Genomic DNA, 57671 nt, shown 5'->3' with positions numbered 1-57671 from the left:
ATTTCTGTTATGGGAGTCGTAATGGGATGCTTTGGCCTATACTAGATCGTATTTTTGGTTTAAACCTCAAATTCGAAACTACTCCTGAAGCTATGGAGCAGCGCAAAAAGTTCCTTTTGGAACAGCAAATAGGGGTATGTGATATAGTGGCAAGTGCAGAGCGACAAAAAGTGGATGCTTCGGATTTAGGGATGCAGAATGTACAACTTCGGGATTTGGTAGGCTATCTAAGGAATTATCCAAATCTTAAAACCGTACTTTTTATGGGCGGAAACAGTAAAAACGGGCCTGAGTATTTTTTCCGAAAGCAACTCAAGGAACAGGGGTTGTCACTGCAAGTAGTTTCCAATGAAGTTCCGAGAATACATGAATTGATGCTGTCTATCCCATCGGAATCAAAGAAGAATACAAAATTGGTAAGAACCGTTTCCCTAACCGCACCCTCTGGGGCTGCCAATAGGGCAGTGGGGAGCTTGCAAACGTATAAGGACATGAAGTCGCAAAACCCAGACTTCAATACCATGGACTTTAGGGTCATGCAATACCGACCTTTTTTTGAATCTTAATAAGTATTCGAGGATTCTTTATTTGAACGTGGACATTACCTCCGAGAGCTTGTAAGTGGGCGGTAATGTTTTTTTACCTAGTTCAATTTGGGCAATTGCTTTTTGAACGGCTCTTTCAAACCGCTTTTTAGGCATAGGTTTCATTAAAAAATCATCTACGCCGTATTCAAATGCCTTGACCGCAAAATTGGACCAGGTGGAATTTAGGATAATGGAAGCGTTGATTTCAATGTTGTCCAGGAGTTCAAAGGCATCCACGTGATCCATTAGGATGTCCAGAAAAACAATATCAACCTTCTTTTCATATACTGCCCTAATTCCGCAAAAAGGATTTTGGAATGAACCCACCAATTTCAGTTGCGGATGGTTTTTGACCAAAATGGTCGTAGCCAAACGCTGAATGGAAGAATCATCTATGACAAGGGTAGTATATTGCATAAGTAGGCCTTTAATAATTCTAAATTAAGGCCCTTATAACTGTTGTAGAAATATAGGGGTTATACTACAGTTTTAGTGGGATAAAATCATGATTTTCTGAGTTTTAGCCCATTCTTGGATTTTTTTATCGAATAAAACGAACGTTTTACAGATGCCAGTAACCTGCTAAGGCGTTGGTGTTGAAAGAATGCTATACAGACTTTGAATACCATACGCCAATTGCCCAATTTTCAGATTTTCGTTAGGACTGTGCTGATTATTATCTGGATTAACCAAAGGAACAATAAAGGCGGGAATTTTTAGCTCATTGACAAAAGGTGAAATGGGAACTGTACCTCCCATAATTCGGAACCGAACCACCTCTTGGTTAAACGTATTTTTTAAGGTCTCTACCAAAAAAGAACCGTATTTATTGTCCAAATCCGTGCGGAAGGCTGCCGTTACATTACCTTCCTCCACTGTAACGATTTTATCATAACGCATGCGCTCCAATTTTGAGGGAACATGGTCCAAAACATGGTACCCCTGATTGGTGATATAATCCCTGACCAGTTTTTTAAGACGATTACCATCACTTTCGGGAACCAAACGCAAATCCAGTTCGGCTGTGGCACTTTCCGGTACTATGGTCCTTTTTTTGGGACCTATCCATCCGGAGCCAAGACCCCTGATGTTCAACGAAGGATATTGCAAAGCTTCCTGATAATATCCACCCACTTTTTCGGAGGTTTTAAACTGTAATTTTTCGGCTATTTCCTCATCACTATCCGGAACACTTTTGAGAACTTCCGCTATGCCATCATCCAAAACAATTCCATCATAGTATCCAGGAATGGTTACCCTTCCATCGGTATCTTTCATTCCCGCCAGTAATTGTGCCAGTTGAAATCCTGGATTTGGGGCATAATTACCATAATGTCCACTATGTTGGGGTTTAATGGGACCATAGGTCGTCAGGGTCATTGTGGTTATCCCTCTGCAACCATAAACCACCGTTGGATTCCCTGAAGCATGGACAGGGCCATCGGCAATTATAAGAAAATCGGCCTCCAATAACTCGCGGTATTGCTTGACTGCCTGAGGTAGAGGTTTGCTGCTTTTTTCTTCTTCCCCGTCCAAAATAACCTTTAGGTTAAAAGGAATTTCCTTTCCATCCTTTTTCAAAAGGTCAATGGCGTTCAGGAACATTACTATAGGTCCTTTGTCATCTGAAGTGGAACGCCCAAACAGGCGCCAATCGTAATCAATATCATCATTCAAAGCATCAAAGGAAACTGTTTCAAAGCCATCAGCTACCGGTTTTTTCAGCACCGTTTGATACGGATTGGGTTGGTTCCATTTGCTAGGTTCAACGTACTGACCATCAAAATGCATATAGATCAGTAAGGTTGGCTTGTTATCTTCCATGGGCATCGCAGCAAAGAAGAGGGGTAAGTTCTCCGTGTCCAGGACCGCAGTATTGAAACCACGCTCACCAAATTTTCTTTTGAGCCAAAGAATGTTGTCGTCAATATCATCAGCGTTCAAGGCATCATTGGGAATTGCAATAAAATCCCGTAACTCCTGAATGGCATGTGCCACTTGCGACTTTACCGCAGCTGCGTCTTGTGAATAGGATGAAATGGACAGCAAAAGGGCAAAAAAACAAGCCAGTTTTCTCATATTTCAGATAAGTTAAATGAACATCGAAGTTAGCGAATTCCACTTACAAACCCATCTATTTTTTGAGGCCCATTTTTGGCCAAGTGCTTTATAAAAGCAGAACCTATAATGGCTCCTTTGGCATTTTGGGTGGCCTGTTTAAATGTTTCTTGGTTGCTTATCCCAAAGCCTACAATTTGGGGATTTTGTAGTTCCATGGATGCAATTCGGTCAAAGTAAGCTTGTTGTTCATTGCCAAAGCCATCTTTGGTTCCCGTGGTACTCGCGGAACTTACCATGTAGATAAACCCATCCGAGGCATCGTCTATTTGGCGGATACGTTCTTCACTGGTCTGGGGAGTGATCAAATAAACATTGATCAATCCATATTTTTTAAAAATGGCCTCGTACTCTTCTTGATAGACATCCAAGGGCAAATCGGGTAAAATAAGCCCATCTATCCCTATTTCCTGACACCTTTTACAGAATGCCTCCACCCCGTATTGAAAAACCGGATTAAAATACCCCATAATGATCAATGGAATGGAAACGGTTTTTCGAATATCTTGGAGCTGCTCAAAAAGTAAGTCTGTTGTCATTCCATTATTCAGTGCTTGGGTTGAGCTAGCTTGAATTGTAGGGCCGTCTGCCAAAGGATCGCTAAAGGGAAGTCCTATTTCAATCATATCCACCCCATTTTCTTCCAAATCCTGTATAATCTGCACCGTATCATTGATATTGGGATAACCAGCTGTAAAATAAATGGAGAGCAGTTTTTTATCTTCCTGAAGTTTGTTTTTGATTCTGTTCATTCAATGTAGTATTGAGTTATAAGTCTTGGGTATTGAGTAAATTGTTAAATTCTCATTACTCAGGACGCATTACTATAATTTGAAATAATCGATGTAATTCTGAAGGTCTTTGTCTCCACGCCCAGAAAGATTCATGACCACAATATCATCAGGTTTAAATTTTCGTTGCTCCAAAATGGCCAAACCATGTGATGATTCAATAGCTGGGATTATGCCTTCCAATTGGCAAAGTGTCAATCCTGCTGTCATGGCCTCATCATCGGTAATGGAAATAAATTCCCCACGTCCCGATTTGAAAAGATGAGCATGCAGGGGGCCGACACCTGGATAATCCAATCCAGCAGAAATAGAATAGGGCTCGGTAATCTGTCCATCTGGAGTTTGCATCAACAGGGTTTTACTTCCATGTATAATTCCAACCTTTCCCAAAGCGGAAGTTGCAGCACTTTCTCCGGAATGGATTCCCTTTCCAGCGGCCTCCACGGCAATGATGCCCACCTCGGGTGTGTCCAAAAAGTGATAATAAGCGCCAGCGGCATTACTACCTCCTCCAACACAGGCCACCACATAGTCCGGATTTTCCCTTCCCTCTTTTTCCAAGAGTTGCGCTTTAATTTCCTCGGAAATCACCGATTGGAATCTAGCTACCATATCCGGATAGGGATGAGGCCCTACCACAGAACCAATAATGTAATGGGTATCCACGGGATTATTGATCCAATCTCGAATAGCCTCGTTGGTTGCATCCTTGAGCGTTCGGCTGCCAGATAAGGCAGGTCTTACTTCTGCGCCCAGCATTTTCATACGGGCTACATTGGGGGCTTGCCTAGCTATATCCACTTCACCCATGTACACCACGCATTCAATCCCCATTAGGGCACAAACCGTAGCGGTTGCCACCCCATGCTGACCAGCTCCGGTCTCGGCAATTATTCGGTTTTTGCCCAGCTTCTTGGCCATTAGGATCTGACCTATCGTGTTGTTCACTTTATGGGCTCCAGTATGGTTGAGGTCTTCCCGCTTCAAGTATATCTTGGTATTGTATTTATTGGATAATCGCTGTGCAAAATACAGCGGAGTGGGTCGGCCCACATAATCCTGCAATAATTGACCAAACTCTTCCTTAAAGGAAGGTTCAGCCATGATTTCGAGATAGTTCTGGCGCAGTTCCTCGGTATTGGGGTAGAGCATTTCGGGGATATATGCTCCCCCAAATTCCCCATAGTATCCTTTTTCGTTGACGTGGTAACTCATATTTTTGTCATACCTGCAAAGGCAGGAATCTTTTTATGTTTGACTTATTTTATAATGGATTCCGCATCAAGTACGGAATGACAATAATTCTTTGAATTTTTTTAGTTGTTCGATGTCTTTTAAACCGGGTTCTGTTTCAAACTTGCTATTAACATCTATTGCATGGCAATATTTGGAAGCAGGACTAGCCATAAAGTCCATTAAATCTTCAACAGATTCCAATCCAATTCCCCCACTCAAAAAGTAAGGTTTTGTGGAAGGGTATTCCTTAAGAATGGACCAGTCAAAGGCATATCCGTTTCCTCCAGGGAGTTTTCCTTTGGTATCGAACAAAAAGAAATCACAGACTTTCTCATAGGGCTCCAAAATGGAGAAATCAAAAGAATCTTTGATGGAGAAAACTTTGATAATTGTCAGGTCGAGCGCAGTCGAGACCTTATTCTTTCCACTTCTCGACTGCGCTCGAAGTGACAGCTGGATGTCCTGAACTTGTTTCGGAATCCCATTAGAGTGAGATGCTGAATCCCCGCCTGCCGGACGGGCAGGAAGTTCAGCATGACGAAGTTCCTGACAGTATTTTGGACTCTCATTGCCATGCAGTTGAACACCATCCAAGCTAAACGCTTCAACTTTTTCCAAAACCTCTTCAACTTCAGCATCTACAAATACCCCTATTTTTTTAATGGATTTGGGAAGCTCGGGCATTTCACCTTGAAAATAGCGTGCGGAGGGTTCCCAAAAGATAAAACCCAGAAAGTTGGGCTGCAATTGGGCCACCTCAGAAGGATTGAATTTCATACCACAAACTTTCAATTTCATGATTGCAGGGCTTTTATAAATTCAGTGGTATGTTTCCCAGGATTATCAGTTTTCATAAAATTTTCACCAATCAGGAACCCTTGGTAACCAAATTGCCTTAAATCCTTGATAGCTTCAATGGAACTGATCCCGCTTTCGGAAACCTTTACAAAATCATTGGGAATGAGTTTCGACAAATTCTTGCTGGTATCCAAACTCACCTCAAAAGTCTTTAGATTGCGATTATTGACCCCCAACATATCCAAACTTGGCATAAGCGACTTTTCCAACTCTTCTTCATTATGGACTTCCAAGAGCACATCCAAGTCTAAACTTTTGGCCGTTTCTGACAGCTGTTTGATTTCGTCCCTTTTTAGAATGGCAGCAATGAGCAAAATCACATCCGCACCATGGGCTCTGGCCTCCAGTATCTGATACTCATCGATGATAAACTCTTTTCGCAATAAGGGCAAAGACGCCGATGATCGGGCTAATAGCAAGTCATCCAAAGAACCACCAAAGTATTTGCCATCGGTTAGTACGGACATACCGCATACCCCAGCTTGCTCATATCCAATAGCTACATCCTGAACGTTTAAACCTTGGTTGATCACCAATTTTGAAGGAGAACGCCTTTTGTGCTCCGCAATAATGCCATTAGCACTGTTTTTGAGCGCATGGGCCAGCGAAATAGTGCTCCGTTCCATGAGAACAGATTGTTCCAATTGCGTGGAAGGAATCAAAGATTTTTTCAAATCGACTTCCTTGCGTTTATCGGCTACTATTTTGTCTAGAATGTTCATATTCAGTGGCCATTCTGAGCGTAGCGAAGAATCTAACGAGACCCTCTCGACTGCGCTCGAGGTGACATTAGTTTTTACTTAGATCTTGTAACTTCTTCAATGCTTCCATTCCTTTTCCAGTTAAGAGTGACTCCTTGGCTTTTTCAAACCCTTCTTTTGGGGAAAGTTGTTCTACCGTGGCTATGGCTACCCCAGCATTGGCACAGACCACATTGTTTTGGGCTTCGGTTCCTTTTCCACTTAGAACATCCAGAAAAATTTGGGCGGATTCGGCGATATCGTCCCCTCCCGTAATTTGATCCTGTGAAATTTTATCTACCCCAAAATCCGCTGGAGCCAACATACCCTCGGAGTCATTGGAAATGGTTTTGGTTGATCCTGTCAGTGAGATTTCATCGTATCCGTCCAGCGCATGAAGCACAGTGAAATTCTTATCGGTGTTCTGATAAAGATACCCGTACATTCGAGCCAACTCTAGATTAAATACGCCTACCATTTGGTTTTTTGGGAAAGCAGGGTTCACCATGGGTCCCAACATGTTGAAAAAGGTTTTTACGGCCAATTCCCTCCGGATGGGCGCCACATTTTTCATGGCCGGGTGAAACAAGGGTGCATGCAAGACACAAATCCCAGCTTCGTCAATTGATTTTCTTAAAAAATCAGCCTCATTACTGAACTTGATGCCCAAAAATTCCATCACATTGCTACTTCCGCACTTGGAAGAAACTCCATAGTTACCATGTTTGGTTACTTTTACTCCCGCACCTGCTGTTACAAAAGAGGCAAGGGTGGAAATGTTGAAAGTATCCTTACCGTCACCTCCAGTTCCACAGAGATCAATGGGATTGTATTCCGACAAATCCACCGCCAAGCACAATTCCAGGAGTGCATCCCTAAAACCTTCCAACTCCTCTATGGTGATGCTTCGCATCATATAAACGGTTAAAAAGGCCGCAATCTGGGAAGTATTGTAATCCCCTTTGGCGATGTTGACCAAAATCTGCTTGGCATCTTCCTTCGGAAGGATTTCGTGGTTTATTAATCGATTTAAAGTTGCTTTCATTTTATTTCCTGTTGTCATTCCGCACTTGATGCGGAATCTATTTCATATTTAATTCGGATTCCCGTTTGCACGGGAATGACATTAAACTAGCCGTTAAGCCAATTTTTAAGCATTTGTTTTCCTTCCGGAGTCAGCACGGATTCTGGATGAAACTGCACTGCCGTTACATCGTATGTTTTATGCCTTAAAGACATGATTTGCCCATTTTCATCAACAGAGGTGGCTTCCAGGCATTCGGGTAAATCGGGATGTACTACCCAAGAATGGTAGCGGCCCACTTGGATTTGCTCCGGCATGTTTTGGAACAAAACACCTGGATTGGTCACCGTAATTTGGGTGGCAATCCCATGGTATACCTGATCCAAATTAACCAAAGTGCCCCCAAACACCTCTCCAATGGCCTGTTGTCCCAAACAGACTCCCAAAATTCGTTTTGTTGGGGCGTAGGTTTTGATGATATCCTTGAGCAAACCTGCTTCATCCGGGATTCCAGGTCCAGGGGAGAGCACAATTTCATCAAAAGCTTGCACCTCTTCCAGGGTCAATTGATCATTCCGTTTTACGGTCACGTCGCAATCCAAATCCTCCAGATAGTGCACCAGATTATAGGTGAAACTATCGTAGTTGTCTATCATTAAAATCTTTCTGGCCATTTTTTAGATTGTTTCTGCAATTTCCAGCGCCTTGTTCAAAGCACCCAATTTGTTGTATGTTTCCTGAAGCTCCGTCTCTGGATCCGAAGCTGCTACCAAACCTGCACCGGCTTGATAATGCAATTGATGGTTTTTGCTTAAAAAAGTTCGGATCATAATGGCATGGTTAAAATTGCCTTTAAAATCCATGAAACCAATGGCACCTCCATAATAAGCCCTGCTGGTTTTTTCATATTTTTCAATCAGTTGCATGGCCATATGCTTGGGAGCACCGCTCAAGGTTCCTGCGGGAAAGGTATCCGCGACCACTTTCATGGTCGTGCTCTCTTTTTTCTTGAGCCCTGTTACCTTGGATACCAAATGAATCACATGGGAGAAGTACTGCACCTCTCGATAAGTTTCCACGTTCACTGTATTTCCATTTCTACTGAGGTCATTTCGAGCTAAATCCACCAGCATAACGTGTTCACTGTTTTCCTTTTCATCCTGAGCCAATTTTTTGGCCAATTCCGCATCTTTCTCATCATTTCCCGTCCTTTTGTAGGTGCCAGCAATGGGATGGATTTCGGCTTTTCCTTCCTTTACGATCAATTGGGCTTCTGGTGAACTTCCAAAAATTTTGAAATCCCCGTAATCGAAATAAAACAGGTAAGGGGAAGGGTTGATGGATCGTAGCGCCCTGTACACATTAAACTCATCTCCCTTAAACCCTTGCGAGAACCTTCGGGACAAAACCAATTGGAATACATCTCCCCGTTGGCAGTGTTTTTTGGCCAAGGCCACGTGCTCTATATATTCCTCATCTTTTAGGTTGGATACAGCAGCTCCTTCCTTGGAAAAATTATAAGAGGCAAAGTTCCTTATTTTGAACAACTGCTCCAGTTCGTCCACATTACTATCTGATTCATAACAGTGAGCAAAAAGGTAGGCTTCGTTCTTGAAGTGGTTAATGGCGATGATGTTCTGATACACGGCATAGTATATGTCCGGAATTCGAATGGAATCTGCTTTGGATGAAACTTCTACATCCTCAAAATAGCGGACAGCATCATACGCCATATAGCCAAAAAGGCCATTGTTAATGAACTTGAAACCGTTGTCCGGGACTGAAAATCGCTGGCCAAAATCGTGGATGACCTCGGTTACATCGGTATCTGGGCCAATATTGATTTCTTCCTTGCTTCCGTCCGGAAAACGTTGGGTAATGATCTCATCCTGAACTTTGATGTAAGCTATTGGGTTGCAACAGATATAGGAAAAACTGTTGTCGTTTGCATGATAGTCGCTACTTTCCAAGAGAATACTGTTCGGAAATTTATCGCGAACTTTCAAATACACGCTCACAGGGGTAATCGTATCAGCGAGAATCTGCTTGTATGATGTTTTGAGCGAATATTTCATGAGCGAAAATAATTTTCTTTCATTTCCGCGAAGGCGGAAATCATATTGTTGTTACTTATTCGAAAAACCATGTTAAATCTTCCCATTTTGGATTAAAATCATTTATCAAGTTTATCTTCCATTGTCGGTTCCATTTTTTTAGTTGTTTTTCCCGTTTGATGGCAGACATTGGAAATTTGAATTTTTCATAGTATACTAACTTATCCAGCGCATAGCGTTTTGCAAATTTGCTTCCTGTTCCACTTTTATGCTGTTTCATTCTTTTTTCCAAATTATTGGTATAACCTATATAAATAGTACCGTTTTTTTTATTTGAAATGAAATAGACATAAAAACTCATTTTTGCCTTTGCTGAACTTTATATTTTGATTTCCGCCTCCGCGGAAACAAGATTTAAAAACTACACAAAAAGAAAAAGGCCTGTCGTGATGACAAGCCTCTATATGATTACAATGGGGACTAGCTCACGACGTTTGACGTAAGTTGATCCACCACCAAGTATTTACTATTCTCAAATTCATTGCATCAAAGATAGAAAGGAAATTGTAACTTCCAAATAATGTTTTGTGAAAATAAAAATCCCGTCCAAGACAAGCTCAAACGGGATTTCCAAACACTAAACTAGCATTGACTACATCTGCAAATCAACCACTAAATCAAATTCGTCATAGATCAACTTGTCTTTTGCGGTACCAATAATACTTGACCCGTATTTTACGTCGTATTTGGTACGATCAACTTTCAAATTGGCTGTAGCCTTATTACCATCAATGGATAAATCAAAACGAATGGGTTTGGTAATCCCCTTAATGGTAAGGTCTCCGGTTACATCATAAAGTCCACCTTCATTTTGCTCAACTTTGGTAAATACCAAGGATGCTGTTGGATTTGAAGCAGTGGAAAAGAAATCGTCAGATTTCAAGTGCCCTTCCAATTTGCCCTTGTATTCGCCGGTCATATCGGTGTTGCTGATCGTAGTCATGTCCACTACAAATTCACCTCCTACCAATTGATCTCCATCAAATTCCAATGCCCCGGACTTTAAACCAATGGTTCCTTCGTGGCCGCCACCTACTTTGTAAGCTTTCCAAACGATTTTACTTTCGCTTGTCTTTATTTCCTTCTTTTCGCCGTCAATAGGGTTGGCAAAGGCCGTTAATCCAAATACAGTGGTCAAGGCTAAACTTAAAATTGTCTTTTTCATGATTGTGTTTTAATAATAATTAGGATTTATATATGGGTAAATAATTCTTCTTTTGATTTTCTTACTTTGGCGTAGTGTTGGGTCTCATCTTCCTCTGATCTGTAGCCAATAGGTAATACCACTGAGGCATTCAGGTCTTTTTCGTCCAAACCAAGGATTTCATTGTAGGCCTTGGCTTCAAAACCTTCCATAGGGCAGGTATCTATTTTTAGCTCTGCCGCCGCTTGCATTATATTTCCCAAGGCAATGTATACCTGCTTCATGGTCCAGCTGCTTTTGACATTTACGGGAAGATCCAATAATTTGGATTTCATAAAATCCCCATATCCCTTAAGACTTTCCTCTGGGATGTTTCGAGTGGAGCTTACGTTTTGCACATAGCTATCCAATAATTCTTCTCCAAAATCGGTTACATTGGCAAAGACGATTAAGTGGGATGCATCTGTAATCTGCGATTGTCCCCAAGAAACGGGCTTTAATTTTTCCCTTATTTCTGGATCTGTGATTACAAATACGTGATAAGGCTGCAGACCATAAGAAGAAGCACTCAATCGGGTTGCTTCCAGAAGAAGTTCCAAGTCTTGGTCGGAAACCTTCTTGTCAGGATCAAACTTTTTGGTGGCATATCGCCAGGTTCTGTTTTCCAGTATATTACTCATATTAAAATTTATCTAGAAGTGTATTAAAATTATCAAGGTCTTTGGAAGTGAAGTTTTTTAAAACTTCAATTTCGGTTTGCTCCATTACCTTATCTATTTTCTTTAAAGCGGTTTTTCCCTCTTCTGTAATCATGATTTCCACCTTGCGTCGATTATCAGGACAAGTACGGCGGTCCACATAGCCTTTGAGAATAAGTTTGTCCACCAAACGGGTGGTGTTGCTCATTTTGGTTACCATGCGTTCGTTGATGGTGGAAAGGTTGGCAGGCTTGCCCTTTTGTCCACGCAGAATACGGAGCACATTAAATTGTTGTTCCGAAACATCATAGGGTTTTAAGGCTATGGAGAATTGTTCCCTAACCTTATTGGCTACCAAGGCAAAGTGAATCATGGTTCGAGCCTTGACCGGTATTTTAATTTCTGTCTTTATGATTTCTTCAACATTCATGTTTCTACAACAATTGTATAGACAAATGTATGTGCTTTTCTGAATTCGATGTTATTTTTAACAGATAATTTTTTGTTAAAAAATAAATGAAGGATTGGGCTTTGCCTAATTTTAATGTGTAAACATCAGCAAATGAAATACTTATTGTGCTCCAGTGTCTTTTTGGTTCTTTTGATTTCTGGATGTGGCAACAAAACAAAAACGGATACATCCATGTCTTCCAAGGCGGAGGACAAGGTAGAAGTCCAAGCACAAAATGATGAAAAGGTGAAATTTCCAGTGTATGATTTTGCCGAATTCGAACCTTTGCTACATAAAAATGATGGGAAAACTTATGTTGTCAACTTTTGGGCCACTTGGTGCAAACCCTGTTTGGAGGAGATGCCTTACTTTGAAAAAGTCAACGCGGAACGAAAGGCCGATGGGGTAGAGGTTATCTTGGTGAGCTTGGATATGCCCTCTATGTGGAAATCCAGGTTGGAGCCCTATGTGGAGAAGAAAGGATTACTATCTGAAGTAGTGATTTTGGATGACCCGGATCAGAACAGTTGGATTCCAAAAATTAATCAAGACTGGGATGGAGCCATCCCGGCAACCATTATTTATAAAGGGGACCAACGGAAGTTTTATGGTCACGGTTTTACATATGAAGAGTTAACGGAAGCCGTAAATGGCTTTACCAAATAAAAGGTCATGAGAACAATTCGGAATTTTGGATTTTTAGCACTTATAGTGTTAATGGGTGCATTTAGTGGACATACGGATTCCACTGAAGCAGGTTACGATATTGGGGATATGGCAACCGATTTTTCCCTAAAAAATGTGGATGGTTCCATGGTTTCCCTTTCTGATTTTGATACCGCCAAAGGCTTTTTGGTCATATTTACCTGCAATACCTGCCCTTATGCTGTTAAGTATGAAGACCGTATTATCGATTTGGACAAAAAGTACAAACCTTTGGGTGTTCCTGTAATAGCTATTAATCCCAACAATCCGTCCAAGCAGCCGGGAGACAGTTTTGCCAAAATGCAACAACGGGCAGAAGACAAAGGATTTACTTTTCCCTATTTGTTGGATGAAGGTCAAAAAATCTTCCCGCAATATGGGGCTACGCGAACCCCGCATGTTTATGTATTGGAGAAAACAGCTGCCGGTAATGTGGTTCGGTATATCGGTGCCATTGATGATAACTACCAGGATGCCAATAGAGTGGAAGAGAAATTTGTGGAAAATGCTGTGGATGCCATGCTGGCCGGAAAAGATATTGAGGTGACCAAGACACGAGCCTTGGGATGTCGTATAAAAGTTTAATTAAAAGAATAAAGCGATTTAGATCCGGGGTTATGCTCCGGATTTTTATTTTTGCAGAGCTTAAACTCTTAAAGATGTCAGATTTATCACAAGAAGAATGGGAAGAGCAATTGGAAAGTGATTCCAATGCCTTTGTTTTGGATGTACGAACCCCTGAAGAGGTGGAGGAAGGATACATTCCAGGAGCTACCAATATTGATATATACCTTGGTCAGGAATTTTTGGATGAAATTGAAAAATTGGATAAATCCAAAAATTACTATGTGTATTGCAGATCAGGTAACCGAAGTGCCCAGGCCTGCGCTATTATGAACAGCGTTGGTATTGAAAATACCTATAACCTTGAAGGAGGTTTTATGAATTGGGAAGGTGAGGTAGCTGAGTAAGCATGCAGTCCCATGAAATCATATCGGCATTGGAAATCAATGCGGGAGTTTTCAGGGAAACCTTGTCGGGCTTGCCCCCTCAAATGCTACTATGGAAGGCGAAGCCTTCGGACTGGTGTTTGTTAGGAATCATTTGTCATTTGGTGGATGAGGAAAAGGAAGATTTCAGGGCCCGCGTTAAGCATGCTTTGGAAACTCCCACAAAATCTTTGGTGCCCATTGATCCTGAAGGTTGGTATACCCAGCGTAACTATATGGAACAGGATTTTCAAGAAATGTTACAGCGTTTTTTGAACGAAAGGGCCACGTCTATCAAATGGTTAAGGGGCTTGGAAAATGTCAATTGGGAAAGTTCCTTGGAGCATCCTGATTTGGGTAAGATATCGGCCCGTTCCTTTCTACTGAACTGGCTGGCACATGATTACCATCACATTCGGCAAATCAATAATCTAAAACATGCTTATTTAAAGCATTCTTCCGGGGATTCCCTGGGCTATGCAGGAAAGTGGTAAACATTTTCTTATTTTAGTGGCATGAAGGAAGACCTACTCCATTTTATATGGAGGTGCGACAAGCTTCAAGGACGACCCCTCACCACAACAACCTCCCAAGACATTGTAATCAAAAACCCGGGTACATTAAATCTGTATGCCGGCCCGGATTTTTTTAATGCTTCGGTTGAGGTTGGCGGTCAGTTATGGGCTGGTAATGTGGAAATTCATCTCAAATCTTCAGATTGGTATGCGCACCACCATGAAACAGACAGAAACTATGACAATGTAATCCTCCATGTAGTTTGGGAGGACGATATTTCCATTTTTAGAAAGGATGGAACGATCATCCCCACCCTTGAACTGAAAAACTACATTGCGCCTACGGTTCTTGAGAAGTACCAAGAATTATTTCAGCATTACAATCCGTCATTTATCAATTGCGAACGTGAATTTGGGCAGTTTGACGCCTTTATGGTGGAAAACTACCTGAACAGATTGTACATGGAACGTTTGGAGCAAAAATCAAAACTGATTTTGAATTTGCTCAAGCAATCCAACAATAATTGGGAAACTGTACTTTTTGTACTGCTCACCAAGAATTTTGGCAGCAAGATCAATGGGGATTTCTTTTTTCAAAGGGCTTTGCAGCTTGATTTTTCAATCATAAGAAAGGAAAGTAGGGATGTTGGGGCCTTGGAAAGTTTGTTTTTTGGTCACTTTGGCTTGCTGGAAGAGCAAGACTGCTCGGATGCGTATTTCCTGCAACTCAAAAGTGAATATCGGTATTTACAAAGAAAGTATCAGCTAGTCCCTTTGTTTGGTAAACCGGAATTCTTTGGATTGCGCCCGGCCAATTTTCCTACGATTAGATTGTCCCAACTCGCCAACTTGTATGCCAAGCACCAGAATTTGTTTTCGACCTTGGTGGAAAAAGAAAGCGTAACGGACTTGTATAATGTGCTGCAGATAGCGTCCAGTCCCTATTGGAGCAACCACTTTACCTTCGGTAAGCGTTCTGGAATTAGAACAAAGACATTATCAGAAACCTTTATGGACTTGCTTATTCTAAATACCTTGGTTCCTCTTAAATTCTGTTATGCAAAACATCTGGGACAAGATTGGAGTGATGGTTTAATCGCTTTGGTATCCAACATTCCTGGAGAGACCAATTCCATCATAAAGAACTTTGCTTCCCTGGGGTCCAAGAGCCAAAATGCTTTGGACAGCCAGGCTAAAATTCAACTGTACACCCAATACTGTTCAAAAAATAAGTGTTTGCAATGCAGCTTGGGTTCCCATTTATTGAATAGAAATACATAATTTTAGCGAGCTTAGATCAACCAATGCCTTGCTTAGGACACAGGGCATATTTTTGCTAAGACGCTAAAATCATGGGCTTGTTTTACAACACACTTTACTTTTTCCAAAAAAGGGGATTTGAGGTTTGCCGCCGTATAGCCGAGCGATTGGGTATCCGTGCAAGGGTGGTCCGTACCACCTTTATTTATTTAACCTTTGTAACCCTGGGTTTTGGTTTTGCCCTATATCTTTTTATTGCATTTTGGTTGAAGATCAAGGATTTGGTCTATACCAAACGAACCTCAGTTTTTGACCTTTAATATGATAAGATTACTGCGATCCAAAATAGTCTGGGCCATTAGTTTAATGGTGCTTGTATTGCTTTTTGGGGTGGTGGGCTACAAATTCTTTTCAGATTTTACCTGGATCGAGGCCGTTTACATGACCATAATCACGGTAACTACGGTTGGATTCTCTGAGGTAAAGCCTTTGGATGCCGATGCAAAGATTTTTACTGTATTTTTAATTGTAACCAGTGTTTTCATTTTTGGTTTTGCCTTGTCGGTAATAACCGAATACCTGTTGGGAAGAAATTCACTTCAAATTTTAAAACGAAAAAAAGTGAAAAAACGAATAGATGCGCTTACGGACCATGTTGTGGTTTGTGGTTTTGGTAGAAACGGAATGCAGGCTGCAGAAAGACTTAAGGCGTACAACAAACCTTTTGTGGTTATAGAAAGGGATAAGGAAGTAATTGAACGCTATGAAGATGAAGTGCTTTTTGTTGAAGGGGATGGCAATGAGGACGAAGTCTTATTGGAGGCCGGGATAAAACGGGCGCAATATCTGATAACTGCGGTTCCTGATGATGCCGAAAACTTGTTTATTGTGCTAACGGCCCGTCAGTTGAATGAGAAACTTTTTATTATCAGTAGGGCTTCACAAGTTACTTCCCAAACCAAATTGCAGTTTGCGGGAGCGAACAAAGTGATCATGCCCGATAAGATTGGGGGCGACCATATGGCCTCATTGGTGGTCATGCCCGATTTGATCACTTTTATGGATAAACTTTCCATGGAAGGAGAGCACACCACAAATTTGGAGGAAGTGGAAATTGAGGATTTTACGGATCAAGTGGACTGTAATTCCCTTCGCGATTTAGATCTAAGAAGACGAACAGGATGTACCATAATTGGCTACATTGAACCTGATGGCAATTACATTATTAACCCAGAGGCAGATCTACAATTGCAACCCAAGGGAAAGGTCATTGTTTTGGGCAGACCGGAGCAGATTAGGAAACTCAACCAAATGTTTCAGATAGGTTAGTTTTATAACTTTTAAATTTGATTCCGTTGAATTTTTTTAGGATATTGCCCACTTTACATCAAATTAACATACCAAACTTCATATCATGAAATACAGAATTCCTCTGTTTCTACTACTATTTCTACCGTTTTTATCAACTGCTCAAGAAAAAGGCCTGGACGAAAGGGTCAACGATGCATTTATGCCCTTTGCCACCTGGTGGGAAGGATTCGTACTTACGTCCATCCCAATTGGGGAGTATAACATGCCATTAGTGCTGATTTTATTGATTTTTGGCGCCACATTTTTCACCATTGTGTTCAAGTTTCCCAACATTACCAAATTTGGTCTGGCAATAAATACAGTTCGCGGAAAATATGATGAATTGGATCATCATAGTGCGGAAAAAACAGAATTGAACGTTGTTGACGGAGATGTTCATGGTACCATTAAGGATGAAAGCAAGGAGGGTGAGGTAAGTCATTTTCAAGCCTTGGCCACCGCAGTTTCAGGAACCGTTGGACTTGGTAATATTGCAGGGGTAGCAGTAGCCATTGCCATTGGTGGTCCTGGAGCTACCTTTTGGATGATTGTTTGCGGGCTTATAGGTATGTCCACCAAGTTTGTGGAATGTACCTTGGGTGTAAAATACAGGGATGTGGGAGATGACGGAACAGTATACGGAGGACCTATGTACTACCTCTCCAAAGGACTTAAGGAAAGGGGCTTTACTGGCCTTGGAAAAGTATTGGCTGTTATATTTGCCATTTTGTGCGTTGGAGCTTCCTTCGGGGGAGGGAACGCCTTTCAGTCCAATCAGGCAGCGGTACAATTGTCAACCATGCTAAATCTTCAAGGTGGTGCCACCGGATTTGTGATCGGTGTTGTATTGGCCATTTTGGTAGGTATTGTAATTATAGGAGGAATTAAGAAAATTGCCAGCGTAACGGAGAAGATAGTTCCCTTTATGGCTGGGGTATACGTATTGGCATCCTTGGTGATCATCTTTGCCAATATTGAATATATAGGAGATGCCTTCGGAATGATCTTCGCAGGGGCGTTCACTCCTGCAGCTGGATTAGGTGGTATAGTTGGTGTGATCATTGTTGGATTCCAGAGAGCGGCTTTCTCCAATGAGGCAGGTGCTGGTTCTGCGGCCATTGCGCACTCCGCGGTTAAAACCAAATACCCTGCAAGTGAGGGTGTTGTTGCCCTTTTGGAGCCTTTTATTGATACCGTGGTAATTTGTACCATGACTGCCTTGGTCATCATCTTCTTTAATATGGATGCAGGAGCATTTGATTATGGAAATGCTGTTAACAGTACCGTTTTGATCACAGAGACTGGAGAATATGTCGGTGGAGTAGATTTAACCTCCATGGCATACGATTCCGTAATTCCTGGATTTAGATATGTTTTGACTATAGCTATCATACTTTTTGCCTTCTCTACCATGATTTCTTGGTCTTACTATGGACTTCAATCTTGGAAATATCTTTTTGGGAGAGGTAGAAAAGCGGATACAGCATACAAAGTATTGTTCTTGATCTTTGTTGTAATTGGTGCTGCTGCGACTCTTGATGCAGTTATCAAGTTCTCTGATGCCATGATTCTAGCCTTGGTATTCCCAAATATGATCGGGCTGTTGTTCTTGTTCCCAAGGGTGCGGGAAGAAATGGACAAATATGTGACGGACATCAAGAATTTTGTCAAGAGCAAGTAATCCATCACTTTGAAAAAATTTAAGTCCCACTTCAGATTCAATAAACAGGAACGGAGTGGGATTTTCTTTTTGTTGCTACTCATCATTGCATTGCAAGGGGTTTACTTTTATGTCAGCTCTTCTTCCAATGGGGAACCTTCCAAGTTTTTGGTTGATAACTTGGAGCAATCTTGGGTAGACAGTTTGCAGCATATCCAGCAACAAAACCCTTCCTTTAAGTTATATCCATTCAACCCAAACTTTATCACGGAATATAAAGGGTATACCTTGGGGATTGCCCCAGAGGAACTGGATAGATTGTATGCCTTCAGAAAACAGGGGAAGTATGTCACCTCTGCCAAGGAGTTTCAACGGGTCACCCTAGTTTCGGACTCCCTGCTTGATCAGATATCACCTTACTTCAAATTTCCAAATTGGAATAAAAGTGCTAAATCAACCTTTACGAATAAGCGCAATGAATCCAATAGCGCTGAAATTTTGGATTTAAACAAAGCTACAGCCCAAGACCTCAAAAAGGTAAAGGGGATTGGTGACAAGCTATCTGCCCGTATTGTGAAATTCAGGGACCGATTGGGTGGGTTCTTGGTTGAGGAGCAGCTCCATGATGTTTATGGGTTGGAGCCAGAGGTGGTTGAACGCACCCTAAAGAAATTTAAGGTGTTGACCGCTCCCAAAATCCGAAAAGTGAATGTGAACACGGCAACAGTTGAGGAATTATCCCGTTTAATTTATATCAGCCAAAACTTGGCCCAGGAAATTGTTCGGTTCAGACAGGTAAATGGCTCCTTTGAATCCTTGGATGATTTAACCAAGGTGGAGACTTTTCCCAAAGAAAGGATTGATAGAATTAAATTATATTTGACCCTATAAAATTTTGCGAATGGTTACGGATACTTTGTCCACGATGAACTTTGAATATTCAGAGACCCAGAAGATGGTTGCTGAGGCTGCACGTGAGTTTGCGCAGCAGTACATTCAGCCTTATGTGATGGAATGGGATGAGAAACAGACGTTTCCCATAGAGGTGTTTAAAAAGGCTGGGGAGCTGGGCTTCATGGGCGTGTTGGTACCGGAAGAACTTGGAGGTTCTGGACTTGGGTATCATGAATACGTTGCCATTTTGGAAGAGATTTCCAAAGTGGATCCAGCTATTGGGCTTTCTGTAGCTGCACATAACTCCTTATGCACCAATCATATTCTTTCTTTTGGGAATGATGAACAAAAGCAACGATGGATCCCTAAATTGGCAACAGCCGAATGGTTGGGCGCCTGGGGACTAACAGAGCATAACACCGGTTCAGATGCAGGGGGAATGAATACTACAGCCGTTAAGGATGGGGATTTTTGGATACTTAATGGTGCCAAGAACTTTATCACGCATGGCATAAGTGGTGATATTGCTGTTGTCATTGCCCGTACTGGAGAAAAAGGGGATAGCAGGGGAATGACGGCTTTTGCTGTTGAAAAAGGCACTCCTGGGTTTAGCAGCGGTAAGAAAGAAGACAAGTTGGGTATGCGGGCCAGTGAAACGGCAGAACTCATTTTCTCTGATTGCAGGATTCCGGATGAAAATCGTTTGGGGGAGATCGGGGAAGGTTTCATTCAATCCATGAAGGTTTTGGACGGCGGAAGAATTTCTATAGGAGCATTATCGCTTGGTGTTGCCAAAGGGTCATATGAAGCCGCATTGAAATATTCCAAAGAGCGGGTGCAATTTGGAAAACCCATCAGTGAATTTCAAGGGATATCCTTTAAGTTGGCAGATATGGCTACCGAGATTGAAGCCTCGGAGTTATTGTTGCATAAGGCAGCGTTTCTTAAAAATGAAGGCAAACCCGTTACCAAATTAGGGGCCATGTGCAAGATGTATGCCTCTGAGGTCTGTGTGAAAGCGGCCAACGAAGCGGTACAGATTCATGGTGGATACGGGTATACCAAGGATTTTCCTGTGGAGAAGTTCTATAGGGATGCCAAGCTTTGTACCATTGGAGAGGGTACTACCGAAATCCAGAAAGTGGTTATTTCAAGAAATATCCTCAAGTAATTTGTTCAATTCTATTTATTAGCAGTATATTTGCACTCCAAAATCTAAAAGAGAGGAGGTTGTAGCCCATGTTAATTATACCAGTAAAAGAAGGAGAAAACATCGATAGAGCTTTAAAGCGTTTCAAGCGTAAGTTTGATAAGACAGGTACCATGCGTCAATTGCGTAAAAGACAGCAATTTACAAAGCCTTCTGTAAAACGTAGAGCCGAAATTCAAAAAGCTCAATATATACAAGGACTAAGAGATCAGGAGGAAATCTAGAATCTTATTCCCGAACCATATAGAATCCCGTTGCAAAGCATTGTAACGGGATTTTTGTTTTTAAATGTAATTGCATTGGGTAACTTTGATTTATGCAGCTGTCCGCTTTCATATCATATTTAAGGCTGGAGAAAAACTACTCGGAGCATACCATTACCGCCTATCAAAAAGATATTTTGGAGTTTGCTGGTTTTTGTGGCGATACGTATGGGATAGCCTCCATAGATGATGTGGAGTATACCCTCATAAGAAGTTGGATTGTTGACCTGGTAGGAAATGGGATTTCCAATCGCACGGTAAATAGGAAGATTTCGTCCTTACGGGCCTACTACAGATTTCTACAAAAGATAGAAAGGTTAAGTGTTTCGCCTTTAGCAAAGCATAGGGCACTTAAGACCAACAAAAAGGTAGAGGTGCCATTTTCCGAACAGGAAATGGAAAAGATATTGTTGGAAATACCTTTTAAAGACGATTTTGAAGGAGTTAGGGACAAGCTGATTATTGAATTGCTCTATGCAACCGGTGTCCGTAGGGCAGAGTTGGTCAATTTAAGGGTTACAGATTTTAATCCCAATAGCCAAACCCTTAAAGTGCTGGGCAAAAGAAATAAAGAAAGATTGTTGCCGCTTTTACCGGCTACCGTTCTAATGATACAAGACTATTTGGAGCGGCGAGCCGAGCTTAAATCCATTAAAGATGCCAACTTTCTTTTTTTGACCAAGTCAGGTCTTAAAATTTATGAAACACTTGTTTATCGTACCATAAATAAGTATTTTAGTTTGGTATCCCCTAAGGTGAAAAAGAGCCCCCATATACTCAGGCACACCTTTGCAACACACTTGCTAAATAGGGGTGCGGATTTGAATTCCGTTAAGGAATTATTGGGGCATTCCAGTTTGGCGTCTACACAAGTGTACACGCACAATAGCATAGCCGAACTGAAAAAAGTTCACTTGGACGCCCATCCCAGAAACAAGAAATAATTAATTTCTTGAAATGTTTAACCAAGTTGCCATGGGCAACCCTAAAAACTAAATCTTATGAAAGTAAATGCACAATCGGTGAATTTTGACGCGGATGCCAAGCTATTGGATTTTATTCAAAAACGAATGGACAAGCTGGAAGTATTTTATGATAAGGTTATAGGTTCCGATGTGTATTTGAAAGTGGAAAATACAAGCGCAAAGGAAAATAAGATAGTGGAGATCAAGTTGTTGGTGCCCCGGGACAAAATCATTGTGAAAAAGCAATGCAAATCTTTTGAGGAAGCTGTAGATTCTGCATGTAGTTCTTTGGAAAGACAATTGGTGAAAAAGAAAGAGAAAATGAGGGCAAAAGCTTGATGAAAATTTTTGAAAATTTATTTTGATTAAAAAAATAAATATATACATTTGCAGTCCGTTAGAAATAGCGGACTTTTTTTATGTAAAAAAGGCTCTAAAAAGCCGATATAGCTCAGCTGGCTAGAGCAGCTGATTTGTAATCAGCAGGTCGTGGGTTCGAGTCCCTCTATCGGCTCGTAAGTTACTGAAAATAAGGCGGGGAGATACTCAAGCGGCCAACGAGGACAGACTGTAAATCTGTTGGTTTTCACCTTCGCAGGTTCGAATCCTGCTCTCCCCACAACAAGCTTGAGGGGACATTTGTCAAAAGTTTACTTTTGAAAGAATGTAAAGGAAAGTTTAAAGTTCAATTCCAACTTGTGTTGGGATTTAAGTTGAAATATTGAATACCATTGGATGTAAAATCCATAAATGCGGGAGTAGCTCAGTTGGTAGAGCGTCAGCCTTCCAAGCTGAATGTCGCCGGTTCGAACCCGGTCTCCCGCTCAAAAGATAAATTTTTAATCCTGATGCAGGGTGAGAAGTTTATTCCGAGCGAAGTCGAGGGAAACCCGGTCTCCCGCTCTAAAGTCATTCCTGCACTTATGCTGAGCCTAGTCGAAGTGAAAGCAGGAATCTCTTCCTTTAAAGGTTTTTAAAGGTAGTTGATTCAACACTTTACGCCGGTGTAGCTCAGGGGTAGAGCGTTTCCTTGGTAAGGAAGAGGTCACGGGTTCAAATCCCGTCATTGGCTCAAAATAATGAAATGCTATTGGTGTTGCCAAACTGTTTTGGTTCCACCTGGGGAAGTGACCTAAGGTCGCGCCTGTCCCGAACTTGTTTCGGGAGGTTCAAATCCCGTCATTGGCTCAAAACGATTTGTACACTAATATAAACTAAGATTAAAATTATTTAAAATGGCAAAGGAAACTTTTGATCGTTCCAAACCGCACTTAAATATTGGTACTATTGGCCACGTGGATCACGGAAAAACTACGTTGACCGCTGCTATTACTACCGTATTGGCAAACGCGGGCTTGTCAGAGCTTAGAAGCTTTGATTCAATTGATAATGCTCCTGAAGAAAAAGAAAGGGGTATTACCATCAACACGTCTCACGTAGAGTATCAAACAGAAAACCGTCACTATGCCCACGTTGACTGTCCAGGTCACGCGGATTACGTAAAGAACATGGTTACTGGTGCTGCGCAAATGGACGGTGCCATCTTGGTTGTTGCTGCAACTGATGGACCTATGCCACAAACTCGTGAGCACATCCTTCTTGGACGTCAGGTAGGTATTCCAAGAATCGTTGTATTCTTGAACAAAGTTGACATGGTTGACGATGAGGAGCTTTTGGAACTTGTTGAGATGGAAGTAAGAGAATTGCTTTCTTTCTACGAGTATGATGGTGACAACGGACCTGTTATCTCCGGTTCTGCTCTTGGTGCACTTAACGGTGAGCAAAAGTGGGTAGACACTGTAATGGAGTTGATGGCTGCTGTTGATGAGTGGATTGAGCTTCCTAAAAGAGATGTTGATAAAGATTTCTTGATGCCTGTAGAAGACGTATTCACCATTACAGGTCGTGGTACTGTTGCTACTGGTCGTATCGAAACAGGTGTTGCCAATACAGGTGATGCTGTTGATATCATCGGTATGGGTGCTGAGAAACTTTCTTCCACTATCACTGGGGTAGAGATGTTCCGTAAGATTTTGGATAGAGGTGAAGCTGGTGATAACGTAGGTATCCTTTTGAGAGGTATTGAAAAATCCGACATCAAAAGGGGTATGGTAATCTGTAAGCCAGGTTCTGTTAAGCCACACGCTAAATTCAAAGCTGAGGTTTATATCCTTAAGAAAGAAGAAGGTGGTCGTCACACACCATTCCACAACAACTACCGTCCACAGTTCTATGTAAGAACTACCGACGTAACAGGAAACATCAACCTTCCTGATGGAGTTGAAATGGTAATGCCAGGTGATAACTTGACCATTACAGTTGATTTGATTCAGCCAATCGCATTGAGCGTAGGTCTACGTTTCGCTATCCGTGAAGGTGGTAGAACCGTAGGAGCTGGTCAGGTTACTGAGATCCTAGATTAATCATATTACAATAAATATTGCACTAAAGGGTGTCCCGATAAATCGGGATACCTTTCAGTGTAAATATAAACGGGTGTAGCTCAGTTGGTAGAGCACTGGTCTCCAAAACCAGGTGTCGGGAGTTCGAGTCTCTCCTCCCGTGCAAAGCGGAAAAGACGAAAAACGTACTGGGACGAGAAGTTTATCCTGAGCGAAGTCGAAGGAAGTCTCTCCTCCCGTGCAAAGCGGAAAAGACAAAAAAGTATGTGAGACGAGAGCGTTAACCTACGGGAAATCTCTCCGAAGCCTGTGCTGAGCGCAGTCGAAGCATGCTGAGAAAATACAAATACACTATGTTCACTTACATTAAGGAATCTTTTGAAGAATTAAAGAGTAACGTTACGTGGTTAGACAGGGAAAAAGCATCCAATCTAATGGTGATTGTGGCGGTTTTTTCAATCTTGTTTGCATTGGCCACCTGGGGAGTGGATTCCCTGTTCAGTAAGTTGATCCGTTTGTATTTTGATAACATAATAGGATAGTTGGGTATGTCTGAGGTTCTGGAGAAAAAATGGTACGTAGTAAGGGCTGTTAGTGGTCAGGAAAACAAAATCAAAGGCTACATTGAAAGTGAAGTGGAGCGCAATGGTTTTGGTGATTACTTGGAAGAAGTACTTGTGCCTACCGAAAAAGTTGTACAGATCCGTAATGGGAAAAAAATCAACAAAGAAAGGGTTTACTTTCCTGGATATATCATGATCAAGGCCAACTTGGGTGGAGAAATGGTGCACATCATTCGCTCCATTACCAATGTAATTGGCTTTTTGGGAGAAACCAAAGGTGGGGATCCAGTTCCATTAAGAAAAGCAGAGGTGAACCGAATGCTTGGAAAAGTGGATGAGTTGGCCGTGAATACGGACAATGTGGCCATTCCTTTCGTTTTGGGTGAAACTATCAAAGTAATTGATGGTCCTTTCAACGGTTTCAACGGAACGGTTGAGAAGATCAATGAAGAGAAGCGTAAGCTTGAGGTGATGGTGAAAATTTTCGGAAGAAAAACACCATTGGAGCTTAGCTATATGCAGGTAGAGAAGATTTAAAAAAGAGAATAGAAAACAGAAAAGAGAGTATAGGGAGAGTTATATTTCTTTCATCTTTTTTCTCTTTTCTTTCATCTAAAAAAAATAGAGCTGTTACATATATAAAGTTGTGTTGCTTCCAATTAACACACTTTCATTTTAATTAAAAACAATGGCAAAAGAAGTAGATAAGGTAGTTAAATTACAAGTTAGGGGAGGTGCTGCGAATCCATCGCCACCGGTTGGACCCGCCTTAGGTGCTGCTGGTGTTAACATTATGGAGTTCTGTAAGCAGTTTAATGCGCGTACACAGGACAAACCTGGTAAAGTATTACCAGTTGTTATCACCGTTTACAAAGACAAATCTTTCGAGTTTGTTGTAAAAACACCACCCGCGGCAGTTCAATTGTTGGAAGCAGCTAAGATTAAAAAAGGATCTGGCGAACCTAACAGGGTTAAATCAGGTAGTGTTTCCTGGGATCAGGTAAAAGCAATCGCTGAAGACAAAATGGTCGATTTGAATGCATTTACCGTGGAATCTGCAATGAGTATGGTTGCGGGTACTGCAAGATCTATGGGACTTAAAGTAGCTGGTAAAAGACCTTTTTAAAATCTTAAAGCAATTTAATAATGGCAAGATTGACTAAAAAGCAGAAAGAAGCCCATTCCAAAATAGACAAGAACAAGCTCTATTCTTTGGAAGAGGCATCAGCTTTAGTAAAAGAAATAACCAATGTAAAGTTTGACGCTTCCATTGACCTTGCGGTTCGTTTGGGTGTAGACCCAAGGAAAGCAAACCAAATGGTACGTGGCGTTGTTACCCTTCCTCATGGAACAGGTAAAGATGTAAAGGTTTTGGCATTGGTGACTCCGGATAAGGAAGCAGAAGCCAAAGAGGCTGGTGCTGACTTTGTTGGGTTGGATGAATATTTGGATAAAATTAAAGGCGGTTGGACTGATGTTGACGTAATCATCACCATGCCAAGCGTAATGGGTAAACTAGGTCCTCTAGGTAGAGTTTTGGGACCAAGAGGTTTAATGCCCAATCCAAAGACCGGTACTGTAACCATGGATGTGGCAAAAGCTGTTTCCGATGTGAAGGCCGGTAAAATTGATTTTAAAGTGGACAAAACCGGTATTGTACACGCAGCAATTGGAAAAGCTTCCTTTTCCGCTGATAAAATTGCAGGAAACGCCAAGGAATTGATAGATACTTTGGTAAAAATGAAGCCTGCTGCTGCAAAAGGTGTTTATATGAAGAGCATCTACTTGTCCAGTACCATGAGTCCTAGTGTTCAATTAGATCCAAAAGCAGTTTAATAACTGGTAGTTCAATATTTATAACGATGACTAGAGAAGAAAAAGCAACCGTAATAGAAGATTTGACTGCACAGTTAGCTGAGAATGCCAACATTTATTTGGCGGATATCTCAGGTTTGGATGCCGTAGCCACTTCTAACCTTAGAAGAGCTTGTTTTAAGGCAAACATTAAACTTGCGGTCGTAAAGAACACCTTGCTTGCAAAAGCAATGGAAGCTTCTGATAAGGAATTTGGAGAACTTCCCGAAGTATTGAAAGGGAATACCTCCATGATGTTTTCCGAAACCGGAAACGCACCTGCGAAACTTATCAAGAACTTTAGAAAAAAATCGGATAAGCCCGTATTAAAAGGAGCTTTCATTGAGGAAGCTGTTTATATCGGGGATGAAAACCTTGATGCACTTGTAAATATCAAGTCCAAAGAGGAAGTTATTGGGGATATTATCGGATTGTTGCAATCACCGGCCAAGAATGTTATTTCTGGGCTTAAATCTGGTGGTGGAAAACTTGCCGGTATCCTTAAGACCTTATCTGAGAAAGAATAATTCGCGCACAATTAACTAAGTATATTTTAAAAATTTTATTTAAACGATAGAAAAATGGCAGATTTAAAAGATTTTGCAGAACAGTTGGTTAACCTAACCGTAAAAGAGGTAAACGAGTTGGCCGACATATTAAAAGAAGAATACGGTATTGAGCCTGCTGCTGCTGCAGTAGCCGTTGCTGGTGGTGCTGCCGCTGGTGGTGGTGAAGGTGAGGCTGCTGAGGAGAAGTCAGAATTTGACGTGATCCTTAAAGCTGCCGGTGCTTCCAAATTGGCTGTTGTTAAGCTTGTAAAAGAGTTGACCGGTCTTGGATTGAAAGATGCTAAGGACATCGTTGACAGCGCTCCTAAAGCTGTTAAGGAAGGTGTTGCCAAAGATGAGGCAGAAGGTATCAAAAAATCATTGGAAGAAGCTGGAGCAGAAGTTGAGCTTAAATAATAGCTTTTACCATACAAGTTTGGTTAAGGTCTTTCCATTTTAATGGTTAGGCCTTAGCCTCTTTTAATAAGGGGTGTATAAAGCCGTACACCGACCCGCATAGTATTCACGATCAAAACTTGTCCATTGATGTTCACAAACAATACTGAAAGAGTAAATTTCGCATCCGCTAAGAACATACCGGAATACCCGGATTTCTTGGACATTCAGATTAAATCCTTTCAAGACTTTTTTCAACTTGAAACCAAATCTGACGAAAGAGGAAATGAAGGTCTCTACAACACCTTCATGGAGAATTTTCCAATCACAGACACTAGAAACCAGTTTGTTCTAGAATTTCTAGACTATTTCATAGACCCACCCAGATATTCCATCCAAGAATGTATAGAGCGTGGGCTTACCTATAGCGTTCCATTAAAGGCGCGACTAAAATTATACTGTACCGATCCAGAGCACGAAGATTTTGAAACTATCGTTCAGGATGTGTATTTGGGAACCATCCCTTACATGACTCCTAGCGGAACCTTTGTGATCAACGGGGCAGAGCGAGTAGTTGTTTCCCAGTTGCACCGTTCACCTGGTGTATTCTTTGGACAATCGTTCCACGCCAACGGTACCAAGTTGTATTCGGCCAGGGTTATTCCTTTCAAAGGTTCTTGGATTGAATTTGCAACCGATATCAATGGCGTTATGTACGCTTACATTGATAGAAAGAAAAAATTGCCCGTAACCACACTTTTCCGTGCCATCGGATTTGAGAGGGATAAGGACATTTTGGAGATTTTCGACCTTTCTGAGGAAGTTAAGGTTTCCAAAGCTGGTCTTAAAAAGGTGTTGGGCCGTAAATTGGCTGCAAGGGTATTGAACACCTGGCACGAAGATTTTGTGGATGAAGATACCGGTGAAGTGGTGTCCATCGAGCGTAATGAGATCATCCTAGATCGTGATACCGTTCTTGAAAAAGAGCATGTGGATGAAATCATCGACGCCGATGTAAAGACCATCCTACTTCACAAAGAGAATAATGCGCAATCTGATTACGCCATTATCCACAATACCTTGCAAAAAGACCCTACCAACTCTGAAAAAGAAGCGGTAGAGCATATCTACAGACAATTGCGTAATGCCGAGCCGCCAGATGAGGAAACTGCGCGAGGTATTATCGATAAATTGTTCTTCTCCGACCAACGTTACAACTTAGGTGAGGTAGGTCGTTACAGAATGAACAAGAAATTGGGTCTTGATATTGGAATGGACAAACAAGTTTTGACCAAGGAAGATATCATTACCATCATTAAATACTTGATCGAGTTGATCAACTCCAAAGCGGAGATTGATGATATCGATCACTTGTCCAACCGTCGTGTAAGAACTGTAGGGGAGCAATTGTCCCAGCAGTTTGGTGTAGGTTTGGCACGTATGGCACGTACCATTCGTGAGCGTATGAATGTACGTGACAACGAGGTATTTACCCCGATTGACTTGATCAACGCCAAGACTTTGTCCTCGGTGATCAATTCTTTCTTCGGAACCAACCAGTTGTCCCAGTTCATGGATCAGACCAACCCGTTGGCCGAGATTACACACAAGAGAAGATTGTCCGCATTGGGGCCAGGTGGTCTTTCCCGTGAAAGAGCTGGTTTCGAGGTGCGTGACGTTCACTATACCCACTACGGAAGACTTTGTCCGATTGAAACTCCTGAAGGACCGAACATTGGATTGATTTCTTCCCTATCCGTATTTGCCAAGGTTAACCCAATGGGCTTCTTGGAAACACCATATCGCAAGGTGGAAAATGGAGTAGTGGATACTAAGGAATACAGTTATCTAAGTGCCGAGGAGGAAGAAGGCATGAAGATTTCCCAAGCCAACATCCCAATGGATGAAAAAGGGAAAATTCAGGATGATAAGGTAATTGCAAGGGAAGAAGGTGATTTCCCGGTTGTAGATCCTTCAGAGGTAAACTACACGGATGTTGCCCCTAACCAAATTGCATCCATTTCCGCTTCCTTGATTCCGTTCTTGGAGCATGATGATGCGAACCGTGCCTTGATGGGATCAAACATGATGCGTCAGGCGGTTCCATTGCTGCAACCACAGTCCCCAATCGTTGGTACAGGTCTGGAAAGACAAGTGGCCACGGATTCCAGGGTATTGATCAATGCCGAAGGTGATGGTGTTGTGGAATATGTGGATGCGCAGAAAATTACCATTAAATACACAAGATCGGAAGAAGAGCGCTTGGTAAGTTTTGAAGAAGACTCGAAGACCTACGATTTGGTGAAGTTTAGAAAGACCAACCAAGGTACCAGCATCAACCTAAAACCTATTGTTAGAAAAGGGGATAAGGTAGAAAGAGGGCAGGTACTTTGTGAAGGATATGCCACTGAAAAAGGAGAATTGGCCTTGGGTAGAAACATGAAGGTTGCCTTCATGCCTTGGAAAGGATACAACTTTGAGGATGCAATTGTAATATCCGAAAAAGTGGTACGTGAGGATATCTTTACTTCCATCCATATTGATGAATACGCCCTTGAAGTTAGGGATACAAAATTGGGTGCGGAGGAATTGACCAATGATATTCCAAACGTTTCTGAAGAGGCAACCAAGGACTTGGACGAGTACGGTATGATCCGTATCGGTGCCGAGGTAAAACCTGGTGATATCTTGATTGGTAAGATTACTCCAAAAGGGGAATCCGATCCAACTCCGGAAGAAAAATTACTACGTGCCATCTTTGGTGACAAGGCGGGTGATGTAAAAGATGCTTCCTTGAAAGCTTCTCCTTCCTTGAGAGGGGTGGTGATCGACAAGAAATTGTTCTCCCGTTCCATCAAGGACAAGCGTAAGCGTTCTGAGGATAAAGAGGCCATTTCACGATTGGAAATGGACTACGAAGTGAAATTCCAACAGTTGAAGGATATCTTGATCGAGAAATTGTTTGGCTTGATCAACGGGAAAACTTCACAAGGGGTAATCAACGATTTGGGTGAGGAAGTACTTCCAAAAGGAAAGAAATACACCATTAAAATGTTGAACGCCGTGGATGACTTTGCTCACTTGGTAGGTGGTAGCTGGACAACGGACGATAAGACCAATGCGTTGGTGGCCGACTTGTTGCACAACTACAAGATCAAGTTGAACGACATCCAAGGTAACCTACGTAGAGATAAGTTTACCATTTCTGTTGGGGATGAACTTCCTGCTGGAATTATGAAGCTGGCCAAGGTATACATCGCCAAAAAGCGTAAGCTTAAGGTAGGTGATAAAATGGCGGGTCGTCACGGTAACAAAGGTATTGTTGCCCGAATCGTTCGCCAGGAGGATATGCCGTTCTTGGAAGATGGAACACCAGTGGATATCGTATTAAACCCACTTGGGGTACCTTCCCGTATGAACATTGGACAGATTTACGAAACTGTTCTTGGATGGGCAGGTCTTAAGTTGGGCAGAAAGTACGGAACCCCAATTTTTGATGGAGCTACCTTGGAGCAGATCAATGCACTTACAGATGAGGCTGGAGTGCCAAGATTTGGACACACTCACCTTTATGATGGTGGAACAGGGAAGCGTTTTGACCAAGCGGCAACCGTAGGCGTTATCTATATGTTGAAATTAGGACACATGGTAGATGACAAGATGCACGCCAGATCTATTGGACCATACTCCTTGATCACACAGCAACCGTTGGGTGGTAAGGCACAGTTTGGTGGTCAGCGTTTTGGTGAGATGGAGGTTTGGGCACTTGAGGCCTATGGAGCTTCATCAACCCTACGTGAAATCTTGACCGTGAAGTCGGATGACGTTATCGGTAGGGCCAAGACCTATGAGTCCATTGTAAAAGGTGAGACCATGCCAGAACCTGGATTGCCAGAATCTTTCAACGTACTGATGCACGAACTTAAGGGATTAGGTTTGGACATCCGATTGGAAGAGTAGTAAATAATAAAGCATTTTTAATCATATCATCTCCATAGTATTATGGCTAGAATAAAAGATAATAACGCACCAAAAAGGTTTGATAAAATTTCCATCGGGTTGGCCTCTCCAGAGTCCATTTTGGCAGAGTCCCGTGGTGAAGTTTTAAAGCCAGAAACCATTAACTACAGAACGCACAAGCCCGAGAGGGACGGACTGTTCTGTGAGCGTATATTTGGTCCGGTAAAGGATTACGAATGTGCCTGCGGTAAATATAAGCGTATCCGCTATCGCGGAATTGTTTGTGACCGTTGTGGTGTGGAAGTAACGGAGAAAAAAGTACGTAGAGATCGTGTGGGGCACATCAACTTGGTGGTTCCTGTAGCGCATATCTGGTATTTCCGTTCCCTTCCAAATAAAATTGGATACCTATTGGGATTACCATCCAAGAAATTGGATATGATCATCTATTACGAAAGGTATGTGGTGATTCAGCCTGGTATTGCCAAAGGCCCAGAAGGTGAGGAAATCAATAAGATGGATTTCTTGACCGAGGAGGAATACCTAAACATTTTGGAATCCATTCCAGCAGAAAACCAGTATTTGGAAGATACGGACCCTAACAAGTTCGTGGCTAAAATGGGTGCTGAATGTTTAATTGATTTGTTGTCCAGAATCGATTTGGAAGCACTTTCCTATGAGTTGAGGCACAAAGCAAACACGGAAACCTCCAAGCAGCGTAAGACAGAAGCACTTAAGAGACTTCAAGTAGTGGAGGCTTTGCGTGAGTCCCAAGGGAATAGGGAGAACAATCCAGAGTGGATGATCATGAAGGTGATTCCTGTAATTCCGCCGGAACTGCGTCCATTGGTACCATTGGATGGTGGTCGTTTCGCAACTTCCGATTTGAACGATCTGTACCGTAGGGTAATTATCCGTAACAATCGACTAAAGCGATTGATGGAGATCAAGGCTCCCGAGGTAATCTTGAGAAACGAGAAGCGTATGCTTCAGGAAGCTGTGGATTCCTTGTTCGATAACACCAGAAAAGCTTCTGCTGTAAAAACAGAATCAAATAGACCATTGAAATCCCTTTCTGATTCCTTGAAAGGTAAGCAAGGTCGCTTCCGTCAAAACCTTTTGGGTAAACGTGTGGATTACTCCGCTCGTTCCGTGATCGTGGTTGGACCGGAAATGAAGTTGTACGAATGTGGTCTACCAAAGGATATGGCTGCCGAGCTGTACAAGCCTTTCGTTATCAGAAAACTGATTGAAAGAGGTATCGTAAAAACGGTAAAATCGGCCAAGAAAATCATAGACAAGAAAGAGCCTGTGGTTTGGGATATCTTGGAGAATGTCCTTAAAGGACATCCGGTACTATTGAACCGGGCCCCCACATTGCACAGATTGGGGATTCAGGCATTCCAACCTAAATTGATAGAAGGTAAGGCAATCCGTTTGCACCCATTGGCATGTACCGCCTTTAATGCGGATTTTGATGGGGATCAAATGGCGGTTCACTTACCCTTGGGCCCAGAGGCCATTTTGGAAGCCCAACTATTGATGTTGGCCTCCCAAAACATCTTGAACCCGGCCAACGGTTCTCCAATTACCGTTCCTTCTCAGGATATGGTATTGGGTCTGTACTACATGACCAAGGAGCGCAAATCCACCAAAGAAGTGCCAATTAAGGGAGAAGGCTTGACTTTCTACTCTGCTGAGGAAGTGGAGATAGCCTTCAACGAAGGAAAAGTGGACTTGAATGCCGGAATCAAGGTAAGGGCCAAGGATTTTAATGAAGACGGCGAGTTGGTGAACCAAATTATTCCAACCACGGTTGGACGTGTATTGTTCAACAGCGTGGTGCCAGAACAAGCGGGTTATATCAACACCGTTTTGAACAAGAAATCCCTAAGAAATATTATCGGGGATATTCTTGCGGTAACAGATGTTCCTACAACTGCGGAGTTCTTGGATAAAATCAAATCCATGGGATATGATTTCGCCTTTAAAGGAGGCTTGTCCTTCAGTTTGGGTGATATTATCATTCCACCAGAGAAACATGATATGATCAACGATGCGAACGAGCAGGTTGATGGTATTATGATGAACTATAACATGGGTCTAATCACCAACAACGAACGTTACAATCAGGTGATTGATGTGTGGACCTCTACCAATGCCATGTTGACGGAATTGGCCATGAAGCGAATTCGCGAAGATCAACAAGGATTCAACTCAGTATATATGATGTTGGATTCAGGTGCGAGGGGTTCCAAGGAGCAGATTCGCCAGTTGACCGGTATGCGTGGTTTGATGGCTAAGCCTAAAAAATCTACCGCAGGTGGTGGTGAGATTATTGAAAACCCGATTCTTTCCAACTTTAAGGAAGGACTTTCCATCTTGGAATACTTTATCTCTACCCACGGTGCGCGTAAAGGTCTAGCGGATACCGCTTTGAAAACTGCGGATGCTGGATACCTGACACGTCGTTTGGTGGATGTTTCCCAAGATGTGATTATCAATATCGAGGATTGTGGTACGCTTCGAGGAATTGAGGTTGAAGCCTTAAAAAAGAATGAAGAAGTAGTAGAGACCTTGGGTGAAAGAATCTTAGGTAGGGTTTCCTTGCATGATGTATACAATCCATTAACAGAGGAGTTGATTTTGGCTGCTGGTCAGGAGATTTCCGAAGCTGATGTGAAGAAGGTGGAAGCCGCTCCAATCGAAAAGATTGAGGTACGTTCCGCATTGACTTGTGAGGCGCCAAAAGGAATTTGTGCCAAGTGTTACGGTAGAAACCTTGCGACCAATAAAATGGTTCAGCGTGGTGAGGCCGTAGGTGTTGTGGCAGCGCAATCCATTGGTGAGCCTGGTACACAGCTTACACTACGTACCTTCCACGTGGGTGGTATTGCAGGTAACATTTCCGAGGATAACAAATTGGAAGCCAAGTTTGAAGGTATTGCTGAAATCGAGGATTTGAGAACCGTTGTTGGAGAAAACAGCGAAGGCGAAAAAGCCAACATTGTAATCTCCAGAACTTCTGAAATCAAAGTGGTGGATGCCAATACGGGTATTACTTTGAGTACCAATAACATTCCTTATGGATCTCAATTGTTTGTGAAGAACGGGGCTAAAATCAAGCCAGGAACCGTTATTTGTCAGTGGGATCCCTATAATGGTGTAATTGTTTCCGAATTCACTGGGCAAATTGCCTACGAAAACATAGAACAAGGAGTTACCTATCAAGTTGAAATCGATGAACAGACCGGTTTCCAGGAAAAGGTAATTTCCGAATCCAGAAACAAGAAACTCATTCCAACCTTGTTGATCAAGGATGGCAAAGGAGAGACCTTGCGTTCTTATAACTTACCCGTTGGTTCCCACTTGATGGTGGACGACGGTGAGAAGATCAAGGAAGGTAAAATTTTGGTGAAGATTCCACGTAAGTCTGCTAAAGCGGGGGATATTACGGGTGGTCTTCCAAGGGTGACCGAGCTTTTTGAAGCACGTAACCCTTCCAACCCTGCCGTGGTTTCCGAAATTGATGGTGTGGTTTCCTTCGGTAAGATCAAGCGGGGTAACCGTGAGATTATCATCGAAGCGAAGTCTGGTGAAATCAAGAAGTACTTGGTAAAACTATCCAATCAGATCTTGGTTCAGGAGAACGATTACGTTCGCGCGGGAATGCCATTGTCTGATGGATCTATTACTCCAGAGGATATCTTGGCGATTAAAGGGCCTTCTGCGGTACAACAATACTTGGTGAACGAAGTTCAGGAAGTATACCGTCTACAAGGGGTGAAGATCAATGACAAACACTTCGAGGTAGTTGTTCGCCAGATGATGCGTAAAGTTCGAATCGAAGATTCAGGGGATACCACTTTCTTGGAGAACCAATTGGTACACAAGGACGACTTTATCCATGAAAACGATGAAATTTTCGGTATGAAAGTTGTAGAAGACGCAGGCGATTCCGAGAACTTGAAAGCTGGACAGATCGTTACTGCCCGTACGTTGAGGGACGAGAATTCTGTTTTGAGAAGAGCAGATAAAACTTTGGTAAGCGCAAGGGATGCCGTAGCCGCTACGGCAACTCCAATCTTACAAGGTATTACACGTGCGTCCTTGCAGACCAAATCCTTTATCTCTGCGGCATCGTTCCAGGAAACTACCAAAGTATTGAACGAAGCTGCGGTAAGCGGTAAAGTAGATACCTTGGAAGGTTTGAAGGAAAATGTAATTGTAGGGCATAAGATTCCAGCCGGTACCGGTATGAGGGATTATGACAGTATCATTGTAGGCTCCAAAGAAGAATACGATGAAATCATGGCCCGAAAAGAGGAATTCAAATTCTAATAAACAAAACCCTGGCAATTGTCAGGGTTTTCTTTTTATATTAAATGACGTCACCCTGAATTCATTTCAGGGTCTCATGAGGTTTGCGATTCTGAAATCCTCCCTGGATGGGCAGGAAGTTTAGAATGACGTTACTTTTAAAATTCAAGTAATCTTAAATCAAAATATAAAATGGCTGAAAACGATAAAACCCAAAAGCAAATCAATATAGAACTGGACGAAAAAACGGCAGAAGGAATCTATTCCAACTTGGCCATTATAAATCATTCAGTATCAGAATTTGTAGTGGACTTTATTAGCATGATGCCCGGAGCGCCCAAGGCAAAGGTGAAGAGTAGAATTGTACTAACTCCGCAACATGCCAAAAAATTCCTTAAGGCCTTAAATGATAATGTGGCAAGATTTGAAAAGGCCCATGGAACGATTAAGGACTATGAACAACCTCCCATTCCGCTCAATTTTGGACCTACGGGCGAAGCATAAAACAAAACCCAGACAATTGTCTGGGTTTTGTTTTTTAAAAAGGATGGTCTAGGAAAGCCAGCCCTTCTGAATACTTTTTTTTGCAAGGAAAACAAGGTAGAGACCAATACCCAAAACCAATATTGGAAAGAAAATAGCTTGATTTCCCATAACCTCTATGGTATTCGTCATAAATGTATTATAAACGAACTGTGCCAATGCCGCTATGAGAGAGAGAACCAGCAATGGTTTTGCCCATTTTTTTCTGATGAGCAGAGCAATACTTCCTAAAGTACCCCCAAAAACAGCAATCGCAAAAGCCGCGGTCACCCAAGCTGGTCTTCCTTCGAACAATGCACGTTGTTCTTGGGTCATTTGCTCAAGTTGTTCAATACTTGTATAGGCATCCCCTAAATAGGCAGCAACACCCATTAGATTCCATAAGAGTGCAACTACACTTACCACCCAAAACCATACTGGCGGTTTGTTTGAATCAGACATAAGAAAAGTTTTTATTGGTTACAGCCAATAAAGTACAAAAAATCCATGAATTGAATTTTTGCAACTTCCTGATTAGACGTGATGTAAGTAAAGTGTTGCTATTCCGTTACCTCCGAAGTAAAGCGTAGCTTAACTGATGGATACTTCTGTTGGGTCATTTGAAGTGAAAAAGCCGAGTCTGCAAGAAAAACAAGCTGGCCTCTTTTATCCTTGGCCAAGAATTTCTGTTTTACCCGTTTAAATTCTTTAAACTCTTCACTATTTGGATCTTCCGCCTCTACCCAGCAAGCTTTGTGCACAGGGAAGTTTTCATAGGTGCATTTGGCGCCATATTCATGCTCCAAGCGGTATTGGATTACCTCGTACTGTAGTGCTCCCACAGTGCCAATAACCTTACGGCCGTTCATTTCCAAAGTAAATAATTGCGCCACACCTTCATCCATTAATTGGTCTATCCCCTTATACAATTGCTTGGCTTTCATGGGGTCAGCATTGTTTATATACCTAAAATGCTCGGGTGAAAAACTCGGAATGCCCTTGTAGTTTAATTTTTCCCCATTGGTCAGGGTATCTCCAATCTTGAAATTTCCAGTGTCATGCAAACCCACAATATCCCCTGGATAAGAGATATCTACGATTTCCTTTTTTTCAGCAAAAAAAGCGTTGGGGCTTGAGAATTTCAGCTTTTTATCTTGTCGTACGTGGAGGTAAGGTTTATTTCGTTCAAAGGTACCCGATACAATTTTGATAAAGGCCAGTCTATCGCGGTGCTTTGGGTCCATATTGGCATGGATTTTAAAAACAAAGCCCGAAAAGTCTTTTTCATCCGATTCCACAAGGCGCTCTTCGGCCATTTTAGCTCTTGGAGAAGGTGCAATGTCCACAAAACAATCCAGCAATTCCCGAACTCCAAAGTTGTTTAGTGCAGAACCAAAGAAGACAGGCTGTTGCATGCCTTCCAGATAAGCCTTCATATCAAACTCAGGATAAACCCCAGAGACCAGTTCCAAGTTGTCCCTTAGCTCCTCAGCTGCGCTTTCTCCAATGATTTGCTCCAATTCAGGGCTTTCCATATCGGTAAATGCAATGGTTTCTTCAATATTCTGTTTACTGTTGCCGCTGAACAGGTTGATATTTTTCTCGTAGATGTTGTAGATTCCCTTAAAATCGTAGCCCATCCCAATCGGAAAACTCAATGGGGTAACGGAAAGTCCAAGTTTTTGTTCTACTTCATCCAAAAGGTCAAACGCATCTTTCCCTTCGCGGTCCAATTTGTTGATGAAAACAATCATGGGAATGTTCCGCATTCGGCATACTTCCACCAATTTTTCCGTTTGCTCCTCAACCCCTTTGGCAACATCAATTACCACAATGACGCTGTCCACGGCAGTTAATGTCCTAAAAGTATCCTCGGCAAAATCCTTGTGCCCCGGAGTATCTAGAATATTGATTTTTTTGTCCTTGTAGATAAAGGCCAATACAGATGTGGCCACGGAAATTCCCCTCTGACGCTCAATCTCCATAAAATCACTGGTGGCCGACTTTTTGATTTTGTTGTTTTTGACCGCTCCGGCTTCCTGAATGGCCCCACCGAACAGCAATAATTTTTCGGTCAAGGTTGTTTTACCCGCATCAGGGTGGGAGATAATTCCAAAAGTCCTTCGTCTGGCTATTTCCTTTTCAAAATCCATCTACAAAAATTTCGGCAAAAATAGGGGTTTTATGGCTTATAAATTCTATTTGGAGCCACTTAGACATTTGTTAAAAGAAAGAAGACAAAAATTGTTTAAAAATGCCATTTGAAAGAAAAAAGTGAAGTAATTTTCCGTCGCAAAAAACTAGATTTTTACCCACCAATAATCCGTTCACAGAATCTGTTCGTATAAATATAAGTGGTAGGTAATGATGAGGAATTTGCCTTTTGTCGATAAAAATAGGTCTTGCACATCAAATGCATTAACTATGTGCGCAAAAGTTGGTTGTTGGGAAGCGAGAACCCAATAGCCAAAAATAGTAAAGAAAAGCCCCATTTTCTTACTAGTTCGAGAACACTAATGCCATGGTGATACGTTGACCAAAACTATCATTATGGAAAAAATTACTTTCTTAAATCTTAAGAAAAAGGTTTCATATAGTCTTTTTTCACTGGCATTCGTTGCATTTTGTTTGAGCTTTCAAAATGCTGCTCACGCTTCAACATTGGAGGCACCAATCTCGTTCTACACGGACACAGACGGAGACGGAGTTCCTGACAACAAGGATATAGATAATGACAACGACGGTATAATTAATTCGGTTGAAGACAAGAATGAGGATGGTGACGATAAATATTGGACCAATCCTACCGATACCGATGGAGATGGGGTACCTGACTATTTGGATTTGGATTCCGATGATGATGGTATCATTGATAACATTGAGGCACAACCTTTGCCAGGGTATGTGGCCCCTTCTGGGGAAGATGTAGATGGAAATGGATTGGACGATGCCTACGAGGAAACCCCTGGAAGTTGTGGTGGCCTGATCCCAGTTGATACGGATGGGGATTATATCCCAGATTACAAGGATATTGATTCAGACAATGACGGTATCCTGGACAATATAGAAGCCCAAAAAACCTCCAAATATATTCCGCCCTCAGGAAAAGATATGGACGGCAATGGTTTGGATGATGCCTATGGACTTAGCGCATGTGGCTGTCTGGGACTTCAGCCCATTGATTCAGATGATGACCGTGTCAAAGACTTTAGGGATATAGATTCAGATGATGATGGAATTCCTGACAATGTAGAAGGCCAGACCACAGCCGGTTACATTCCACCAACTGGGCAAGATGATGATTATGATGGGTTGGACAATGCCTATGAAGGAAGTGGCGATGAGGGAATTGACCCTGTAAATACCGATGGTGTTGACAATCTTGACTATCTGGACGATGATACGGACAACGATCTGGTACCGGACAACAACGAGGGGAACGACTTCAACTTTGACGGAGTTCCCGATCAGGCCTATACGGGCACGGACACGGACAACGACGGACTGGACGATGGTTACGAGGGGTCTGATGTCAACGATGGTTATGACGTGAACGACGAGATCGACGACCCTGCCAACGACCTGCCGGACACGGACGGGACGGAAGACGTGAACTACCGCGACCTGGACGACGACGGGGACGGAATCGACACCCCTGACGAGGACGTTGACGGTGACGATGACCCCACCAATGACGATACGGACGATGACGGTACCCCCGATTACCTTGATCCGGACGGACCTGGGGACGACACCGATGATGACGGCGTACCGGACCTTGTGGACCTTGATGACGATAATGACGGTATCCTCGATACCACGGAGGACCACAACATAGATGGCGACGACGACCCGCTGACCAACCCCTTGGACAGTGATGGGGACGGAAGGCCGGACCACCTGGACATCGACAGTGACGATGACGGTATCCCGGACAATGTCGAGGCACAGCCCACGGCCACCTATATTCCACCTAACGACGACGATGAGGCGACCTATGAGGCGAACCAAGGTGTGAACTCTGCCTATTTGGGCGGGCTTACCCCTGAGAACACGGATGACGACGAAATTCCGGACTATCTGGACGATGATACGGACAATGACCTGGTACCGGACAACAATGAGGGGAACGACTTCAACTTTGACGGAATTCCCGATCAGGCCTATACGGGCACGGACACGGACAACGACGGACTGGACGACGGTTACGAGGGCTCGGACGTGAACGATGGTTATGACGTGAACGACGAGATCGACGACCCTGCCAACGACCTGCCGGACACCGATGGGACAGAGGACGTGAACTACCGCGACCTGGACGACGACGGGGACGGTATCGACACCCCTGATGAGGACGTGGACGGTGACGACGACCCCACCAATGACGATACGGACGATGATGGCACTCCGGACTACCTGGATCCAGATGGACCTGGGGACGACACCGATGATGATGGCGTACCGGATCTTGTGGATCTTGACGATGACAACGACGGTATCCTCGATACCACTGAGGACCATAATATAGACGGGGACGACGATCCCCTGACCAATCCCTTGGACAGCGATGGGGACGGAAGGCCCGACCACCTGGACATCGACAGTGACGATGACGGTATCCCGGACAATGTTGAGGCGCAGCCCACGGCCACCTATATCCCACCGAACGATGACGACGAGGCGACCTATGAGGCGAACCAAGGTGTGAACTCTGCTTATTTGGGCGGGCTTTCCCCTGAGAACACGGATGACGACGAAATTCCGGATTACCTGGACGATGATACGGACAACGACCTGGTACCGGACAACAACGAGGGGAACGACTTCAACTTTGACGGTGTTCCCGATCAGGCCTACACGGGCACGGACACGGACAACGACGGACTGGACGACGGATATGAGGGCTCGGACGTGAACGATGGTTATGACGTGAACGATGAGATCGACGACCCTGCCAACGACCTGCCGGACACGGATGGCACGGAGGACGTAAACTACCGCGATCTGGACGACGACGGCGACGGGATCGACACCCCGGATGAGGACCCGGACGGTGACGACGACCCCACCAACGATGATACCGACGATGACGGTACTCCTGACTACTTAGATCCTGATAGTCCCAAGACCATTGTTGCGGTAGATGACTCATTTACTACGAATGGGGATGAAGGTGAGATTCCTAATAGCGATGTACTTGCCAACGATACCTTGGATGGAGAATCTGTAACCTTGGAGGATGTCATTTTAATTTCCACACCAACAGATGTTTTAACGATTCTTGAGGATGGAACTATTAGAGTGGAGCCGGGAACCCCTGATGGTATTTATACAATAGACTATACCATCTGTGAGCTAGCTAATATGGATAACTGCGACACGGGTACTGTAACCGTTGAGGTGGGCCCTGCAATGATGAATGAAATTATCGCAATGGATGATTCCTATAGTGCTGATACTTCTGGAGGTGAGATTCCGAACAGTAACGTACTTGATAATGATACCCTGGATGGGATGCCTGTAACTTTGGAGAATGTTATACTAAGTTCAACTCCTACCGAGGAATTGACAATTCTGGAGGATGGAAGTATTCTTGTAACTCCAGGAACAGAAGAAGGAAGCTATACCATCGAATACACCATCTGTGAGATGGCGGATGTCGAGAACTGCGATTCGGGTACAGTGACCATAGAGGTAGGCCCAGCCATGGTGAATGAGATTGTAGCTGTGGATGATGCATATGGTTCAACAAGTGCTGGTGGATTGATTACCGGCAGTGATGTGCTCTCCAACGACACCTTAGATGGCGAACCTGCGACGATAATCAATGTGATTCTCACTTCCACTCCAACTGGTGCTTTGACCATTAACCCAGACGGAAGTGTTGAAGTGACTCCAAATACTCCTGATGGCATCTATACCATTGAATATCAAATTTGTGAGGCAGATGACCCTGACAATTGTGATACTGCCGTAGTTACGGTATCAGTGGAAAATATTGAGGTGAACCAAATGCTGACACCCAATGGGGATCTAAAAAATGATTTCTTATTTATAAGAGGGGTAAGAAATATTAAGACCAGTACACTTCGCATCTTTAACAGATGGGGTGTGGCGGTTTACGAAGGAAAAGATTACGACAACATCAATAATGTATTTGACGGCAGATCACGTGGTAGGTCAACCCTAAGCGTGAACGATTATCTTCCGGCGGGGGTATATTTTTATATCTTTGACTATGAAACGGAAGAAGGAAGTTTTACCGACTCCGAATACATTTATATAAGTAGGTAACATATTGAAACAGAATGATTAAAAAGCACTTTTTAATTCCGTTTTTACTTATTGGAATCACAATTCAGAGTCTTGTTGCCCAACAAGATGCCCAGTATACCCAGTATATGTTCAATACACTGACTGTGAACCCAGCTTATGCGGGTTCTCGGGGACAATTGAGCTTTGCAGGTCTGTATCGTTCCCAGTGGATAGGGCTTGATGGCGCACCTGAGACTTTTAGTCTCAACCTTCATTCCCCCATAAGAAATAGTAGATTGGGGTATGGGGTATCCATAGTCAATGACAATATAGGAGATGGGGTGGTTCAAGAGACCTATTTTGATGCTGTGCTGTCATATACCATAGATGTTGCCTTGGATGCGAAGCTTTCCTTCGGACTAAAGGCTGGGGGAAATATGCTGAGTCTGGATTTTAACGGGTTACGGAATTTTGATCAAGAGGTGGTGCAACAGGATAACATAGATAACCAGTTCAATCCAAATTTCGGATTGGGCATTTACTACCATACGGACAAGTTTTATTTTGGTGTATCCGCTCCCAATATCTTGGAGACGGAGTATTTTGATAATAATGCGAACGATGCCAATTCCGTAAACTTCTTGTCCACGGAACGCATCAATTTCTATTTGATCACCGGCTATGTTTTCGATTTGAATGCAGATTTGCAGTTCAAACCCGCTTTGTTGACCAAAGCTGTGGGAGGAGCTCCTTTGCAAGTGGATATATCGGCCAATTTCCTATATGCGGATAAATTCTATTTTGGCGGGGCCTATAGATTGGATGCGGCTGTTAGTGCTTTGGCAGGGTTCCAGATAACGGATCAGATAATGCTTGGTCTGGCGTATGATCGGGAGACCACGGAACTGGGAGGAACCCAATTCAATGATGGGTCTTTTGAAGTGTTTTTACGACTGGAATTGTTGAAGGCATTCCAAAGAACGGTTTCACCTAGATTCTTTTAATACCTGAACTATGCAAAAAAGAATACTAATCCTTGTAATTGTTTTTCTAGGATATTCTAGCCCATTTTGGTCTCAGGAGGAGGTAAAGGTGAATGAAAAACAGGGAGCCAAAGCCCAGGCCAAGGCGGACGAACGCTATAACGAATATTCCTTTAGTCCGGCCATTGATATTTATAAAAAGGTATTGGATAAAGGATATGTATCCCAGGATTTGTTGAAACGCTTGGGAAATGCCTATTACTTCAATGCCAAATACGAAGAAGCGGCAAATGTATACAAAAGGTTGGCCGAGGCCTATCCTGATGAAACAGAACCGGATTACTTCTTTAGATACGCACAAAGTTTAAAAACCCTTGGGGAATACGATGCCGCATCTGAGATGATGTCCAAGTTCAAGCAAATGACTGCCCAAGGAGAGTTCCCCTCAGATGAGGACTACTTGGCCAAGATAGAGAAGAACTCAGGAAGATTTAGTGTCAAGCCATTCGCTTACAACAGCAAATACTCGGATTTTGCAGCAGCATTCTACGAAAAGGGACTGATATTTTCTTCCGATAGGGATACTGGAAATTTGGCTAGGTACAGGCATACGTGGAACTCCAAGGATTTCTTGGATTTGTACAAGGTCAATGCGGATAGCGTTTCCAATAATCGTGTGGTCAAGGTTCCTGGGGATGTAAACACCAGACTCCACGAATCCACTTCTGTGGTTTCCAAGGATGGGACAACCATGTATTTTACGCGGAATAACTTCTTGGATGGTAAAAAATATAAAGATGAGCAGGGTATCATCAGGCTTAAAATTTATAGCGCGGAATTGGTAGATGGTGAATGGACCAACATCATTGAATTGCCCTTCAACAGCGATTCGTATTCCGTGGCCCACCCAGTCTTGAGTCCGGACGGGAAGAAACTTTATTTTGTTTCGGACATGCCAGGCGCAGTAGGGGAGTCCGATATATTTTATACGGAAATCATTGGTGATGGAACTTATGGGCCTATCATCAATCTTGGCAAAAACATTAACACAAGGGCTCGGGAAACTTTTCCTTATATCACCCAGGAGGGGATATTGTATTTTTCTTCGGATGGGCACCCTGGCTTGGGAGGTTTGGACGTTTTTGCGACCAAAATCACTTTTGGAAACTTCAACGAACCTGTGGTAAATGTGGGAAAACCAGTAAATGGGAATCAAGATGATTTTGCCTTTATCCTGGATAATGAAACCAAGATTGGCTACTTCTCATCCAATCGCGAAGGCGGTATGGGTGAAGACGATATTTACGAGTTTACAGAGAACGAACCCCTGGTCTTGGATTGTATCCAAGAAGTAACTGGAACGGTGAGGGATAGGATTTCTAATGAGGTTTTGGCAGGCGCAACTGTTATGATCATTGACGAAGAAAACAAGGAGGTATCATCTACCTTAACCGATTCACAAGGCAACTATGTGCTAAGTTTGGATTGTTCCAAAGGCAATTTTGTACGGGCATCAAGGGATGGATATGTTCCGGCCGAGGAATACCTCAACAAGTCCTATGGCAAGCCAAGAATTGTGGACTTTTATCTAGAACGTGATGTGGTCACGGGAGGATTCGGTGATGATCTGGCCAAATTACTGCAGCTGAGTACCATCTACTTTGATTTGAACAAGTACAATATTCGCCCAGATGCCGAAATTGAGATTCAAAAGGTCATCGTGGCCATGGAGAAATATCCAAGCTTGAAAATCAAGGTGAATTCCCATACAGATAGTAGGGGCAATGATGCTTATAACCTGTGGCTGTCCCAGAAGAGGGCAGAATCTACCGTAAATTATATGATTTCCAAAGGAATAGCTGCAGATAGACTTCAAGGAGAAGGTTTTGGAGAAAAACGATTGGTAAATAATTGTAGCAATGGGGTGCGCTGTTCAAGCGACGAGCATCAGTTGAATCGAAGATCGGAATTCATCATATTCGAATAGCGCAATATTTTTACGCAAATTATAAAAAGGAACCTCAAATTCAGGTTCCTTTTTTTGTATTTATAGCTCAAATCGGTTATTCCTCACCCCACATTTATACCTGTTCACTTTATCGATAAGCCCTTTCACAACAATTATTTAGAGGCGCATGGAACTACGGTTACATTTGGAAAAAGTATATTCCACTAACTATATGCTTACCAAAATAAAACCTCTAAAAAGAACAATTGCGCTATGCAACGTGCTATTTGTTTTTGCCTGTTTCTCCATGATGGGGCAGGATACCTATCGCGATAATTTTAGTTCCACCTCATATTCCAATAACGACGGTTCCCAGAATTTTGCAACCAGTTGGGACGAAACTGGCGATGATGACAGTCCAAGTTCCGGACGTATAGAAATTGTAGGGAATGAACTAGAGTTCAATAATATAGATAGTAGAACCATTTTTAGGGATTTGAATTTGTCCGGCGCCTCAAGTGTTACCTTGGATTTGGATTATGATGCCTCCTCCAGGGGAAATGAATCGCTCTTGGTGCAATTATGGAACGACAATACCTCGTCTTACCAAACCGTTGCGACAATCAATAGTACAGCTACAGGTTCGGTCTCACACAATTTAACCGCTGATGAGATCTCGGCGAACTCGTCCATAAGATTTGTTGGTGGAGATTCCAACTGGGGAAGCAGTGAAACGATTTACATAGACAATGTGCTGTTCACAGCTACCTTTAACCCTACGGTTACGGTCAATGATATAACTGTTGATGAAGGCGCGGGGAATGCGGTTTTTACAGTAACACATACAGGTGCCAATGCATCAGGGGCATTTACCGTTAATTTTCAAACCGTAAATGGTACCGCAACTTCAGGAAGTGATTATACCTTTACCAGTGGAACGCTCAACTTTAATGGAACTTCCGGCGATACGGACAACATTACAGTCCCCATTACGGATGATGGTACCCTGGAGAGCACCGAGACTTTTACCATTCAATTTACAGCCTCTTCCGATGGTTCGGTGGACTTTTCAGATACCGCAATCGGTAACATAACAGATAATGACGGCCTGATCATCACAGATGGGGTAACAGATAACTCGTGTAATGGAACTTTCTTGGATACAGGAGGTCAATCTGCAACATACTCCAACAATGAAGACATTACGTATACCATTTGCCCGGATACAGGAGGAAGTTTTGTCCGAATCAACTTTACTAGCTTCGATGTAGAGAACGGATATGACTTTCTTTATGTTTATGAAGGTACCACAACAGGCGGAACCTTAATTGGTCAATATCACAATGGAAATACCCCTCCTAGCACCATCACCTCAAGTGATGGCTCAGGTTGTTTGACTTTTCGGTTTACATCAGATTTTAGTGTGACCAACAACGGATGGGAAGCGACCGTTTCCTGTTATACCCCAGGCCCAACAATGGACATTACTGATGTCAGTGTGAATGAAGATGCAGGCAATGCCGTATTTACGGTCACACATACAGGTTTGAGCGCTTCAGGAGCATTTACGGTCAATTTTCAAACTGTGGACGGAACAGCCTTGGCTGGAAGCGATTACACAAGTACCACGGGAACCCTTAGTTTTAATGGTACCGTTGGCGATACCGAAACTATTACAGTTCCGATAACCAATGATGCCGTAGTGGAGTCGGACGAAACCTTTACCATACAATTTACGAGCTCGTCTGACGGGACTGTGGATATCACGGACACGGCGACAGGTACAATCAATTCCCAGATTTCTTCAGATGCTCCGCTGGTACTTTACGAGGAGTTCCATGGAAATGTGGATTACGTAGTTACCGGAAATACCTTAAGAACAGCTGACAATAACACAGACCCCTGTGCGGTGACCAATTCCAGTTCGGCCACCTTGATAGCTCCAATTCCAGGTACGGCAACCATAAGAAAAGCATATTTATATTGGGCACATTCCAGCTCTACCATGGATGCGGATGTTACCTTTGAAGGACAAGCCATAACTGCGGATTTGGCCTATAATGCCTATTCCGCAACCTATTGGAGTTACCTAAGTGATGTTACGTCCATAGTTACTGGTTTGGCCGATCCTTCTACCAATACATACGATTTTGCCGATTTGACTATTGATACAACAAGTAGCTGCGGAAGCCAAGGTGTTTTGGGCGGATGGGCTTTGATGGTCTTTTACGACGATCCTACACTACCAGCATCCAGTATTAATTTATACCAAGGATTTCAACGACTTAGAAATGCAAGCGATTCGTTTACTTTGGATTCGTTTTATGCCATTGCAGGCTCAGGAGCCAAAGCCACTTTCTTATCTTGGGAAGGGGACGATACGCTCTCTGGGGCCTCGGAAACCCTCTCCATAACAAATGAATCAGGATCAACATTCACCCTGAGTGGTGATGGGGGACAAACAGGAACTAATGCCTACAACGGTACCATTTACGATGATACACAAGCACCTGTTTATAATGATGCTACAACCTATGGGGTGGATTTGGATACATACGGAATTTCCTCATACATTTCTCCTGGCGATTCGCAAGTAACAGCAAACGTTTCTGTTGCCAATGATGCTGTATTTTTTAACGCAGTATTGATTCGGGTACAGTCCAATTTGGTTACTGGGACTGTCTTTGAGGATGTCAACTATCCCGGAGGTGCTGGAAGGGACATGGCGACAGCTTCAGGCGTAGGTGTTGAAAATGTTACCCTAGAGCTTTACGATTCTTCTAATGTGTATATGGAAAGTGTTACTTCCAATAGTGACGGGGATTATACATTTGGAGGTATCCCTGATGGAAATTACACGATTAGAGCGGTAAATTCCACGGTAAGATCAACCCGTGGCGGGGGAGTGGGATGCACTTCTTGCTGGCCAGTACAAACATATCGAAATTATAATACTTCCGGTTCCTTTGTGGACGTCACCGGAGAAGTTGGTGGTGCTAACCCTTCTGCTGAAGACGTTGGTACTGGGACTTTGACAGGGGCTCAGACCCGTTCGGCAGTAACCATAGCAAGCGGGGGTATTGTAGGATTGGATTTCGGATTCAACTTTAACACCATTGTGAATACAAATGGCGATGGTCAAGGTTCTTTAGGACAATTCATCATAAATGCAAACAATCTGGATGAAACCGGATTGGATATTGGGGCAAATTCCATTTTTGACCCAGCCGCAGGTGAAGATACCTCTATCTTCATGATTCCTCCAAGTTCAGACGCATTGGGAAGAACGGCGGACTCCAACTACGCCAGCGGCTATTTTGATATTACAATTTCAGCTGCCACCCCTTTAAATGCAATTACTGCCAATAACACAATTATTGATGGTAGAACGCAAACAGCCTATTCTGGAGACACCAATTCAGGAACTGTTGGTTCTGGAGGCAGTACTGTGGGAACCTCGGCAATTAGCTTGCCAACATATTCCCGACCAGAAATTCAAGTGTATAGAAATCAAGGTGATGTATTTGATGTACAAGCCAATGTAACTATTAGAAATTTGGCTGTGAGCGCAAATAACAATGCGGCAATACAAATCAATAGTGGTACGGCTAATATTGTTTCCAATCTAGTAGGGGTCAATGCCCAGGGTTCAAATGCTGGAAACATAAATTACGGGATTGAGATATTGGGTGGCAACCCAACTATTGATGCCAATTATATTGCAACCAATCTAGATGTTGGAATTTTAATTAATGGCGGAACCAGTAGTTTGATTCAGAACAATCATATAACCTCCAATGGCAATCAAGCCTGTGATGACAATATTGAGATTTTGGGAGGAAGTGCAATAACTATCCAACAAAACCTAATTGAAAACGCCGCTGCATCGGGCATAGATGCCTCAGCAAGCACTGGTGCTTTGACCATTACCGAAAATGCCATTACGGCCTCCGGTCAAGACGGTGGCAACTGCTCAGGAAATGTGGAAAACATGGGTGTGCTGGTTGCTGGGGACAACTCGCAACTGACTAATAATCAAATTTATAGCAACGGTGGTGCCGGAATAGTTGTCATAGGTGGTACAGGCAACCTGATCAGCCAAAACTCCATATATGCCAATGGAACTTCCGCCGCAGCTCTGGGAATTGATTTGGATGCTGCTGCAGGAGTCGGGGATGGAGTTACCGTTAATGATAATGGAGACGCAGATAGCGGACCCAACAATTTGTTGAACTTCCCGATTATTGAATCAATCTATCTATCTGGTTCGAATCTTGTGGTGAAGGGTTGGTCACGACCTGGAACTACTTTGGAGTTTTTCTTAACAGATGTTAGTGAAGGAACCGCAACAAGTGGTGACAATCAATTAGGCCTATCCATAGACTATGGTGAAGGTCAGACCTTCCTGGGTACAGCTGTTGAAGGTGGCGGTTCCGATACAGATGGCAATGTTTCAGCCTATTCGGATGCTGATGGAAATACGGATAACACCAATGCATTTGAGTTTTCCATTCCTTTGTCTGTAATTCCTTCTGGTGGGGATTTGATAACCGCTACCGCTACCTTGAGCAACTCTACTTCCGAGTTCTCACCAATGTCCGTTTTAAACATTCCTACGGTAATAACCAATCGAGGAATTACGTATCGGGTAAATAGGGATTAGACCTTTTTTTACATCCAATTCTTACAGCTAATTAATCCAATTTAAGGGCCTGAAAATCAATTTTGCTATGCGCTTTAGCCTTTTACTGCGTTGGTTTAATCGACCAACTACCTTGAATTTTTTACCTCAAAATAAAAAGGTAACCTCAGAATTTAAACCCTATACCGTCGGATTTCAAGCGTACACAACAAATATTTTCCCCCCCTAGAGGTAAGGGTAATTTTGTAAGGTGTAGAAATACTATGCAAAAAGAACAACAGATTTAAAAGCTTTATTAAGCTCTAACAATTACAATAATTCAACCCAGACCCGATGTCTACTAATCATAACCCCATGAAAAAGAGCATCTTAGTTGCAATCCTCATGCTTTTCACAGGAATTGCATTTTCTCAAACCACAGTAACCCTACAAGATCAATGTAACTGCGAGGTCTTGAGCGGAACTGCGGTCACCGCGGCCGGAGCAATAACTCCTGCTGGTGCAGATACTGGAGACGTTTATGTCAATACCAATACCGGAACCATTTATTTTTGGGATGGTGATTCTTGGGAATTGACATCAACAGATGATCAGCAGTTAACTGGGTTTACGTTGGATGGAGCAACAAACGAATTAACATTGACATTGGAAAATGGGGGTAATGTAAGTGTCGATTTAAGCAGTTTAAGCGATACACTTACAGATACCAATACCACGATTACTTCTTTCGGAATTGATGGAACCAATACCAACCTTGAAATTACGGATTCCGACGCGAATACATTTTCAGTTGCCCTGGCAGCATTGGCGGCTTTGATAGATACTGATACCGATGACCAGACCTTGAGTTTGACGGGTAACACCCTTGCCATTGCGGATGGGAACTCCGTTGATTTAAGTGGATATGTGAACACGGACGCACAGACCCTTTCCTTGACCGGGACGGACCTTTCCATCAGTGGGGGGAACACAATAGATATCAGTAGCATAGACACGGATACGGATGACCAGACCTTGAGTTTGACGGGTAACACCCTTGCAATTGCGGATGGGAACTCTGTTGACCTCAGCGGATATGTGGACACAGACGACCAGACTTTGAGCCTATCCGGTACAGATTTGACCATTGCTGATGGTAACACCATTGACATCTCCGGTGTGAACACCGATTCGCAAACGCTTTCCTTGACCGGGACGGACCTTTCCATCAGTGGGGGGAACACGGTTGACATCAGTAGCATAGACACGGATACGGATGACCAGACCTTGAGCTTGACGGGTAACACCCTTGCCATTGCCGATGGTAACTCCGTTGATTTAAGTGGATATGTGAACACGGACACACAGACCCTTTCCTTGACCGGGACGGATCTTTCCATCAGTGGGGGGAACACAGTGGACATCAGTAGCATAGATACGGATACGGATGACCAGACCTTGAGCCTATCCGGAACTGATTTGACCATTGTAGATGGTAACACCATTGACATCTCCGGTGTGAACACCGATTCGCAAACGCTTTCCTTGACCGGGACTGACCTTTCCATCAGTGGGGGGAACACCATAGATATCAGTAGCATAGACACGGACACGGACGACCAGACCTTGAGTTTGACGGGGAACACCCTTGCCATTGCGGACGGTAACTCCATTGACCTGAGCGGATATGTGGATACAGATGACCAGACTTTAAGCCTATCCGGAACTGATTTGACCATTGCGGATGGTAACACCATTGATATCTCCGGTGTAAATACTGATTCGCAAACACTTTCCTTGACCGGGACGGACCTTTCCATCAGTGGGGGGAACACGGTTGACATCAGCAGCATAGATACGGATGATCAGACCTTGAGTTTGATGGGGAACACCCTTGCCATTGCGGACGGTAACTCCGTTGATTTAAGTGGATATGTGAACACAGACGCACAGACCCTTTCTTTGACAGGAACAGACATTTCCATAAGTGGAGGAAATACAGTGGACATCAGCAGCATAGACACGGATACGGATGACCAGACCTTGAGCCTTTCCGGCACGGATTTGACGATTGCAGACGGTAATACAATTGACATCAGCTCTATTGATACAGATACGGACGACCAGACCTTGAGCCTATCCGGAACAGATTTGACAATAGCAGATGGAAACACCATAGACATCAGCAGCATAGATACGGATACGGATGACCAGACCTTGAGTTTGACGGGGAACACCCTTGCCATCGCGGACGGTAACTCCGTTGATTTGAGCGGATATGTGGATACGGATGATCAGACTTTAAGCCTTTTCGGTACAGATTTGACCATTGCGGATGGTAACACCATTGACATCTCCGGTGTGAACACCGATTCGCAAACGCTTTCCTTGACCGGGACGGACCTTTCCATCAGTGGGGGGAACACGGTTGACATCAGTAGCATAGATACGGATACGGATGACCAGACCTTGAGCTTGACGGGTAACACCCTTGCCATTGCCGATGGTAACTCCGTTGATTTGAGCGGATATGTGGATACGGATGATCAGACTTTAAGCCTTTCCGGTACAGATTTGACCATTGCGGATGGTAACACCATTGATATCTCCGGTGTAAATACCGATTCGCAAACGCTTTCCTTGACCGGGACGGACCTTTCCATCAGTGGGGGGAACACGGTCGACATCAGTAGCATAGACACGGATACGGATGACCAGGCTATAGACGGACTTTCCATGGTGGCCGGTGAGTTGAACATTTCATTACAGGATGATGGGGTTGCGCCTTCAACGGTTGATTTGATAAGTGCAAATGCCAATAATGACATTTCTTTTGGAACAGATGGAGGCCTTTATTTGAACGTTGCCTCCGTCAGTATTTCGGAAACGATAACCACCTTGACGGACAATCTGGATGGGACATACACTTATACCAGTGAAAATGGTACCCCGACCACGTTTACCGGAACTGATGACCAAACACTAAGTCTTTCCGGTACTGATTTGACCATTGCTGATGGTAACACCATTGATATCTCCGGTGTGAACACCGATTCGCAAACGCTTTCCTTGACCGGGACGGACCTTTCCATCAGTGGGGGGAACACGATTGATATCAGCAGCATAGACACGGATACGGATGACCAGACCTTGAGTTTGACGGGTAACACCCTTGCGATTGCGGATGGTAACTCCGTTGATTTGAGCGGATATGTGGACACGGACGACCAGACCTTGAGCCTATCCGGAACAGATTTGACAATAGCAGATGGAAACACCATAGACATCAGCAGCATAGATACGGATACGGATGATCAGACCTTGAGTTTGACGGGTAACACCCTTGCCATTGCGGACGGTAACTCCGTTGATTTAAGTGGATATGTGAACACGGACGCACAGACCCTTTCCTTGACCGGGACGGACCTTTCCATCAGTGGGGGGAACACGGTTGACATCAGCAGCATAGACACGGATACAGACGACCAGACTTTGAGCCTTTCCGGAACAGATTTGACGATAGCAGACGGTAATACGATTGACATCAGTTCTATTGATACGGATACGGATGACCAGACCTTGAGTTTGACGGGGAACACCCTTGCCATTGCCGATGGTAACTCCGTTGATTTGAGCGGATATGTGGACACGGATGATCAGACTTTGAGTCTTTCCGGTACAGATTTGACAATAGCAGACGGTAACACAATTGATATCAGTTCTATTGACACTGATACTGATGACCAGACATTAAGTCTTTCTGGAACGGATCTTACCATTGTAGATGGTAACACCATTGACATCTCCGGTGTGAACACCGATTCGCAAACGCTTTCCTTGACCGGGACTGATCTTTCCATCAGTGGGGGGAACACTGTTGACATCAGTAGCATAGACACGGATACGGATGACCAGGCTATAGACGGACTTTCCATGGTGGCCGGTGAATTAAACATTTCATTACAGGATGATGGGGTTGCGCCTTCAACGGTTGATTTGATAAGTGCAAATGCCAATAATGACATTTCTTTTGGAACAGATGGAGGCCTTTATTTGAACGTTGCCTCCGTCAGTATTTCGGAAACGATAACCACCTTGACGGACAATCTGGATGGGACATACACTTATACCAGTGAAAATGGTACCCCGACCACGTTTACCGGAACTGATGACCAAACACTAAGTCTTTCCGGTACTGATTTGACCATTGCTGATGGTAACACCATTGATATCTCCGGTGTGAACACCGATTCGCAAACGCTTTCCTTGACCGGGACGGACCTTTCCATCAGTGGGGGGAACACTGTTGACATCAGTAGCATAGACACGGATACCGATGACCAGACCTTGAGCCTTTCCGGAACAGATTTGACTATTGCAGACGGTAATACAATTGACATCAGCTCTATTGATACAGATACGGATGACCAGACATTAAGTCTTTCTGGAACGGATCTTACCATTGTAGATGGTAACACCATTGATATCTCCGGTGTGAACACCGATTCGCAAACGCTTTCCTTGACCGGGACGGACCTTTCCATCAGTGGGGGGAACACAATTGACATCAGTAGCATTGACACGGATACCGACGACCAGACCTTGAGCTTGACGGGTAACACCCTTGCCATTGCGGACGGTAACTCCGTTGATTTGAGCGGATATGTGGACACAGACGACCAGACTCTAAGTTTATCAGGAACAGATTTGACAATAGCAGATGGAAACACCATAGACATCAGCAGCATAGATACGGATACGGATGATCAGACCTTGAGTTTGACGGGTAACACCCTTGCCATTGCAGATGGGAACTCTGTTGATTTAAGTGGATATGTGAACACAGACGCACAGACCCTTTCCTTGACCGGGACGGACCTTTCCATCAGTGGAGGCAACACAGTGGACATTAGTAGCATAGATACGGATGACCAGACCTTGAGTTTGACGGGGAACACCCTTGCCATCGCGGACGGTAACTCCGTTGATTTGAGCGGATATGTGGATACCGATGACCAGACTTTGAGCCTATCCGGAACTGATTTGACGATTGCAGACGGTAATACAATTGACATCAGCTCTGTTGATACAGATACGGACGACCAGACCTTGAGTTTGACGGGGAACACCCTAGCCATTGCGGATGGCAACTCCGTTGATTTGAGCGGATATGTGGATACCGATGACCAGACTTTGAGCCTCTCCGGTACAGATTTGACGATTGCAGATGGAAACACCATCGATATTTCCGGTGTGAACACCGATTCGCAAACGCTTTCCTTGACCGGGACGGACCTTTCCATCAGTGGGGGGAACACGGTTGACATTAGTAGCATAGATACGGATACGGATGACCAGACCTTGAGTTTGACGGGTAACACCCTTGCAATTGCGGATGGGAACTCTGTTGACCTGAGCGGATATGTGGATACGGATGATCAGACTCTAAGTTTATCAGGAACAGATTTGACAATAGCAGATGGAAACACCATAGATATCAGCAGTATAGATACAGACACAGATGACCAGACATTAAGTCTTTCTGGAACGGATCTTACTATTGTAGATGGAAATACCATCGATATTTCTGGTGTGAACACTGATTCGCAAACGCTTTCCTTGACCGGGACGGACCTTTCCATCAGTGGGGGGAACACAGTGGACATTAGCAGCATTGACACGGATACGGATGACCAGACTTTGAGCCTTTCCGGTACAGATTTGACCATTGCGGATGGTAACACAATTGACATCAGTAGCATAGATACGGATACCGATGACCAGACTTTGAGCTTGTCAGGTACTGACCTTACAATTGCGGATGGAAACACGATTGACATCAGTAGCATAGACACGGATACCGACGACCAGACCTTGAGTTTGACGGGTAACACCCTTGCCATTGCGGACGGTAACTCCGTTGATTTGAGTGGATATGTAGATACTGACGATCAAACTTTGAGCCTATCCGGAACTGATTTGACCATTGCGGATGGAAACACGATTGACATCAGTAGCATAGACACGGATACCGACGACCAGACCTTGAGTTTGACGGGGAACACCCTTGCCATTGCCGATGGTAACTCCGTTGATTTGAGTGGATATGTGGACACGGATGATCAGACTTTGAGCCTATCCGGAACTGATTTGACCATTGCGGATGGTAACACTGTTGATATTTCCGGTGTAAACACCGATTCGCAAACGCTTTCCTTGACCGGGACGGACCTTTCCATCAGTGGGGGGAACACAATAGATATCAGCAGCATTGACACGGATACGGATGACCAGACCTTGAGCTTGACGGGTAACACCCTTGCCATTGCGGATGGGAACTCTGTGGATTTGAGTGGATATGTGGACACAGACGACCAGACTTTGAGCCTTTCCGGTACAGATTTGACGATTGCAGATGGAAACACCATCGATATCTCCGGTGTGAACACCGATTCGCAAACGCTTTCCTTGACCGGGACGGACCTTTCCATCAGTGGGGGGAACACCATAGATATCAGTAGCATAGACACGGATACGGATGACCAGACCTTGAGCTTGACGGGTAACACCCTTGCCATTGCGGACGGTAACTCCGTTGATTTGAGCGGATATGTGGATACCGATGACCAGACTTTGAGCCTATCCGGAACTGATTTGACGATAGCAGACGGTAATACGATTGACATCAGTTCTATTGATACGGATACGGACGACCAGACCTTGAGTTTGACGGGTAATACCCTTGCCATTGCCGATGGTAACTCCGTTGATTTGAGCGGATATGTGGACACGGATGATCAGACTTTGAGTCTTTCCGGTACAGATTTGACAATAGCAGACGGTAACACAATTGATATCAGTTCTATTGACACTGATACTGATGACCAGACATTAAGTCTTTCTGGAACGGATCTTACCATTGTAGATGGTAACACCATTGACATCTCCGGTGTGAACACCGATTCGCAAACGCTTTCCTTGACCGGGACGGACCTTTCCATCAGTGGGGGGAACACAATCGATATCAGTAGCATTGATACGGATACGGATGATCAGACCTTGAGCTTGACGGGGAACACCCTTGCCATTGCGGATGGTAACTCCGTTGATTTGAGTGGATATGTGGATACCGATGACCAGACATTAAGTCTTTCTGGAACGGATCTTACTATTGTAGATGGAAATACCATTGACATCTCCGGTGTAAATACTGATTCGCAAACGCTTTCCTTGACCGGGACGGACCTTTCCATCAGTGGGGGGAACACAGTGGACATTAGCAGCATAGACACGGATACGGACGACCAGACCTTGAGTTTGACGGGGAACACCCTTGCCATTGCGGATGGTAACTCAGTTGATTTGAGTGGATATGTGGACACCGATGACCAAACTTTGAGTCTGTCGGGAACAGATTTGACCATTGCTGATGGAAACACTATTGATATTTCCGGTGTGAACACCGATTCGCAAACCCTTTCCTTAACCGGGACGGACCTTTCCATCAGTGGGGGGAACACAGTTGACATCAGCAGCATTGACACGGATACGGACGACCAGACCTTGAGCTTGACGGGGAACACCCTCGCCATTGCCGATGGTAACTCTGTCGATTTGAGTGGATATGTAGATACTGACGATCAAACTTTGAGTTTGACGGGCAACACCCTTGCCATTGCCGATGGGAACTCTGTTGATTTAAGTGGATATGTGAACACAGACGCACA

Annotated in this window: 44 protein-coding genes and 5 tRNA genes (1 of these 49 running past the window's edge); 34 read left to right on the top strand and 15 right to left on the bottom strand. The window is 43.4% G+C overall.

Annotated elements, in window-relative coordinates; all coding sequences use genetic code 11:
* Positions 1-566 carry the 3' portion of a uracil-DNA glycosylase family protein gene (locus ACRHOZ_RS16810; RefSeq protein WP_431127978.1) on the top strand. 118 nt of this gene lie to the left of the window's left edge, so only the last 566 of its 684 coding nucleotides appear in the window; its start codon lies off the left edge, out of view; its stop codon occupies positions 564-566.
* A gap of 18 nt (positions 567-584) precedes the next feature.
* On the opposite strand, the gene ACRHOZ_RS16805 is transcribed toward ACRHOZ_RS16810, so the two are convergent.
* The 13 genes from ACRHOZ_RS16805 to ACRHOZ_RS16745 all read right to left on the bottom strand — a co-directional run bounded on the left by ACRHOZ_RS16805 (position 585) and on the right by ACRHOZ_RS16745 (position 11740).
* Positions 585-1004, bottom strand: a complete 420-nt coding sequence (locus ACRHOZ_RS16805; protein WP_431127975.1) for a LytR/AlgR family response regulator transcription factor — start codon at positions 1002-1004, stop codon at positions 585-587.
* A 165-nt stretch (positions 1005-1169) separates the two neighbouring features.
* Positions 1170-2666: a M20/M25/M40 family metallo-hydrolase gene (locus tag ACRHOZ_RS16800; RefSeq protein WP_431127972.1), complete on the bottom strand. Its 1497-nt coding sequence runs from the start codon at positions 2664-2666 to the stop codon at positions 1170-1172.
* A 29-nt stretch (positions 2667-2695) separates the two neighbouring features.
* Positions 2696-3457 (bottom strand): tryptophan synthase subunit alpha, encoded by a 762-nt coding sequence (gene trpA / locus ACRHOZ_RS16795; RefSeq protein ID WP_431127969.1) that lies wholly within the window; start codon positions 3455-3457, stop codon positions 2696-2698.
* 72 nt (positions 3458-3529) lie between these two features.
* Positions 3530-4711 (bottom strand): tryptophan synthase subunit beta, encoded by a 1182-nt coding sequence (trpB, locus tag ACRHOZ_RS16790; RefSeq protein WP_431127966.1) that lies wholly within the window; start codon positions 4709-4711, stop codon positions 3530-3532.
* Between the two features lie 66 nt (positions 4712-4777).
* Entirely contained in the window at positions 4778-5530 is a 753-nt protein-coding gene (locus ACRHOZ_RS16785) for a phosphoribosylanthranilate isomerase (protein WP_431127963.1), read from the bottom strand.
* Positions 5527-6312, bottom strand: a complete 786-nt coding sequence (gene trpC, locus ACRHOZ_RS16780) for an indole-3-glycerol phosphate synthase TrpC (RefSeq protein WP_431127960.1) — start codon at positions 6310-6312, stop codon at positions 5527-5529. The genes ACRHOZ_RS16785 and trpC overlap by 4 nt, the downstream gene beginning before the upstream one ends.
* Positions 6313-6379: 67 nt before the next feature.
* Positions 6380-7375 (bottom strand): anthranilate phosphoribosyltransferase, encoded by a 996-nt coding sequence (trpD, locus tag ACRHOZ_RS16775; protein WP_431127957.1) that lies wholly within the window; start codon positions 7373-7375, stop codon positions 6380-6382.
* An 86-nt stretch (positions 7376-7461) separates the two neighbouring features.
* A complete protein-coding gene (locus ACRHOZ_RS16770) occupies positions 7462-8028 on the bottom strand; it encodes an anthranilate synthase component II (RefSeq protein WP_431127955.1) in 567 nt (188 codons plus the stop codon).
* 3 nt (positions 8029-8031) lie between these two features.
* Positions 8032-9429, bottom strand: a complete 1398-nt coding sequence (locus ACRHOZ_RS16765; protein WP_431127952.1) for an anthranilate synthase component I family protein — start codon at positions 9427-9429, stop codon at positions 8032-8034.
* A gap of 55 nt (positions 9430-9484) precedes the next feature.
* Positions 9485-9769 carry a GIY-YIG nuclease family protein gene (locus tag ACRHOZ_RS16760; protein WP_431127949.1) on the bottom strand — a complete coding sequence of 95 codons (285 nt, stop codon included), beginning with the start codon at positions 9767-9769 and terminating at the stop codon, positions 9485-9487.
* A gap of 291 nt (positions 9770-10060) precedes the next feature.
* Positions 10061-10633, bottom strand: a complete 573-nt coding sequence (locus tag ACRHOZ_RS16755) for a YceI family protein (RefSeq protein WP_431127946.1) — start codon at positions 10631-10633, stop codon at positions 10061-10063.
* Between the two features lie 26 nt (positions 10634-10659).
* Positions 10660-11292: an NAD(P)H-dependent oxidoreductase gene (locus ACRHOZ_RS16750; RefSeq protein ID WP_431127944.1), complete on the bottom strand. Its 633-nt coding sequence runs from the start codon at positions 11290-11292 to the stop codon at positions 10660-10662.
* A gap of 1 nt (position 11293) precedes the next feature.
* On the bottom strand, positions 11294-11740 hold the full coding sequence (locus tag ACRHOZ_RS16745) for a MarR family winged helix-turn-helix transcriptional regulator (protein WP_431127942.1): 447 nt from the start codon (positions 11738-11740) through the stop codon (positions 11294-11296).
* Positions 11741-11872: 132 nt separating this feature from the next.
* Between ACRHOZ_RS16745 and ACRHOZ_RS16740 the strand changes: the two genes are divergently transcribed.
* The 28 genes from ACRHOZ_RS16740 to ACRHOZ_RS16605 all read left to right on the top strand — a co-directional run bounded on the left by ACRHOZ_RS16740 (position 11873) and on the right by ACRHOZ_RS16605 (position 36119).
* Entirely contained in the window at positions 11873-12427 is a 555-nt protein-coding gene (locus ACRHOZ_RS16740) for a TlpA disulfide reductase family protein (protein ID WP_431127939.1), read from the top strand.
* Between the two features lie 6 nt (positions 12428-12433).
* On the top strand, positions 12434-13051 hold the full coding sequence (locus ACRHOZ_RS16735; RefSeq protein ID WP_431127936.1) for a thioredoxin family protein: 618 nt from the start codon (positions 12434-12436) through the stop codon (positions 13049-13051).
* Between the two features lie 74 nt (positions 13052-13125).
* Positions 13126-13437, top strand: a complete 312-nt coding sequence (locus ACRHOZ_RS16730) for a rhodanese-like domain-containing protein (protein WP_431127933.1) — start codon at positions 13126-13128, stop codon at positions 13435-13437.
* A gap of 2 nt (positions 13438-13439) precedes the next feature.
* Positions 13440-13949, top strand: a complete 510-nt coding sequence (locus tag ACRHOZ_RS16725; protein ID WP_431127930.1) for a DinB family protein — start codon at positions 13440-13442, stop codon at positions 13947-13949.
* 21 nt (positions 13950-13970) lie between these two features.
* Positions 13971-15251: a DUF2851 family protein gene (locus tag ACRHOZ_RS16720; protein ID WP_431127927.1), complete on the top strand. Its 1281-nt coding sequence runs from the start codon at positions 13971-13973 to the stop codon at positions 15249-15251.
* 71 nt (positions 15252-15322) lie between these two features.
* Positions 15323-15550 (top strand): PspC domain-containing protein, encoded by a 228-nt coding sequence (locus tag ACRHOZ_RS16715; protein ID WP_138839391.1) that lies wholly within the window; start codon positions 15323-15325, stop codon positions 15548-15550.
* Between the two features lies 1 nt (position 15551).
* Positions 15552-16559 carry a potassium channel family protein gene (locus ACRHOZ_RS16710; protein ID WP_431127924.1) on the top strand — a complete coding sequence of 336 codons (1008 nt, stop codon included), beginning with the start codon at positions 15552-15554 and terminating at the stop codon, positions 16557-16559.
* Between the two features lie 85 nt (positions 16560-16644).
* A complete protein-coding gene (locus tag ACRHOZ_RS16705; RefSeq protein ID WP_431127921.1) occupies positions 16645-18261 on the top strand; it encodes an alanine/glycine:cation symporter family protein in 1617 nt (538 codons plus the stop codon).
* Positions 18262-18270: 9 nt separating this feature from the next.
* The gene (locus ACRHOZ_RS16700) at positions 18271-19131 is read left to right on the top strand and encodes a ComEA family DNA-binding protein (RefSeq protein ID WP_431127918.1); all 861 of its coding nucleotides are present in this window, start codon (positions 18271-18273) and stop codon (positions 19129-19131) included.
* A gap of 34 nt (positions 19132-19165) precedes the next feature.
* Positions 19166-20305, top strand: coding sequence for an acyl-CoA dehydrogenase family protein (locus ACRHOZ_RS16695; RefSeq protein WP_431128154.1), 1140 nt, complete (start codon positions 19166-19168; stop codon positions 20303-20305).
* A 68-nt stretch (positions 20306-20373) separates the two neighbouring features.
* Entirely contained in the window at positions 20374-20568 is a 195-nt protein-coding gene (gene rpsU / locus ACRHOZ_RS16690) for a 30S ribosomal protein S21 (protein ID WP_073181465.1), read from the top strand.
* A gap of 92 nt (positions 20569-20660) precedes the next feature.
* A complete protein-coding gene (locus ACRHOZ_RS16685) occupies positions 20661-21551 on the top strand; it encodes a tyrosine-type recombinase/integrase (RefSeq protein ID WP_431127914.1) in 891 nt (296 codons plus the stop codon).
* 57 nt (positions 21552-21608) lie between these two features.
* The gene (gene hpf / locus ACRHOZ_RS16680; RefSeq protein WP_431127911.1) at positions 21609-21911 is read left to right on the top strand and encodes a ribosome hibernation-promoting factor, HPF/YfiA family; all 303 of its coding nucleotides are present in this window, start codon (positions 21609-21611) and stop codon (positions 21909-21911) included.
* A gap of 101 nt (positions 21912-22012) precedes the next feature.
* Positions 22013-22086, top strand: a tRNA-Thr gene (locus ACRHOZ_RS16675).
* 22 nt (positions 22087-22108) lie between these two features.
* Positions 22109-22191 (top strand) — tRNA-Tyr (locus ACRHOZ_RS16670).
* A 133-nt stretch (positions 22192-22324) separates the two neighbouring features.
* Positions 22325-22397: transfer RNA gene (locus tag ACRHOZ_RS16665), tRNA-Gly, on the top strand.
* 175 nt (positions 22398-22572) lie between these two features.
* A tRNA-Thr gene (locus ACRHOZ_RS16660) sits at positions 22573-22644 on the top strand.
* A gap of 163 nt (positions 22645-22807) precedes the next feature.
* A complete protein-coding gene (tuf, locus tag ACRHOZ_RS16655) occupies positions 22808-23995 on the top strand; it encodes an elongation factor Tu (RefSeq protein WP_422350538.1) in 1188 nt (395 codons plus the stop codon).
* Between the two features lie 69 nt (positions 23996-24064).
* Positions 24065-24137: transfer RNA gene (locus ACRHOZ_RS16650), tRNA-Trp, on the top strand.
* A 190-nt stretch (positions 24138-24327) separates the two neighbouring features.
* Positions 24328-24516, top strand: coding sequence for a preprotein translocase subunit SecE (secE, locus tag ACRHOZ_RS16645; RefSeq protein ID WP_138839377.1), 189 nt, complete (start codon positions 24328-24330; stop codon positions 24514-24516).
* Positions 24517-24522: 6 nt separating this feature from the next.
* Complete coding sequence (nusG, locus tag ACRHOZ_RS16640) at positions 24523-25074, top strand: transcription termination/antitermination protein NusG (protein WP_431127907.1); 552 nt, start codon at positions 24523-24525, stop codon at positions 25072-25074.
* Positions 25075-25225: 151 nt separating this feature from the next.
* A complete protein-coding gene (gene rplK / locus ACRHOZ_RS16635; protein WP_073181477.1) occupies positions 25226-25663 on the top strand; it encodes a 50S ribosomal protein L11 in 438 nt (145 codons plus the stop codon).
* A 20-nt stretch (positions 25664-25683) separates the two neighbouring features.
* Positions 25684-26373 carry a 50S ribosomal protein L1 gene (rplA, locus tag ACRHOZ_RS16630; RefSeq protein ID WP_431127903.1) on the top strand — a complete coding sequence of 230 codons (690 nt, stop codon included), beginning with the start codon at positions 25684-25686 and terminating at the stop codon, positions 26371-26373.
* Positions 26374-26399: 26 nt separating this feature from the next.
* Positions 26400-26918 carry a 50S ribosomal protein L10 gene (gene rplJ, locus ACRHOZ_RS16625; protein WP_431127900.1) on the top strand — a complete coding sequence of 173 codons (519 nt, stop codon included), beginning with the start codon at positions 26400-26402 and terminating at the stop codon, positions 26916-26918.
* Between the two features lie 54 nt (positions 26919-26972).
* On the top strand, positions 26973-27356 hold the full coding sequence (gene rplL / locus ACRHOZ_RS16620) for a 50S ribosomal protein L7/L12 (protein WP_422350541.1): 384 nt from the start codon (positions 26973-26975) through the stop codon (positions 27354-27356).
* 129 nt (positions 27357-27485) lie between these two features.
* A complete protein-coding gene (gene rpoB, locus ACRHOZ_RS16615) occupies positions 27486-31295 on the top strand; it encodes a DNA-directed RNA polymerase subunit beta (protein ID WP_431127896.1) in 3810 nt (1269 codons plus the stop codon).
* 42 nt (positions 31296-31337) lie between these two features.
* On the top strand, positions 31338-35636 hold the full coding sequence (gene rpoC / locus ACRHOZ_RS16610; protein ID WP_431127893.1) for a DNA-directed RNA polymerase subunit beta': 4299 nt from the start codon (positions 31338-31340) through the stop codon (positions 35634-35636).
* A gap of 171 nt (positions 35637-35807) precedes the next feature.
* Positions 35808-36119: a DUF3467 domain-containing protein gene (locus tag ACRHOZ_RS16605; RefSeq protein WP_420398991.1), complete on the top strand. Its 312-nt coding sequence runs from the start codon at positions 35808-35810 to the stop codon at positions 36117-36119.
* 48 nt (positions 36120-36167) lie between these two features.
* Here the strand turns inward: ACRHOZ_RS16605 and ACRHOZ_RS16600 are convergent, their stop codons facing one another.
* Both ACRHOZ_RS16600 and ACRHOZ_RS16595 read right to left on the bottom strand, forming a co-directional pair.
* On the bottom strand, positions 36168-36599 hold the full coding sequence (locus ACRHOZ_RS16600; RefSeq protein WP_431127890.1) for a hypothetical protein: 432 nt from the start codon (positions 36597-36599) through the stop codon (positions 36168-36170).
* Positions 36600-36697: 98 nt separating this feature from the next.
* Complete coding sequence (locus ACRHOZ_RS16595) at positions 36698-38290, bottom strand: peptide chain release factor 3 (RefSeq protein WP_431127887.1); 1593 nt, start codon at positions 38288-38290, stop codon at positions 36698-36700.
* 397 nt (positions 38291-38687) lie between these two features.
* Here ACRHOZ_RS16595 and ACRHOZ_RS16590 point away from each other — a divergent pair, with 397 nt between their 5' ends.
* The 5 genes from ACRHOZ_RS16590 to ACRHOZ_RS16570 all read left to right on the top strand — a co-directional run.
* A complete protein-coding gene (locus tag ACRHOZ_RS16590; protein ID WP_431127884.1) occupies positions 38688-42431 on the top strand; it encodes a gliding motility-associated C-terminal domain-containing protein in 3744 nt (1247 codons plus the stop codon).
* Between the two features lie 14 nt (positions 42432-42445).
* The gene (locus ACRHOZ_RS16585; protein ID WP_431127881.1) at positions 42446-43396 is read left to right on the top strand and encodes a PorP/SprF family type IX secretion system membrane protein; all 951 of its coding nucleotides are present in this window, start codon (positions 42446-42448) and stop codon (positions 43394-43396) included.
* A gap of 10 nt (positions 43397-43406) precedes the next feature.
* Positions 43407-45362, top strand: a complete 1956-nt coding sequence (locus tag ACRHOZ_RS16580; protein ID WP_431127877.1) for an OmpA family protein — start codon at positions 43407-43409, stop codon at positions 45360-45362.
* 148 nt (positions 45363-45510) lie between these two features.
* On the top strand, positions 45511-49986 hold the full coding sequence (locus ACRHOZ_RS16575; protein ID WP_431127874.1) for a beta strand repeat-containing protein: 4476 nt from the start codon (positions 45511-45513) through the stop codon (positions 49984-49986).
* Between the two features lie 333 nt (positions 49987-50319).
* A partial coding sequence (locus tag ACRHOZ_RS16570) for a beta strand repeat-containing protein (protein WP_431127871.1) occupies positions 50320-57671 on the top strand: 7352 nt, incomplete at its 3' end.

Origin of the sequence: Flagellimonas flava (assembly GCF_050617915.1) — a bacterium.
Lineage (GTDB): Bacteria > Bacteroidota > Bacteroidia > Flavobacteriales > Flavobacteriaceae > Flagellimonas > Flagellimonas flava_A.
Note: the sequence above shows the minus strand (reverse complement) of the source record. Positions and strands in the feature narration are given on the sequence as shown.

What these genes read in the sequence shown, in the direction of transcription:
- ACRHOZ_RS16745 (WP_431127942.1), bottom strand. Translation starts at nt 11,740, where the DNA reads ATGAATGTTGAAGAAATCATAAAGACAGAAATTAAAATACCGGTCAAG.
- ACRHOZ_RS16595 (WP_431127887.1), bottom strand. Translation starts at nt 38,290, where the DNA reads ATGGATTTTGAAAAGGAAATAGCCAGACGAAGGACTTTTGGAATTATC.
- trpD (WP_431127957.1), bottom strand. Translation starts at nt 7,375, where the DNA reads ATGAAAGCAACTTTAAATCGATTAATAAACCACGAAATCCTTCCGAAG.
- ACRHOZ_RS16785 (WP_431127963.1), bottom strand. Translation starts at nt 5,530, where the DNA reads ATGAAATTGAAAGTTTGTGGTATGAAATTCAATCCTTCTGAGGTGGCC.
- ACRHOZ_RS16580 (WP_431127877.1), top strand. Translation starts at nt 43,407, where the DNA reads ATGCAAAAAAGAATACTAATCCTTGTAATTGTTTTTCTAGGATATTCT.
- ACRHOZ_RS16740 (WP_431127939.1), top strand. Translation starts at nt 11,873, where the DNA reads ATGAAATACTTATTGTGCTCCAGTGTCTTTTTGGTTCTTTTGATTTCT.
- ACRHOZ_RS16800 (WP_431127972.1), bottom strand. Translation starts at nt 2,666, where the DNA reads ATGAGAAAACTGGCTTGTTTTTTTGCCCTTTTGCTGTCCATTTCATCC.
- hpf (WP_431127911.1), top strand. Translation starts at nt 21,609, where the DNA reads ATGAAAGTAAATGCACAATCGGTGAATTTTGACGCGGATGCCAAGCTA.
- ACRHOZ_RS16765 (WP_431127952.1), bottom strand. Translation starts at nt 9,429, where the DNA reads ATGAAATATTCGCTCAAAACATCATACAAGCAGATTCTCGCTGATACG.
- rpoB (WP_431127896.1), top strand. Translation starts at nt 27,486, where the DNA reads ATGTTCACAAACAATACTGAAAGAGTAAATTTCGCATCCGCTAAGAAC.
- tuf (WP_422350538.1), top strand. Translation starts at nt 22,808, where the DNA reads ATGGCAAAGGAAACTTTTGATCGTTCCAAACCGCACTTAAATATTGGT.
- ACRHOZ_RS16710 (WP_431127924.1), top strand. Translation starts at nt 15,552, where the DNA reads ATGATAAGATTACTGCGATCCAAAATAGTCTGGGCCATTAGTTTAATG.
- ACRHOZ_RS16805 (WP_431127975.1), bottom strand. Translation starts at nt 1,004, where the DNA reads ATGCAATATACTACCCTTGTCATAGATGATTCTTCCATTCAGCGTTTG.
- ACRHOZ_RS16730 (WP_431127933.1), top strand. Translation starts at nt 13,126, where the DNA reads ATGTCAGATTTATCACAAGAAGAATGGGAAGAGCAATTGGAAAGTGAT.
- trpB (WP_431127966.1), bottom strand. Translation starts at nt 4,711, where the DNA reads ATGAGTTACCACGTCAACGAAAAAGGATACTATGGGGAATTTGGGGGA.
- ACRHOZ_RS16735 (WP_431127936.1), top strand. Translation starts at nt 12,434, where the DNA reads ATGAGAACAATTCGGAATTTTGGATTTTTAGCACTTATAGTGTTAATG.
- rpsU (WP_073181465.1), top strand. Translation starts at nt 20,374, where the DNA reads ATGTTAATTATACCAGTAAAAGAAGGAGAAAACATCGATAGAGCTTTA.
- rpoC (WP_431127893.1), top strand. Translation starts at nt 31,338, where the DNA reads ATGGCTAGAATAAAAGATAATAACGCACCAAAAAGGTTTGATAAAATT.
- rplK (WP_073181477.1), top strand. Translation starts at nt 25,226, where the DNA reads ATGGCAAAAGAAGTAGATAAGGTAGTTAAATTACAAGTTAGGGGAGGT.
- trpC (WP_431127960.1), bottom strand. Translation starts at nt 6,312, where the DNA reads ATGAACATTCTAGACAAAATAGTAGCCGATAAACGCAAGGAAGTCGAT.
- ACRHOZ_RS16590 (WP_431127884.1), top strand. Translation starts at nt 38,688, where the DNA reads ATGGAAAAAATTACTTTCTTAAATCTTAAGAAAAAGGTTTCATATAGT.
- ACRHOZ_RS16600 (WP_431127890.1), bottom strand. Translation starts at nt 36,599, where the DNA reads ATGTCTGATTCAAACAAACCGCCAGTATGGTTTTGGGTGGTAAGTGTA.
- ACRHOZ_RS16720 (WP_431127927.1), top strand. Translation starts at nt 13,971, where the DNA reads ATGAAGGAAGACCTACTCCATTTTATATGGAGGTGCGACAAGCTTCAA.
- ACRHOZ_RS16715 (WP_138839391.1), top strand. Translation starts at nt 15,323, where the DNA reads ATGGGCTTGTTTTACAACACACTTTACTTTTTCCAAAAAAGGGGATTT.
- trpA (WP_431127969.1), bottom strand. Translation starts at nt 3,457, where the DNA reads ATGAACAGAATCAAAAACAAACTTCAGGAAGATAAAAAACTGCTCTCC.
- rplL (WP_422350541.1), top strand. Translation starts at nt 26,973, where the DNA reads ATGGCAGATTTAAAAGATTTTGCAGAACAGTTGGTTAACCTAACCGTA.
- ACRHOZ_RS16685 (WP_431127914.1), top strand. Translation starts at nt 20,661, where the DNA reads ATGCAGCTGTCCGCTTTCATATCATATTTAAGGCTGGAGAAAAACTAC.
- rplA (WP_431127903.1), top strand. Translation starts at nt 25,684, where the DNA reads ATGGCAAGATTGACTAAAAAGCAGAAAGAAGCCCATTCCAAAATAGAC.
- ACRHOZ_RS16705 (WP_431127921.1), top strand. Translation starts at nt 16,645, where the DNA reads ATGAAATACAGAATTCCTCTGTTTCTACTACTATTTCTACCGTTTTTA.
- ACRHOZ_RS16725 (WP_431127930.1), top strand. Translation starts at nt 13,440, where the DNA reads ATGCAGTCCCATGAAATCATATCGGCATTGGAAATCAATGCGGGAGTT.
- secE (WP_138839377.1), top strand. Translation starts at nt 24,328, where the DNA reads ATGTTCACTTACATTAAGGAATCTTTTGAAGAATTAAAGAGTAACGTT.
- ACRHOZ_RS16695 (WP_431128154.1), top strand. Translation starts at nt 19,166, where the DNA reads ATGAACTTTGAATATTCAGAGACCCAGAAGATGGTTGCTGAGGCTGCA.
- ACRHOZ_RS16575 (WP_431127874.1), top strand. Translation starts at nt 45,511, where the DNA reads ATGGAACTACGGTTACATTTGGAAAAAGTATATTCCACTAACTATATG.
- nusG (WP_431127907.1), top strand. Translation starts at nt 24,523, where the DNA reads ATGTCTGAGGTTCTGGAGAAAAAATGGTACGTAGTAAGGGCTGTTAGT.
- ACRHOZ_RS16770 (WP_431127955.1), bottom strand. Translation starts at nt 8,028, where the DNA reads ATGGCCAGAAAGATTTTAATGATAGACAACTACGATAGTTTCACCTAT.
- ACRHOZ_RS16760 (WP_431127949.1), bottom strand. Translation starts at nt 9,769, where the DNA reads ATGAGTTTTTATGTCTATTTCATTTCAAATAAAAAAAACGGTACTATT.
- ACRHOZ_RS16605 (WP_420398991.1), top strand. Translation starts at nt 35,808, where the DNA reads ATGGCTGAAAACGATAAAACCCAAAAGCAAATCAATATAGAACTGGAC.
- ACRHOZ_RS16755 (WP_431127946.1), bottom strand. Translation starts at nt 10,633, where the DNA reads ATGAAAAAGACAATTTTAAGTTTAGCCTTGACCACTGTATTTGGATTA.
- ACRHOZ_RS16750 (WP_431127944.1), bottom strand. Translation starts at nt 11,292, where the DNA reads ATGAGTAATATACTGGAAAACAGAACCTGGCGATATGCCACCAAAAAG.
- rplJ (WP_431127900.1), top strand. Translation starts at nt 26,400, where the DNA reads ATGACTAGAGAAGAAAAAGCAACCGTAATAGAAGATTTGACTGCACAG.
- ACRHOZ_RS16585 (WP_431127881.1), top strand. Translation starts at nt 42,446, where the DNA reads ATGATTAAAAAGCACTTTTTAATTCCGTTTTTACTTATTGGAATCACA.